Source organism: Methylotenera sp. N17 (assembly GCF_000799155.1).
Lineage (GTDB): Bacteria > Pseudomonadota > Gammaproteobacteria > Burkholderiales > Methylophilaceae > Methylophilus.
Map to the genome: position 1 here is coordinate 2,651,553 of NZ_JUGE01000001.1, position 56,197 is coordinate 2,707,749.

The following is a 56,197-nucleotide window of genomic DNA, read 5'->3' on the forward strand; positions in this document are numbered from 1 at the left end:
TTTTCATCGTCTAGGCCATGATTGGATAAGGCAATCAATCGTTCTGATTCAGTCGAAAGTATCGCTGGACACTTCATCAAACCCTCCTTGTTCTTACGTAGATTTTTAGCGGAGATAGATCAAGACTTTTGATTCTATTAAAAATTTGGGTGTTTGCATACCCATCAAAATTGTATGGTGCCAGTTTTTTATGAATTAAATCTGTCATCGTTGATGTAACGAGAAGGTGGCTATCACCATTGATTGCCATGCGCACAAAGTATATTAGACAAGCAGTACTTTTCATTTATATGAATAATGACTAGGCTGTAGTCGTGTTATCTCTTTCTTTACAACCGTAGTCTTAGTGAGATTTCTCGAAAATTTTGTACTTTGAACGATGTTTACGTGGCGAGTAAGGTTCTGGGTGGAGTCGCTTTTAGTGTTTAAGTTAATTGAGCCGAGCCGTTGTTGTTTAACTGTAAAAGTGCCTGGCAAATATTTTTCTGGTGCTCTGAATTTAATAGTAGGTTAGGACGCAATGAACTGACATGCGTGATAGCTTCTTGAATGCTTGTCGCGTATCCCCGCCAAACCAGCCAACATACCACCACGCTGGCGCTGCGTGAAACGCCCAATGCGCAATGCACTAGCACATTGCCTTGTTGCTGTGCATTATCCAGCCAGTGTACGGCTCTAACCAGTGCTTTCGTGTTTGGCGCGGTTAAGTCCATGACGGGAAGATATTTTTTTGATGGTGCTTTAATAGGCGACACGGGAAACTCGTTGGTTAAATCTAGTACTGCAGCCCAATTCATTTGGCGTGTATGTGTACTAGGAAATGCACCCAGCCAAATATTGTCGTGCACTTGATTAAACAGTGATTGCTGCTTGGTATGGTGGCGATAGCTTAGCCAAGCGCCTAGTAAATAAGGTGCCAGCAATAGTCGCGCCGGCCAGCGCATTTGGCCATTGTGTCGCTGAAACACTTGCTGCTCAAACCCATAGTAGGCGGCTGCAACTAAGCTTAAAGCAATCGATATCCAAATAAAGATTATGGTGAGTATGCTAGATATTCGACTCAAAAATAATCCTGACATTAACAACAAAATAGCACCTAAAGCATAGCGTAGTGCAATCTTTTTCATGCGATCAGTGGGCGCTTTCCAGCGCCAAAAAAAAGGCCTGTCAGGAATCAAATACAAGCAGACAATGCCGACTAAAGCGCCTGTCCAAATATCAATAAAATGGTGCTGATAGACCAGTAATACGGAAGCCGCAATCGCGGCAAACCAAGCATGCAAAGCTAGCCTAGCAAAGCTTTGCAGTTTTTTGGCGTACACCACCCACAAAATAATGAGCAAACTAATATGTAATGATGGCGCTTGGTTGTAGGGCTTATCAAACCCTAATAACAACGCTTGTAGCATGCCATTAAAACCTTCGGCTTTAGGGACTGTAAATGAAAACTGCAGCGGATATAGCAGAAAGCCAATAAGCGAAATTACCGTTGCGAGTAGCAATCTCAACGCATGTCGATCAAGTGCGCTACGTTTACGAAATAGGAAAAGTGACACGCCGTAAAAAGCATCAATTGACATATAAGGCAGCATTAGCCAAGGGACGAAGGGTATGTAATGTTCCCAAGGTTCGACCATGATGCCGATATCATTGCGCCCGCTTGTTAGGTAATTTAGCCAGCCATAACCAAGAAAAAAGAAGGGTCCAAGAAAAGCCAGCCATGCTGCCCCACGTTTCCACAATAGAGGTGGTTTGGTAAGCCTAAGTTGGCTGCCCATTATCTACGCCTTGCAAGTGATACGCTAAAAATTCCCCATGTGTCTGACCATTGGTCTACTTTTTCAAAACCAGCGGCTGAGACCAACTGATCTATCTCTTGTTGTGTTCGGCGTCGCATTACCCAAGCTTTGTTTTGTCGATGGCTAGTGAGTGTTCTCGCGATTAACTCTAATTGTGGATGCCATGGCTGGTTGGTATACACCAAATATCCGCCTGAGTCTAACGCTTGGTAAATTCCAGAAAGTGAGCTTTGCACAGGCGCATTTTCAGGGAATAACTCGTATAAGCCTGACACGATTGCCAGTGTTGGTTTGGGCGTCATGGCAGCGATAGATGGCGCATCAAAAGCATCCGCCAACTCAAAGTGCGCGGTTGATTCCAAACTCAACTGTTTAATCATTGCCCGACCTGCTGTTACGTTGAGTTCACTGTAATCACGTAATAGTGCGTAGTCAGCTTTGACTGCTAAAGCAGTGTGTAAGACGTAGCGGCCATGTCCTGCGGCAATATCCATCATACGCACAGGTTGGTTATCTGCACGCAAAAGGGTTGCAGCTTTTATTGCTAAAGCTTCAATATGCTGCTTGCGAATACGTATGCCACGCCAGCCAATCGCATCTAGATAAGTTCGATCTATCAAGCGCCCTATAAAACCACTGCCACGTGCTTCATTCTCATACACATAATCTAATGAGCTGCCAGAATCAAAGCCCGTATCTAAAGCAAGCTTTAAGCCTTTAGATGTTTGGCTACCAAGGCGAATATTCAAGCGCGTCGCAGCAAAATACCAGTTTTTTGGATTAAATAACGATAAAGGTTTTTTAAGTTGCTCGACTTCATCGTGTGTAAAGCCAGTGATATCGGCCTTTGTTAAATCAGGCTGTGCAAAGGGGGTTGCAAATTGTGACTGTATAAACTCGCGTGCTTTTGTGAGTGGTAGATGCCTATCCTTTTCACCTAAGGTGTCGTGAAAAAACCCATCAAATACATGATATTCCTTTGTTTTAGAACCTAGTTTTTTAAATAATGCTTGTACAGGTTTTTGATGTACCACCCAATCGCTGCCTGATATTAGAAACTGTGTAGGTGTAGTGATTGCTGCTGCATCTTTCAGTAAGCGTTCAGCGGTTTCATATAGCTCGAGCAAAATATTCACGGCAATAGGACGTGTAATTAACGGGTCTATTTCGTATGATGCAATTCGCTCTGTATCATGGGTGAGCCATTTGGCTTTTACATATGAGTTGACAAATGCGAGTGCTGGAATTGCTTTTGTTAAACCAAGCGCTTGTATCGCCCCAAGGGCGGTGCGCGCAAAAGGCACATAGAGTTTTACTTTAAGCGCAGGCGAGGCTAGAACCAAACAGCGAATATTGGGTGCATAGTCATGCACCCAAGTGGCTGCAATCACACCTCCAACGCTTTGTGCAATGACGGCGATATCCTCCATTTTGAAGCCATGCTTTTGGCAGATGTGACGCGCGAATACATCGGCATCTTTAGCAAAGAGTCCAAAATTGTCAGCATAGCCTCGTACGCCAGGTGATTTGCCAAGTCCGCGCGCATCCCATGCAAAGCAATCGTAATCAGGCATATTTAAACTATCAACGACATCTTGTTGACGCCCGGAGTGTTCATGCCCACGATGAAATAAAATAATTGCGCGCTTGTGCGCTGTTTGCTGCTTGCTTGGCCAGTGCCTATAAAAAATCTCAGCACCATCTACAGCGCTGAATGTCTGTTCTTGAGCGATACGTTTTTCTAGCATTACTTATTCTTTCTCTATGATTTTTTTGTTAATGCTAGATTGCTGCTTAGCGTTTTTTTCTTTTCCAAAAGAACATCAGTAATGCGCCTAATAAAAGTCCAACACCCATGCCACCAGCAGCATAATATTTAGTGGAATCTTTTACCGCTGCAAAAATAGGATTGTCGTAAAAATTAGTGCCAATGTGTAATGCCAAAATGCGCCATTTGCCGTCAGCCTCTTTTACCACTGTGGCAGTCCAGCGCGTTTTCATTGGCAGATAGCGACCGTCGGTAAGTTGATAATTTTCGATACCGCCACCATAGACCAATCCCCAGCTTGGATTAGCTGGGTCACCATACAGCTGTGTTAATGAATCAGGATTGAGCTTGATATCAAGTTTTATTAAATAGCCACCCTTGCCAAACCAGTCTTTAAAATAAGCATCTATACCATCAGGTGTAGATATTAATTGCTGATTAATTGTAGTTACACGAAGTTTTTCAGAAAAATATTGCTTCAAATCGCCATATTTTTCCGTGTTGATAGCAGTCTCTATGCCTTGTAGTAAATTACGTAGTTCTTGGTGGATGGCATGGTGTTTCTCTTCATCAGCCGCAAATATGCTACCTGAAGCAATCAGCAAAAAAATGACTAAAAGTTGTCTTAACAAAATTAGCTTTCCTTTAATAATGCAGATAATAAATAAAATGGAAAAACAATGGTGCTGTGAAAATTAAACTATCAATACGATCCAAAATGCCGCCATGTCCAGGAATCATATCACTTGTATTTTTTAAGCCAATATCTCTTTTAATTGCAGACATGGTGACATCACCCACAAAGCCTCCGAGCCCTATCATAGCACCAGCTGTAATAGCCTCCCAGCGTAATAATGGCGTTAAATAAGGGGCTAACAGCCAAGCTAGAAAAGTAGTAGTGGCTACGCCCCCCAACAAGCCTGCAAGTGTTTTGTTAGGGCTGATTTTTGGGACAACTTTTGTGTTTCCGAAAAATTTACCCCATACAAACTGTAATACATCATTAAATTGGGTAAGAAATACTAGAAATAATAGTAATCCAGCGCTACCTGCAGAGGTGTTACCTGCATCTGGCAATGCTAGCAAATAGGCTGCATGAGAAATCGCAAACACGTTAGCCATTAATCCCCAATGTAGCGTCCCAACTGCTTTTAAAAATCCCTGAGTTTCTCCTTTAATGACCATGCAAAGTGGCATAAATAAAAACATATAAACAGGGATGAAAATGATAAACATGCCATACCAGCTTTGCCACACAAATAGATATTGCAGTGGAACAGTAAGGTAAGCTAAATAAAGTAAATGTCTATCAGCAATCCTAATAGAGATCATGCCGAAATATTCTTTTAGTGCGATGACGCTGATAAATGCAAATAAGGCAACCAATGGTATACGCCCCCCAATGATTGCCAAACTAAATAAGCTTGCCATCACCCACCAAGAACGTATGCGTAGCCATAGATCATGATCACCCGCGCTTGGTTTAACTAAGACTTTGAGCCCAATAGCAATCGTGCCTGTAAGCAACACTGCTAGTACACCATATAGAGCATATTGCAGATTAATGGGCATTGTTTTCCTGATTAGCCTCTTGCAAAGCACCATTAGCGCGATTGACTATTGTTAGTATCAACATTAGTAACATTAAAACTAATAGCCAATTTACCCATACGCCTGCCTGTATACCAAGACCAAGTATTAGTGCCACTGCGCCAAGCCAAAGTGCGCGATCACTTTTCCCCATGGGGCCTTGATACTGTCGCTTTGCGCCAACCTGTAATGCTACTACCCCTATCATTTCACTAATGGTAGCCATTACAACAAACACTACAACTAGCGATACATCTATATTTGGTAGTATTGCTAACGGTAGATAAAGCCCTGCATCAGCAATCACATCACCCAGTTCATTTAATATTGTCCCTAAATGTGATTGTTGCCCATGTTCACGTGCCAACATGCCATCCATCGCATTTAGTCCCATTCGTATGAATAATACTAATGGAAACATCAACAATGGCCATGTAGCGTGTGGCTGCCAAAGAATGAAGCCTCCCCCCATGAAAGATAGTAGTACTGCAACAATCGTCACTTGATTTGCTGTCACACCCAGCTTAGCTAGACATATCACTGCAGGCCTTAGTAAGGCCTGAAATCTTGGTTTTAATAGATAGATAGACGGCACAGAGGCTTCTTTAATTGAATATTATTAGTTGAGTTCTTACTTAGTCTAAATTAAGCAGCTATATATTTAAAGACTTAACGAATAGTAATCGAGGCAGACCTGATCTCGTCAGGCCGTCATTTATTATTACGAGCATTGAATATGTGATGGAAATTTGATTACGTGCTTAAGGCTTAAAAACAAAAAAGCCCACATCGCTGTGAGCTTTCTAAATGCTGGTGGCCGGGGGCAGAATCGAACTGCCGACATGGATTTTCAAAATGCATTTAAAAATATTTTTTTAATATAAACAATGCCTTGTAATGTTTTCCACATTCCTAATGTATCTGCGTTTAGTATAAATCAATCTTATTTTGTGTAGCGTAGCTACGATTGTTCTACGTAAAGTATTAGTCTTTCAGCGCATAGTTCGTACTTCTACCGCCCTGTTCAGGTTTCTCCATGATGCCAAGTGCAATGAGTTGATTGATGTCGCGTAAAGCAGTATCAGCAGAACACTTGGCTATTTTTGCCCATTTGCTGCTGGTCATATTCCCTTCAAATCCATCTAGTAAACGATTAATCATTTTGATTTGTCGCTCATTCAGTGGGGTAGTTGCCCATCTTTGCCAAAAGCCTGCTTTTCTTACTACATCTGACAACGTGGTCGTGGCTAATTCAATAGCGCGTAACATACACGCCAGAAACCACTCCAGCCATGGTGTTGCGTCCAGATTGCCTTTTTGAGATTGCTCAAGGATGTCGTAATAATGTTTGCGTTCACGCTGAACCTGTGCAGACAGGCTATAAAAACGCTGACCTGTCCCATCTGCTTTCGCCAAACCCATGTCACCAATAGCTCTGGCTATACGGCCGTTACCGTCATCAAAAGGATGGAGTGTCACAAACCACAGATGCGCCAAGCCGGCTTTCAGCAAGGGATCAACGGACTGGGTCTCATTAAACCAGTTTAAGAACGCTTTGATTTCACCCTTAAGTCGGTGAGCAGGCGGAGCTTCATAGTGGACTGTTTGACGGCCTATTGCGCCTGATACAACCTGCATCGGGCCTGTTTCATCATTACGCCATTGCGCTACATGAATACGTGACATGCCACTATAACCCGTTGGAAAAAGCGCAGCGTGCCAACCCAATAATCTGCTTGTGGATAAAGGCTGTTTAAAGTTACGGGTTGCATCTAGTACCATCTCGACAACACCATCAACGTGGCGATCGGCAGGAGCCAAAGCACCAATGTCCAAGCCTAATCTTTGTGCAATGGAGGAGCGAACGGCATCAGGATCAAGCTGTTCACCTTCGATCTCACTGGTTTTCAGCACATCCTCTGTGAAGATTGTGAGTGCCGCTTGATCGCGCATTTCAAAACCGAGGTTTTCCATGCGACCAAGCAGACGGCCTTGTGCATGGTGTACTTTTGAGAGCGCAATTGACAGTTGCGCATGGTCAAATGTCCAATGAGGCCATTGATCAAGTTGCCAAACGTATTGTTTATCTCCGCTATTCATGCGGTGATTATGGGCCTGATTCTCCGCATGGTCAACATTCTCCTTAATTAATGCGGAGAATATAGGGTTTAATCTCCGCATTTTCATCAAAAATAAGGATAAGCGTACAGATGTTGAAGATTTTCGCTGGCATGATTTAAGACATGTTTGGGCAACGTGGCAAGGACAAGCTGGCACACCTACGCATGAGTTACAACGTTTGGATGGCTGGAGAACAGAGGCGATGGTGGAGCGTTACGCACATCTAGCACCTGATCACTTGGCAACTGCTGCAAAACGACTAGACGCGAAGTTGATGGCTACATTCTAGCTACACTGACCACCAAATGAAAAAAGCCCACATCTCTGTGAGCTTTCTAAATGCTGGTGGCCGGGGGCAGAATCGAACTGCCGACACGCGGATTTTCAACACAACTAAATATCATGACCGTAAGTGCTGTAAGTCTAAAAATCGTAACATCTTTTTCAGAAAGTCTTTCCAACCTTTTTAAAAAATCGAACCTGTATGTCGAACCATAGCCTTGGTTGAGCTTGGGCTTTAGGTTCCGTAACTTCAAGAAAACTAACAACATCAAATTAAATTTCGTATGCCGAACTGTCGAACGTAATAGAACTTCGAAAGCTTCATTAAAAAAATTGTATCAACGTGAAAGCGAGATAATGGCAGAAGATCAGTTTGTGCTGATACCTCCGCCTAACACGCCCCATGTTTACAAGCGTATGGCACACCGGGAGGCCAAGATGAAACGGTTTGCACCGCCCACCCGTGCCACCCAGCGACCAAACTTCCCTCAGACCACAACTACGCCTGTGGGTGCCTCCTTCGGCTTCATCTGCATCACCGCTGATAATTTGATAGTGACAGAATTAGCCGCCTCTAATAACGTTTTTTCGTTCAGGTGTGCATAACGCTGGGTTGTCCTTGTATCAGCATGCCCAAGAAGTTTAGATACCTCGTACAAGCTTCTTCCATTTTGAACACAAAAGGATGCGAAGCCGTGCCGAGCATCGTGACACCTAAAAAAAGGCACACCGGCTTTATTGCGGATACGATCCCAAGGCCGAAAAATATTTTTGAAGCGGGTGCCAGTCTTACGGTTTGTGAACACATATATATCAGATTCTTTTCTATCGATCTGCTTTAGTATCTCCAATGCACTGTCCGAAAGTGGGATAGAACGTTGACGTTTCGATTTAGAGTTAGCTGCCGGGATAGTCCAGAACTTATTGGCTTCGTTGATATTTGACCATCTTGCAGTCAGTGCCTCTGACAATCGGCATCCGGTTGAAATTAAATAAAGCACTAGCTGACAAATCGGACGATTACTATCGGTGTGCAGTACATCCAGCAAGGTTTTCAGTTGCTCATCAGTGAGGATATTCTCCACACCATTGAACTCATGATAGAGCTGAATCCCATTTGCAAAGTTGACATCCAGATAGCCCCATGAATCGCCACTAGTTTACTAGACGCCTTTGAGCCGTAATAATGGCGACCAAAGAAAGGCGACAAATGAGCGGTAAACGATATCCAGAAGAATTCAAATTAGCAGCAGTCCGTCAAATCACTGAAGGGGGGTATACAGTCTCCGATGTGGCAAAGCGACTTGATGTGACTGTTGACAGCCTCTATGCGTGGGTGAAGAAGTTCGGACCCGACGCAGCAACCCACCAAACCAAACATGCGGAACAAGCTGAACTCAACCGGCTACGTAAAGAGCTGAAACGTGTCACAGAAGAGCGTGATCTATTAAAAAAAGCCGCGGCATACTTCGCAAAGCAGTCCGAGTAAGGTATGCCTTTATCAAAGATCATCAGGACTGTTGGCCGACAAGATGGCTGTGTAGGATGCTAGAGGTGCATCCCAGCGGCTTCTATACCTGGTTAAAACATCCGCACTCAATTCGCCATAAGAACGATCAACGCCAAACAGGCTTGATTAAGCAATGTTGGCTAGAGTCCGGTGGCGTATATGGCTATCGTAAAGTACATAGTGATATGCGTGCACTGGGTGAGCGTATTGGGGTTAACCGCGTCTATCGCTTGATGCATGCACACGGCTTAAAAGCGCAGGTGGGCTACCGTAAGCCTAGGCATTATGGTGGCAAGCCTTATATAACCAGTCCCAACACGTTAAATAGGCAATTCAATCCCACATTGCCAGACCAATCATGGGTAACAGATATTACTTATATCCGTACCCATGAGGGCTGGCTCTATCTTGCTGTGGTCATGGATTTGTTCTCACGACGCATTGTGGGTTGGTCCATGCAATCGCGCATTACTAAAGAGCTGGTGTTGGATGCATTGCTGATGGCGGTATGGCGCAGGAAACCTAAACATAAAGTGCTGATACATTCTGACCAAGGTAGCCAATACACCAGCGAGGATTGGGATATATTCTTGAAGGCACATAACCTTGAGTCCAGCATGAGTAGACGCGGAAATTGCCACGATAATGCTGTGGCTGAAAGCTTCTTTCAATTATTAAAACGGGAAAGGATCAAACGCAAAATATACAATCATCGCGATGATGCAAGGCAGGATATTTTTGATTACATCGAGTTGTTCTACAACTCAAAACGACGTCATAATTCCAATAACTTGCTATCTCCGATAGACTACGAAAACCAATTCAAGAAAACGGCTGAAGAGTGTCTATAAAATTAGTGGCGATTCATACGTCCTACCAATTACATATAAAACAGGTATCAATAAAGTCACAATCAAAGTCGAAATTGTGGCAACTACACCCCAATTAATAGAGCTCTTTGTTAGTGCTGCTGAATCAGCGGTTTTTTTTATATCGTCGGATGAGTTCATTTTCTGTTTGTTATTGATCACTTAAAGTGACATTAGCATAAATGAAAAGAGATTTTGATGACACAAAAAAGCCCGACTGTTTAAAGTCAGGCTAGATTTTGGTCTTACTTGAAGATGGTGGCCGGGGGCAGAATCGAACTGCCGACACGCGGATTTTCAATCCGCTGCTCTACCGACTGAGCTACCCGGCCAGCGTTGCAATTGCACTGATGTGAATTGCAAGCCGCGCATTATAGCAAACAAACTCTGTTTTGTAATAAACCTTTACAAAATTAATTAATCGGCAGGTAGTCACCGCAAAACAATTGCACTATGATGGTCTTGTAGTCATCCTGATTTACAACTTACTGCGATTACATTTTGCTGCAGGCATACACAATAAGGAGAAGCACATGGGTTTATTTGCATTTATTAAAGAAGCTGGTGAAAAGTTATTTGGTACGGGTGAGGCAAAAGCCGCAGAAGTAGTGGCGAAAAAAGAGCCTACGCCTGTCAATATAGACGCCGCTAATCGTGCTGCTGCCAATGCGATAGCGGAATATGTTGCCAAAATGAATCTATCAGCGGATGGACTCGCTATAGGCTTTGATGGTGCTTCAGGAACGGTCATCGTACAAGGCATGGCAGAGACGCAGGAAATCAAAGAGAAAATATTATTGTGTTGTGGTAACGTTGCAGGTGTGGAACACGTGCAAGATCAGTTGGGCGTGAAAGAGGCGGCGGCTGAGCCACAGTTTTATACGGTGGTACGCGGTGATACTTTGTCTAAAGTGGCGAAAGAGTATTACGGCAATGCCAATGCTTACATGAAGATTTTTGAGGCCAATAAGCCCATGTTAAGCCATCCCGATAAAATTTATCCGGGCCAAGTATTGCGCATACCACCACAATAATTTTTAAGAGGAGATTGAGAATGAATACATTATTACGTACGTTGTTAGTTGGTTTAGTGGCGGTTACATTGACTGTGGCTTGTAGCAAAAAAACAGAAGAGGCCGCTGCTGATGCAAAAGCAGAAATGGGCGAAGCGATTGATGCCACTAAAGATGCAGCTGCAACGGCAGCTACAGAGGCTAAAGATGCAGTGGTAGAGAGTGCAGAAGAGGCAGCAGCAAAAACGGAAGCCGCTGCAGCAGACGCTAAAGAATCTGCTGTAGATGCAGTTAAAGCAGCTAAAGAAGCTGCACACGAAGCAACTGCACCTTAATTCGCGCTATTTGAATTAACAAAACAGTATCTATCATCCCGCACAGCATACGTTGGGCGGGATGAATTCTATTGATGTCATGTAAAATATGGCATGACACAATTTTCTATTACGCCACTCAATACAACGCTTAAAGATGCGTTGACCCATAAGATCAATTACAAAACCAAACCGCAAGGCGCGCTCGGGCAGCTAGAGGCTATTGCCTTACAAGTTGGGTTGATTCAACAAACCTTAACGCCGCAACTCAAACAACCGACGATGCTGGTATTTGCCGGTGATCATGGCATTACTCAAAGTGGTGTGAGCCCTTATCCGCAAGCAGTGACTGCCCAAATGGTGTTGAATTTTCTTGCCGGTGGGGCTGCGATTAATGTGTTTAGCGGTCAAGTCGGCATGCAGTTACGTGTGATCGACGCAGGGGTGAACCATGTTTTTGCATCGGATACATGCTTGATAGACGCCAAGATTGGCATGGGCACGGCCAATTTTTTAGAGTATCCAGCAATGACTTTAGCGCAATGCGATGTTGCTATGACACGCGGTGCCGAGTTGGCGCGTTCCGAAATCGCAGCAGGATGCAACATCATGGGCTTTGGTGAGATGGGCATAGGCAATACCTCTAGTGCCAGCTGTTTAATGAGTGTGCTCACAGGCATTCCTATCACCCAATGTGTGGGACGTGGCACAGGGTTAGATGATGCAGGATTAGCCAATAAAATACATGTATTAACGCAGGCAATTCAACACCATGCACTACAAACTGCAGAAGCTCATATTGTGCTCAGTACATTTGGTGGTTTTGAAATTGCGATGATGGTAGGTGCAATGTTAGGCGGGGCTGAGCAGAAAACCGTTTTATTGATTGATGGATTCATTGCCACGGCTGCATTGTTGGTGGCCAGTAAATTGGAGCCGGCCGTGTTGGATTATTGTATTTTCGCGCACCGTTCAGATGAACATGCCCACCAAGCGCTGTTGGATTATTTGGGCGCAACACCTTTGCTGGATATTGGCTTGCGCTTAGGCGAGGGCACGGGTGCAGTACTGGCTTATCCGCTCGTGCAAAGTGCTGTGAATTTCCTCAATGAAATGGCAAGCTTTGAGAGCGCTGGTGTTTCCGAAAGGGAGTTGTCATGAAGCAAGAGTGGCGTCACTTGCTGCTGGCGCTAGGTTTTTTTACGCGTATCCCGGTGCCTAATTTACCTGATTTCAAAGACGCTGATTTGAATCATGCTGCCAAGTATTTCCCTCTGATTGGGATTTTGGTGGGGTTGGTTGCTGCCCTTGTGTATTTTCTGGCGCACTTCATATTGACGCAATCGTTGGCAGTCCTCATCAGTATGGCCGCGACTATTTATCTGACAGGTGCTTTTCATGAGGATGGATTGGCCGATAGCGCAGATGGCTTAGGCGGTGGTTGGAATAAAGAGCGAATACTTACTATCATGCAGGACTCGCGCCTTGGCACCTATGGTGCTACCGCACTATTTTTGATGTTGTTTGCAAAATTTCAAACGATAAACGCAATGAGTCCGATTGTAGTGCCAGTCGCATTGATTAGCGGACACGCCTTGAGTCGCCTGGCTGCAGTGTGGGTCATGCGTTGCTTGGTGTACGTGCGGTTTGAGGGTAAATCGAAACCTTTAGCCACAGCAATCTCAACAATAGATACCTTAATCGCACATATGTTTGGCCTAGCGCCTTATCTAGTTGTGATTGTGTTGTTGGTGTTGAGTCAGCATGCGTGGCAAACCATAGCGTTATTGATATTGCTTACCAGTTTGCCTGTGCTGTGTGTCTGGTGGTGGTGGGCGCATAAAATCCAACGTTGGCTTGGGGGCTATACGGGGGACACTTTAGGCGCCATACAACAAATGACAGAGCTGGCATTTTATTTGGGTGTATTAGTGTGGAGTTTGCACGTATGAGATTGACCTTAATCCGCCATACCAGTTTACAGATTCCAGCTGGTGTTTGTTATGGGCAAACCGATGTCGATGTGGCTGCGACTTTTATGCGTGAGGCAACCCACGCCAGAGATAAACTAAAGCACTTGACGTTTGATGCCGTGTTTTCAAGCCCGTTACAACGTTGTGTGAAATTAGCCCATGCGTTAGTAACAGACAACATTGCGCATGATGAGCGGCTCAAAGAGCTGCATTTTGGCGATTGGGAGATGCGCGCTTGGGATGATATTCCGCGTGATGTGTTTGATCACTGGGCACAAAATTACGCAGAATTGGCACCGCCCAATGGCGAGACATTTAGCCAGCTACAACAGCGTGGCGTGGCTTTTGTCGAAGAGATATTACAGCAGCATCCGCAAGGGCATGTGTTGGTGGTCACGCATGGCGGTATGATTCGTGCAATATTGGCGCATGTGTTGAATATGCAATTAAAAGGGTTGTTCCGGTTTAATATTGATTATGGCAGCGTCACGCAATTAGACTTTTGCGGCACAGTGCCAAAGATTGAGTATGTAAATCGCTAGACGCTAGGTAGTGTTAGCGCACTTGTATGGTTTGCCCCATACATTCTACAGTTTGCCCGGCGCGGATTTTAGCAGTTTTGCGCAATTCAATTTCACCGTCTACTGTCACCATGCCTTCAGCTACCATGGCTTTGCCTTGTCCACCGCTATCGGCAATGCCCACGAGTTTAAGCAAATCGCACAGTGCAATATGCTCACCTTTTAATTCAAATATCTCCATTACTATCCCTTTAATTGAATCGGCAGGCCAGCGGCCACAAAACTCACGTGATCTGCAATGGCCGCAATGGCTTGGTTAAGTCTGCCTTGTTCGTCTTGAAATTGGCGATTGATTTCGCCGAGTGGCACAATGCCCATGCCGACTTCGTTGCTGACCAAAAATACCTTGGCCTGCAATGTAGGCAATACCGCAAGCAGCTGATCACGTTCTTGTTGCCAGTCTACGCCTTCCAGCGGTGCGCAATCTGGGCATATGCATTGTGCCAACCACAGGGTTAGGCAATCTACAATAATGCAAACATCCGGCTGGTCTTGGGCAACGAGACACTGCGCAAGGTTAAATGGTTGTTCAATCGTGGTCCAATAGCTTGGTCTTGATGCCTTGTGGTGTTCCACGCGTTGCTTAAATTCTTGGTCATAGACTTGCGCAGTTGCAATATAAATCACTGGCAGTTCTAGTTGCGCTGCCAGCTTCTCCGCATAACGGCTTTTGCCGGAACGTGCACCGCCTAGTATTAAATGTAGCGCCATATTATGTTGCCTCTGCAGTAAGTTGGTTTTGCATGTGATTGGCGTGGCTCCATTGTCGAATAATTGTTTGCAGCTGTGTCAGCCCGTATGTAAATACGGATGGGCCGGGCTGTAAAATATCAGCTGATTTTATCTCAAATACCATATTGTTTTTAATGGCTGGTATGTTGTGCCAACCTTCACGTGCCGCCACTTGTTCTGGTTGAAATTTTTTACCACACCAAGAGCCAATAATAATGTCTGGCATGCGCGCTAGCACTTGTGCTGGGGTGACTGTACGATCTTGCGCGCTGTGATATTGGCTTAACTCAGGAAAACAATCTTCGCCGCCCGCAATCGCAATCAACTCAGCTGCCCAGCGAATGCTACACATCATGGGCGCATCCCACTCTTCAAAATATATCTTGGGTTTGCGTGGTAAATTGGCAGCTGAGTTGCGTACTGTTTCAATTTGATGCTGAATATCTTGCACAATGGTTTCAGCTTTATCGGTTGCGCCAACTAAGCGGCCAGTGGTCAGTATCATGCGTAAAATATCGTCAACAGATCGTTGGTTAAACACATGTACCTCTATGCCAGCTTGAATGAGCGACGCAGCAATATCGGCTTGTAGATTAGAAAAGCCAAGCACTAAATCGGGAGCTAGCGCTAAAATCTTGTCGATTTTGGCAGTGGTAAAGGCTGAGACCTTGGGCTTTTCTTGGCGTGCAATTGCTGGGCGTGTGGTGTAGCCGGAAATGCCGACAATGCGATCTTGCTCGCCTAATAAATAAAGCACTTCTACCGTTTCTGTGGTTAAACAAACAATGCGCTGGGGTAAGGCGTTCATTTGGACTCCACATCATTTTGCCATTGATTCTCCATGAGCATCTCAGCAAGTGGTTTTTCTTTGGCCCAGCCTTCCTCAACCAGCATCGGCGCTTTGTAAAAGCTATTGACATAACCTAAGCATAAAATAGCAATTGGCTTTGCGCCATCGGGCATATTAAGTAGTTTAGCGAGTTTCACAGGGTCAAACATCGATACCCAGCCCATGCCAATGCCTTCGGCTCGTGCGGCTAACCACATGTTTTGGATAGCGCAACTGACGGAGGCTATGTCCATTTCGGGTAGTGTGCGGCGGCCAAAAATATGTTTTTCTCTGTGGTCACATAAAGTGGCAACGAGCACCTCGCCGCAGTCCAAGACGCCCTCTACTTTTAAGCGCATAAACTCTGCCATGCGAGCAGTAGTTTCAAACTCACCAATGGCTTGCGCAGTTTTAATACGTTCTGCGTCCACTTGTGCATGAATGGCTTTGCGTAAAGAAGGGTCACTGATACGAATAAAACGCCAAGGCTGCATCAAACCCACGCTAGGCGCATGGTGGGCGGCTTGTAATAGCTTAGTCAGTAGTTCTGGCGCAATAGGCGTAGGCAAAAAATGCCGCATATCGCGTCGCTCCGCAATGGCTTTGTAAATAGCGGCTTGTTCGGCTTCGGTATAAGCGTGTCGATTAGTCATTTGAGCGATAAAAAAAGCCGCTTAATATGAGCGGCTTTTTGTACAAACATAGCGCATTACACTTTCGAAGTTTGAAGTGCTTTGATATTGCGAAAAGCCAAGACAGTAAGCCAAGCGATAGCAAAATACATCATCGAGAAGCCCATCCAGCTAGGCAGATATTCCCAACCATGTTGCATCGATTCGATCACACCGTTCGCTGGAAAGCGACCAGAGAATAGATAGTAGGTTTGTGTGGAAATCACAAAGGCAAGGAAGGTGGTTGCTAAGCTTACCAATGTATATGGCACAACATTAAATGCATCTCGCTGTTTGGCTAACCATACACCACCCAACCACATCGCGCCATAAGCAGGAATCAATCCCCAATAGCCATTGGTCAAGCAAAAACCTTGTGCTGGATCAAATGCGGCGGCACCAAAATCAATCACCGTTGCCAATATAAAAAATACTGCAAACCATGCCAATCGGCTAATAAACTGACTGCCCAAGTAGATGCCGCCCAGTAAAAACAGTGCCAAGCTTGCATCTGGTAACGCTACGCTGGTGAGCACATGGCTACCGCGTGTAAGTAGCATAAAAAAGCTAATTGCTGCAGCAACTAACAGTTGGGTTTTAACGCTTAAAGCCGAGTTTTTTGACATAGTATCTCTTATTGCAAGTGCACATAGTGGTAAAAATCTAATCATACCACTATGTCACTTTAATCATAAATCCCTGGTTAAAAATCTGCCTTCATACCAATACGCCATGTACGCACAAAGTCTACTGGGTAGATAGAGTCATCAGCGACTTGTATGGAGTTTTCATGTTCAAACAGATTATTGATAGCCGTATATAGCTGAATATTTTTAAACTGGTAATTTAAAGCAATATTCGTTGACTCATAAGCACTCTGTCTTTGATCAAAATTATTTTCAAGATCATTAAACGCATAGGCACGTGAACGCCATGTGTGATTTAAGTTGAGATGTGCATTTGTGAAAAAATTCCAATTTAAATTCGCGACGACAGAATGCTTCGGCACACCTGGTAAGTCTTTGCCATTGTAGGCGCCAGCACCACGATCTTCACGATCAATTTTAGCGCGCGTGTAGTTATAAATAAGCGATGTACTCAATTGCTCATTAATCTGGAAATAGTCCTGAATCTCAAATCCATATTTGTGGGATCTATCAATGTTGGTATTCAAGAAGGTAGCAACATCGAGAAAAATCTCGTCATCTAGTTTGGTGTAGAACGTAGTCACTTTTAAACGATTTTTATCACTGATGTGATTGAGGCCTAGATTGAGGGTTCTGGTTTTAGCGGGCTCGATAAAACCATTAAAGCCAAATCCAAAACCGAATAAACGGTCAATGTCAGGCGCTTGATAGGCTTGGTTGTAATTGGTGAAAATGGATAAGCTTGGGTTAACTTTATAATTCACGCCAATATCCCAAGCATCAATATCCTGTTTTTCTTTGGCTGCTGCTGTGCCAAATGGGTTGATGACGGGTTTGAAATTGTAACGCACACTTTCATCGCGCGCGCCCCCAGAGAGGGTCCAATCAGCTAACTTTACTTCACCTTGTATGTACACAGCTTCGTTTTTCTTGGTGGTTTTGTCAGAGGTTACACCAAAGAAATCACTAAAACGGTTACGCTCACCATCAAAGTTCTGATAACCGGTAATCAGGCTAAAGCTGTCTGTCTGATAGCGTAAGCTGATGTCGTTGCTCTTGTAGATGGAGTTTGCAGTAGAGGGGGTGGCAGAAATAAACTCTGAGAACTTGTCCTCGTTATAGTGCACTGCACGCAATTGCAGGTTTTTAAGAATGTCCCACTCAGCACCCAATTGCCATTGGTCGGTATCGAATGATTGATGATTGTAAGTGCCGTTAGCTTGCTTAGGGTCATCTTTAAATTGTGCTTTCGTCATTGGGTTCACATAACGAATATCATTGCGTGAGCTGGTACCCTCCGCAAAGAAGCGTAAAAAATCGGTAGGCTTAATCTTGAGTTTGGCGTTTTGACTGTTACTTGTGAATTGATCTTTATGGCCAGAGGCGTCTTTTTTGCTAAAACCGTCATAGCTGTCATGGGCTAGGTTAGCTGATAAATCAATGTACTCCTCTGAAATGCCTGCTGAAATAGCATGGTTTTTTTGTCCAAAGTTACCTAAAGAGGTATTCACGGTTACCCCAGACTTAGCTTTAGTGTAGATTTGTATCGCACCAGCAGTTGCTCCATCGCCATAAATAACAGAGCCGCTGCCTTTGCTGATTTCAATACGCTCAATATTACTTAATGGAATGCCTGCTAATAAAGCAGGTTGTAGATCGATATTGTTTAATCGCTGGCCGTCCACTGTGATGACCACATTTTGATAGCCATTCTCATTGCCAAAGCCACGCATGTTAATAGCAGGTGTTGCACGGTTGCCAATGTTAGGTGACACATTTAAGGATGTTTGTTGTGTCAGATAATCGTATAACGTAGGTGCGCCAGATGTCTCAATTTGTTTTGCAGTATGGATTTCTGAAGCATAAGTGGTTTCAGATTCTTTGCGCTCAAAGCGGTTGGCTTTAACCGTAATCTCGTCTAAGTCGATATTTTCTGCCGAAAAAGCAGTATTGCTGAAAGCCAGTCCAATCAGACTGGCAATAATAGTTTTGTTCATTCTCTTTTCCCTGATGTACACGCGTCCCCGCATGCAAGATGCATTGTATGAATGGGAATACATTGAGATGAACAGACCGCAACGGGGGCAATAATACATGGCACTCGTTTTGATGTACCGTCACCCCGCGGCATTTCCAAACTTTGCCCATGATTGAGCGTATGTTGTGTAGGCCGGTCTCCGGGCTTGTGACAATTTGATTTACGCCTTCCCAAGCGAATGTAGCTCAGTGGCATGTGGTAAATCTCAAATCACTTACCGTTGCGGGGGCAGCACAGGAATAATTGCGTAAAACACAATGCACCTGTTTCCCAGTTTCACCGGATTGCAGAAATGCAATGCCGGCACCTAACAACAGGCGTTATTATAGCGAAGTAACCGCTGACTTAAAAATTTTTATACAACAGAAATTTTGAAACATGCTAATTCACTTTGAATAGTGAACGTTAGCTATTGACGCTAATGAATTTTTTCAATTATAGTGGGCGCATGGAGATTGATTTAAAAAGTTTAGAAGACAAAGTGAGTAAACTCATCGGCGTTTGTGCAACGTTGCGCGATGAGAATCAGCAATTGCGATCTGAACTGACCAAAGCGGCGCAAGACTCTGCACGTCTCAAAAGCAATATGCTGCAAGCCAGTGACCAGTTGGAAACTTTACTTGGCACTTTGCCGGCTGAGGGGCAATCTTAATGGCTTCAAAACCAATTGATATTGAGATTCTAGGTCGTGAGTTCACAGTATCTTGCACAGACGATGAGCGTCAGGGCTTGCTGGAAGCGGTGGATTACTTAGACCATAAAATGCGCGAAATTCGCGATGCGGGAAAGATTGTGGGCGTGGAACGAATTGCTATTATGGCAGCTCTGAACATTTCTCATGAGTTGCTGAATACTAAATCTGGTGGAGTTGACGTGGGTGATATTAAGCGTAGGATGTTTACTATGCAAAACCAGATTGATGAGGCGATTTCTTTGCAAAATAAGCTGTTGTAGCCAAATCACTTCATTTCAACGTCACAAATACGTTTTAACATCCTAAAAACATAATCTTTTGGCGTAACGTTTTCTTTGGTGTTGCCTGAGTCTAAATTCCTTGAACTAGTCTTTGTTATAGGTTTCGGCTATTCGGGTGCGGTGTGATCGCTCTAAATTGGGTCTGCTTTTAAGTAGCCCTTGGTGAGTGAACCTAAAGCGCTTTAGGCTGTTACCACCTGAACTTTTTTGGTTCAGGATTAACGGCTCAGGTAACACCAAAGAGAATTAACCTTGTTGAAGTCTCGCTGACACTGCGTTACTTTCGTTCCTCGTACTTAGTGTACTGCGTTCGCTCAAATGCCTCGTCTCAATTGATGTTGCGCAAAGTGCCGCTCAAACACCTTAAATTTTGATGTGTAAATTCAAAACTTTCTGAATTTGTTTTTATCTTTATCTCAGTGCGTGATATTTCAAATCCGCCAGACTCACAATGTCTAGGCATCTTTCGTGACAAGCTTCCAACACCACAGGCGGGGCGAAGCCTGCTTCTGAAGCTTCCAGCCAACGTGCAGCACACACACACCAGCGATCTCCGGCTTTGAGTCCGGTAAATCCAAACTCTAATCTTGGGGTGGAAAGATCATTGCCTTTGGAGAACGAAAATGCCAAAAACTCATCTGTCATCTGTGCGCATACCGTGTGGCTACCATTGTCTTCCGGCCCAGTTTCACAGCAGCCGGTACGTGTAAATCCGGTCATCGGGCTGGTGCTACATGTTTGTAGTGGTGTGCCAAGTACATTTTTTGCCATTGCTATTCCATTTAAAACTAAGTCCATCGTATGATACGAGAAAATGATTAGACGAGATATAGAGATGCGTTATTGGTTAATGAAGTCTGAGCCGGGGGATGTTTCGATTGATGATTTGGCGGCCAGACCGAATCAAACGGTAGATTGGTATGGTGTGCGCAATTATCAGGCACGTAATTTTATGCGCGATCAGATGCAAGTGGGTGATGGGGTGTTGTTCTATCATTCTAATTGCGAGGAGCCCGGCGTGGCTGGTATCTGTGAGGTCAGTTCATTGGCGTACCCGGATCGCCTACAATTTGTGCAAGGTCATAAGTACTTTGACCCGAAAGCCACGCAGGAAACACCGCGCTGGTTTAATGTCGATGTAAAACTAGTACGTAAAACACGCTTGCTCAGCCTAAAGGAGATGCGGGAAACGCCGGCATTAGAGGGTCTACGCATTTTGCAGCGCGGTAATCGGTTGTCCATCACGCCAGTAGATCCCAAAGATTGGGCGTATATTCTGGAGTTATTAAAGTAGGGCACGATGCATTATTTAAACTAAGTTACAACATTACAGGGGTAGCGCATGTCAGATTTATACGGACCGCAACATCGGGCATTGCAGGCGGATTTCGATACCACGGCTTTGGCCGATGCAGTCAATAGCATTATTGTCGTGCCAGAGGTATTGCCGGAACATCAGGCGTTTATTGAAAGCCGTGATATGTTCTTTCTGACCACCATTGATCATCGTGGTTTCCCAACTTGCTCTTATAAAGGCGGCAATCCGGGAATTGTAAAAGTGGTGAACAGTAAGACCTTGGCTTTCCCCAGTTATGATGGCAATGGCATGTTTTTATCCATGGGCAACATGACACAAAACCATAAAGTCGGCATGCTATTTATCGATTTTGAAACGCCGCATCGCGTGCGCGTGCATGGTACTGCCAGCGTGCATAAGCAGGATCCACTGCTGGCGGAATACCACGAAGCACAGTTGATTGTGCGAGTGACAATAGAAGAGATGTTTATCAATTGTCCGCGTTATATTCACCGCTATACTCGTCAGCAAGCCAGTCAATACGTGCCGCAAACCCACTGTGAAACGCCCATCGCGCAGTGGAAGCGCATTGAACCGTTACAACTAGTGTTGGATGCAGATACCCAAGCCAAAGCGGCGCAACAAGGCTTAATCTCGCCGGAGCAGTACGGTGAGTTGGTGCAGCAAGGTAAGGGCTAACTTGAAAGCACGTAATAAAAAAAGGCGCATGAAGCGCCTTTTTTGTTTAGCTAAACGAAATTACTTTTTAGTATCTAAGCTACCCATGGCTTTCGGATAAGTGACCAAACCCCAAGGCATATTTTTCACTTCTATTTGCTTGGTGACTTCAAGCTTCTCTGCATCAATGACAAATAGAGCATCTGACTTACCGCACGCTAATAGAATTTGTTTGTCATCCGGCGTAAAGCTAAAGTGCCAGCAACGATTGCCGGTTGGAATGTCTTTGATTTTTTCAAAGGTTTTAGCATCAAATACTTGCAGGGCTTTTTCTTTATTGGTGGCCACAAAAATGCGGTCGCCAGCATGGTTGAATGCAATGCCGTAAGGCGTTTGACCAGTATCAACCGTACGCAACACGTTGTAGTCTTTATCCAGTACTAAGAACTTATTGCCGAACTCCAATGTGGCCACATAGGTATTGCCATCGGGCGAAACTTTGATGCCGCGTGGACGGTCGCCATACTCGTGCGTGTGAATGGTTTTTACCAATTTACCATCTTCAATATTGTGGACAGTAATGGTGTTGTCTGCTTCATTGGTAATGACCAATTGTTTACCATCAGCGGAGAATTCGATGCCTTCGGTTTCCGGGCCGCCGGTGATTTCACGTACTTTCTCACCTTTGATTAAATCCACTACCGCAATTTTGGCTGGGATTTTTTCTTCGTCATCGTCATCATCTTCTTCCTCTGCTTTTTTTGCACCGGGTGCTGGTGGTGGTCCACCTTTTGCACTTGGCTCAGAAGAAACATAAGCAAAATCACCTTTTATCCGTACGAACTCAGGATTTTTACCCACGGGGATTTGTTTTAACACTTCACCTGTGACTGTATCGATGACCGAGATACTCGCATTGCCACGGGTTGCAACAATCAGCTTTTTGCCATCATCTGTTACGCCTAGACCACGTGGGCCTTCTGCTTTCACATCGAATTGTTTTACTACGGACATTGCGGTTAAATCAATCACGCTGACGCCAGCATCTTGGCTGGTTACATAGGCCAAGTTAGTGCTGCTAATGGTGGTGGCGTCAGGGACGATAGGCTTTGCAGTTTCAGCTGGAATGGTTTCCGGGATGTTCTCTTGCTTGTCACAGGCGCTTAATCCGATTAACAATGCCATCATTAATACGTGCGTGCCTGTTGGCAATCGCGCAGAAGATAATTTCATTCATATTCTCCAAAGTTGTTGTTATGCATCCTTATAGTTAAGGATTGCTTATTTTTGATTTAGTTTACTATTCAAGCAAAAAACATACTGGCTTGATATACGTAAAATAATGAATTAAATCATGTGGTTAAAATATGGGCTAGTTGAAGTGGCTCAAATCAGCCTAAATATGGTTGATTTGAGCCACTGGTGTTGGTTCAACCGTCAATCATTAACCTAAAAATAATCGATATGCTGGATTCTGCGATTCATCCCAATACGGGTAGCCCAATTGCTTAAGGAATGTCTCGAATGCAGTTTTTTCCTCTGGCGGCACTTGCATGCCAACCAGTACGCGACCAAAGTCTGCACCATGGTTACGGTAATGGAACAAGCTGATGTTCCAGTTGTGGCCCATGGACTCCAAGAAATTCATCAGCGCGCCCGGTTTCTCCGGAAACTCAAAACGGTACACCACCTCATTGGTGGCTTGCGGCGCATGGCCGCCCACCAAATGGCGTAAATGCAGTTTGGCAACCTCGTTATGAGTCAGGTCTAACGCTGGTAAGCCTTCATTTTGTAGTGCTGCGACCAATTGATCTGACTCTGTGGTGCTCTGAATTGCCACGCCCACAAAAATATGCGCATTCACCGGATCTGAGTAGCGGTAGTTAAACTCGGTAATATTGCGATTGCCCAGTAAGCGGCAGAATGTTTTAAACGCACCCGGTTTTTCTGGAATCGTCACTGCCAGCACGGCTTCGCGCTGCTCACCTAACTCGGCGCGCTCTGCAATAAAGCGTAAACGGTCAAAATTCATATTGGCGCCAGAAGCAACCCCAATCAGTGTTTTGCCAGTTAGGCTGTGGCGTTTTGCATACTCTTTTAAACCGGCAGTGGCGAGTGCACCTGCGGGTTCTAAAATACTGCGCGTGTCTTCAAACACATCTTTAATCGCGGCACAAATCGCGTCGTTATCGACGACGATCATTTCATCTACATATTGCTGACACAGTGCAAACGTGTGTTCACCTACTTGTTTGACCGCAGCGCCGTCTGCAAACAAGCCCACTTGCTCTAGCATGACGCGTTTGCCCGATTTAAGTGACTCGGTCATGGCTTCCGCATCTTTGGCTTCTACGCCGATGACTTTGATTTCTGGGCGCACAGCTTTGATGTAAGCGGCAATCCCCGCTAACAAACCACCACCGCCTACGCAGCAAAAAATGGCTTCGATGGGCTCGGGGTGATCTTTCAGAATTTCTAGCGCAATGGTGCCTTGACCGGCAATCACATCGGGGTCATCGTAAGGATGCACAAACGTTAGGCCTTGGGATTTCTCCAGTTCCAGCGCGTGCACATACGCATCGGAATAACTGTCACCAAATAGCACGACTTCTGCGCCACGCGCTTTTACCGCACTAATTTTGATCTGCGGCGTAGTGGTTGGCATGACAATCACCGCTCTGCACCCCAATTTTTGTGCGCTCAATGCAACGCCTTGTGCATGATTACCTGCGCTGGCGCAAATCACCCCGCGTTGTAACGCATTTGGCGACAGATTGGCCATTTTGTTATAAGCACCACGCAGTTTAAAAGAAAATACCGGCTGCATATCCTCACGTTTTAGGAGTACGCGGTTATGGATGCGGGCGGATAAATTTGACTGAAACTCTAAAGGCGTTTCTTTGGCAACGGCATACACTTTGGAATGCTCTATTTTTTCACGGTAAAGGGTAGCGGGTGTCTGCATGCGAAATTTAAACCGTCATATTTTTATAAGCGGCTTTTGCGGTGTATGATATGAAATTATTTGTATTATAAAAGAAATAGTTAAGGATTTACTGAAAATGGCTTATACGCAAGACGAATTAAAGCAACAAGTAGCAAAAGCAGCAGTGGAATATGTCAAAGAAGGCATTATTGGAGTAGGCACAGGGTCTACTGCCAATTTCTTTATTGAAGAACTGGCGAAAGTAAAACACAAAATTGAAGGTGCCGTTGCAAGCTCAGAAGCCACTGCGCAGCGTTTACGTGGTCACGGGATTCAAGTGTTCGATTTGAACAATATTGACGGTATGGATATCTATGTGGATGGTGCAGATGAAATTACTGAACACATGCACATGTTAAAAGGCGGCGGCGGCGCACTGACACGTGAGAAAATTGTGGCGGCAGTGGCTAAAACATTTATCTGTATCTGTGATGAAACCAAATATGTGCCGGTGTTAGGTAAATTTCCGTTACCAGTAGAAGTGTTGCCAATGGCGCGTAGCCAAGTGGCGCGTGAGCTGGTAAAGCTAGGCGGTCAGCCAAAGCTGCGTGATTTCACGACAGACAACGGTAATGTGATTTTAGATGTGTATGGGTTGACGATTTCTGATCCAGTAGCGATGGAAGCCAAGATTAATCAAATCGTGGGCGTAGTGACCAATGGCTTGTTTGCAGCAAGACCTGCGAACGTATTGTTACTTGCAACGTCTGAAGGTGTGAAAACCTACAAAAAGTAATTAGGTAAAAAATAACAAAAACTATCATATTGTTGTCACAACTCTTTGATAAGTTTGCAAGATAATAAATTAGGATACACATATGCAATTTGAACACACCTCAAAACAATACGATGCCGAACTAGAAGCGGTACGCGCCAAAGTACTTGAAATGGGTGGCTTGGTGGAACAGCAAATTGTAAACGCACTCGAAGCTTTATTACGTGCTGATTTAAAGTTGGCTAGAGATGTGATGCAAAGTGATGCACGCGTCAACGCATTAGAAGTGCAGGTAGATGAGGACTGTAGCCACATCATTGCGCGTCGTCAGCCAGCTGCCGGCGACTTGCGCATGATTATGATGATGGTGAAAACCATTACTGATCTTGAGCGCATCGGTGACGAAGCGACCAAGATTGCACGTACGGCGCAGCGTATTTATGAAGAAGACCGCATGTTTAAACCGCGGTTTACTGAAATCAAAACCATGGTGAAAATTGTGCGTGAAATGCTACGCACTTCTTTAGATTCATTTGCCCGTTTGGATGTGAGTCAAACCCTAGAAGTGGCCAAGCAGGATGAGCAAGTAGATGAGCAATTCCGCGCTGCCATGCGTCAACTGATTACGTTTATGCTGGAAGACCCACGCACGATTTCGATGTCACTCGAAGTATTGTTTGTGGCCAAAGCGGTAGAGCGTATCGGTGACCACGCTAAGAATATTTCCGAGTACGTGGTGTACATGGTCAAAGGCAAAGATATTCGTCATACCAGCTTGCAAGATATCGAACGCGAAACGCTTTCTTGATTGCTTAGCTACATAAAAAAAGCACCTCATTGAGGTGCTTTTTTTATGTATGTATCACTGAGTTTTTAACTAAGTGTTTTAAACCTAGGTATTTAAAGTCTAGGGTTTTTCTGGGACATAGCCGCTAGCAGTATCGGCGCCATCCCCAAAAAAGTATTTTTCTGTTTGCTCGGATAAATACTTACGTGCGGAAGGATCTGCCAAACTCAAGCGGTTCTCGTTCACCAGCATGGTTTGTTGCTTGAGCCAGGCGGCCCATGCTTCTTTGGAAACTTGCAGGTAAATGCGTTTTCCAAGCTCACCCGGGTAGGGAGGGAAGTCCATTCCATCCAAATCTTTACCTAACTTAATACAATGTACTGTGCGTGCCATGTTGTGCCCTAACTGATTACGATTCATCACAAAACAATATGATAACGCATGTTAAAATAGCAGGATAACTTTTTGACCATATGATGCCATGAACGACTCAAATTCTAACTCTACCAGCCACCAAGAAAGTCCTTTTAAAGGTAAAACCGGTTTGCGCCGCTTGTTGAATGCCTTTGGTTACTCACTCGATGGCTTTAAGGCAGCTTTTAAGCATGAGGATGCATTCAGGCAAGAGGTGTTTTTGGCGTGTGTGCTGATCCCACTGGCTTTGTATTTGAGCCACGAGCCATTGCATCGCGCTTTGATGATCGGCAGTGTTTTTTTAGTGTTAATCGTCGAGTTGCTCAACTCTGCGGTTGAAGCAGTAGTGGATAGAGTTTCCATTGAGCGCCATGAGCTGGCTAAACGCGCCAAGGATATTGGCAGCGCTGCAGTGTTCATCGCACTACTCAATACTGTGGTGGTTTGGGGTTTGGTGTTACTAGGCTAGGTGATTGGTCGTTGGCCAAATACGCTTTAAACGCATTGTTTAAATAATCTAATAAGGCATGCGCTGCCGGCATCGTGCTCACACGTTGTGCGGTGATAAAGTGCAGTGGCACAGGCTCCGCGGCATAATCTTCTAGTGCGAGGATTAGTTTGCCAGCGCGCATATCGTCCAAGACATCGAGCTTGGATTTATAGGCAATACCTTCGCCGTCTACCGCCCATTGACGCACCATATCTCCATCGTCCGATACCTTATTGCCGCTGACCGTAACAACATATTTATCGTTGGCTTGTGCAAACTGCCATTTGTTGTGCACTACATTATTCAGCATAAAACATAAGCAAGTGTGCTGTGAGAGATCCTCTGGCTGCAAAGGCTTTCCATGCTGGTTAAAATACTCTGGTGAAGCACACACCACACGGTGGTTATCGGCAACAAGAGGGATGGCATATAAGCCGGAGTCACTAGGCGTGCCGTAGCGTATCGCCACATCCACCGGCATTTTGTATAAATCGAAGATGCGGTCACTCGGCATCATCTTGATTTCCAACTTGGGGTGTAAGCGCTGAAATGCATTCATGGCACTCCGCAACATGCCGCGCCCTAAGTCTGAAGGCATGGAAATGGATAATCGGCCACTGATTTCCCCTTGTTTCAGCGCAATCGCAGACTCACCTTGTTTGATTGCTTGCAGCGCAGCCTTGGCATGTTCTAAATATAGTTGACCGGCCTGCGTCATGCTTAAACTTCTGGTAGTGCGTACAAATAGTGTCGTGTTTAAGCTTTGTTCCAAGCGTTTAATCGCTATGCTCGCTACAGCAGGACTAATTTCCAGCGATTTGCTGGCTGCTGAAAATCCCCCGTGTTCGGCAACACGCACAAAGATTTGAATGTCATCTAGTCTTACCATACGATGTGATTATCAAAAAAATATTGAAAGTAAATTCGATAATACCATGTTTATTGTTAATAATTTAAGCCGTAGAATGCACTAAACATATAGGAAGGGATGCGGTATGAAAGCGGTTGGCTATTATCAAAACCGAGCAATCACACAAGCGGATGCGCTGGTGGATTTGGAACTGCCAATGCCACATGCGGAGGGGCATGACGTATTGGTGGAAGTGAAAGCTATCTCAGTCAATCCGGTGGATACCAAAGTCAGAAAAGGCATGGCGCCAGAGATTGGAGCCGCGAAAATATTGGGCTGGGATGCTACTGGCGTGGTGGCATCCGTAGGCAGTGAGGTCATCCAATTTAAGGCGGGTGATCGCGTCTGGTACGCAGGGTCACTTGCCAGAGCTGGTAGCAATAGTGAGTACCAATTGGTGGATGAACGCATTGTGGGCCATATGCCTAAGTCACAGAGTTTTGCAGAGGCGGCCGCTTTGCCATTGACCAGCTTAACCGCTTGGGAGCTTTTGTTTGATCGATTAGAAGTGCAACGCGCGCAGAGACCAGCATCGTTGCTGGTAATTGGTGCATCCGGCGGGGTCGGCTCAGTATTGGTACAGTTGGCTAAGCAGCTCACATCTCTGACGATTATTGCCACTGCTTCAAGGCCGGAGAGCACGGCATGGTTGCAAAGCATCGGGGCGCATCATGTCATCAATCACCATCAGAACATGCAAAGCCAGCTGGCGGCACTTGACATCACCGCCGTGGATTATGTGATTAGCCTGAATAAAACGGATCAGCACTTTGCGCAAATCGTGGAAATCATTCAACCGCAAGGCAAGTTTGCCTTAATTGATGACCCAGAATTGTTTGATGTGAGAAAACTCAAACGTAAAAGTGTGTCCTTACATTGGGAGTTGATGTTCACGCGCGCGTTGTTTAATACGCACGATTTGATCAGGCAGCAAGAGATATTGAATCAGGTTGCGCAATATGTCGACCAGGGTCTCATTAAGACGACACTTAATCAACACTTGGGGCGTATCAATGCGGCGCATCTGAAACAAGCGCACGCCTTGCTAGAAAGCCAGCAAGTGATTGGCAAGATTGTATTAGAAGATTTTTAATTTAAATAAGGAAAATACGTATGGACTTACAACTTAAAGGAAAGCGCGCATTAGTCAGCGGTTCTACAGCAGGCATTGGTTATGCCATCGCCGTGGCACTGGCAAATGAAGGTGCACACGTCATCGTCAATGGTCGTACACAGGCAGCTGTCGATAAAACGATCGAGAGTATTCGCCAAACCACAGGACAAACTGTACAAGGCTATGCTGGCGACCTAACACAGGCGAGTGTGGCCAATGCATTATTGGCGGCTTATCCCCAAGTGGATATTTTGGTCAATAATCTGGGCATTTTTGAACCCAAAGCTTTTGAAGAAATCCCGGATGAAGACTGGACACGTTTCTTTGACGTGAACGTGTTGAGTGGCGTGCGTTTGGCGCGTCAGTATTTGGCGGGGATGAAGCAAGCAAACTGGGGGCGTGTTATTTTTATCTCCAGCGAGAGTGGCGTGCAAATTCCGGCAGAGATGATTCATTACGGCATGACCAAGTCTGCACAAATCGCAGTGGCCAGAGGGTTGGCCGAAGCGGTAGCCGGTACCGGTATTACCGTGAATAGTGTATTGCCGGGCCCGACCAAATCACGCGGCGTGGAAGATTTTGTAGATGCGTTGGCGGCAGGCAAGTCGTTCGAAGCGTTTGAGCAAGAGTTTTTTGACAAGGTGCGTCCAACTTCGCTCATTAAGCGTTTTGCCACGCCGGAAGAGGTCGCTGCGATGGTGACTTATATTGCCAGTCCACTCGCGTCAGCCACTACGGGGGCTGCGCTTAGGGTAGATGGTGGTGTAATTAAGAGTGCGTTTTAAAGCGCAGAGGGCGTGATGCCCTCTGCAATGCAATGCGATGAGATTAGAAGTCTGCCCGTACGCCCACCAGTAGTGAGCGCTCACCTGCAGGTGAGATGTCTTTCAAGAACGAGGCGTGTTCGCGAATCTCTTGGTTGAGTAAATTGTTGGCCTTGGCAAATAATTCCACATGCGTTTTTACCGGTAGCTTATAGGTCAACAAGGCAGACACATTGGTGTAGCCATCCGTGGCTAACTCATTGTCTGCCGTGTTGTTTTGTTTAAATGCGTGCAAGACATCAATACGTGCGCTGAAGCTGCTAAATGCATATTGCAGGCCAGTGCCTAAACGTAATGGTGCAATGCGTGGCAGGTAGTCATTAGTATGCGTTTCTTTGGCGTGCACATAGTCACCACGCACTAGCCATTGCAGGTGATCGGTCAGTGTAAATTTTCCTTCCGCCTCTAAACCTTTAAACACGGCGGGCACTGCACGGAACTGGGCTTCTGGTAAGAACTCGCCCGGTTCGACTTCGATATCGTTCCCCGTGCTGAATAGGCCGATGAAATTGCTGAAGCGTGTGTAGTAAGCGCCAATGCTGAAGCTATGCAAACTATTTTTCCAGCGTAATTGCGCATCCACGCCGTTGGAGCGCTCGACATCAAAATTGGTATTGCCTACCTCAAATTGACCGGTCGCTACGTGCGCGCCGTTGGCGTATAGCTCGAAATAACTGGGTGCACGTTCATTGTGCGAAAGATTGCTGGTCACAGACCATTGTTCATTCAGGCTATATAAACCGCCCAAAGCAAAGCTGTGTGGGTTAAAACTATTCTCTTGCCCAGCACCAAAGTTAGCATTGGTTTTAGAATCTACCGTGGTATGGCCCAGACGACCACCAAACGTGATTTTATGTTTGGCTTCTGCAGTGCCTAGTGGTAGTTCTTCATACACATAAAGTGCTTTGTTTTGCGTGTTCACGCTGGGCACAAACGCTTCTTCGCCAAGCGCCTCAAAATTAGTGTTGCTAAATTGGTAGCCAATCACGCCGTTTAATCCAGCAATCGGCGCATGTCCCGCTTCAAAACTTCCCTCAATGCCGCGATTTTTGAAAGTGGTGCCAATCTCACCATCTTCCAGTTCGCTATGCTCATAATCGGTATGTGCCAAGCGGAACTTCACGCGGTGAATGACAGGGCCTAAATCGGTAAACTCGCTGGCGATGTCCCAACGTTGGCTTTGCATATCAATGCGCACCGCTTCTTCCGCCACCACGCCGTAGTTATTATTGAGTGTAGAGACGGAGGCGCCGATATAGCCATTGTCAAAGGTCAATGCTGCACCCAACGCTGCGCCATCGCCATCGGCACTACTATTCACAAGCTTGCCCTTGTTTTCACGAGGCGTGCCATCGGCCTCACTTTTGCGGCGGGATACAGCAAAGCCGGTAATATCTAAATCATCGGTCTTGCGATTGTATACATCGGCATGAATGGCAAATTGACCGTTACCAGCATCCACGACTGCGGCTGCATTGCGTGTGCTGTCAGCTCCGCCGAATCTTGCTTCGGCACGTCCGGTCACACCGTCTAGTTGCTCCTTGGGAATGCGATGATCAATCGCATTGACTACGCCACCCACCGCGCTACCACCGTAGAGCAAAGCAGCTGGCCCACGCACTACATCAATTTGTTCGATAATCAGCGGGTCTATTCCTACCGCATGATCAAAACTAAGGCTAGATGCATCCAATACACCAATACCATTTTGCATAATGCGTACGCGCTCGGCATCCAAACCGCGGATCACTGGCCGTGAGGCATTGGGCCCAAACTGCGTAGCGGTCACACCGGGAATACCGTTGAGCGTTTCACCTAGGGTACCCTCACGGCGTAGGCTCAGCTCACGGCCATTGAGTACAGAGACTGGCACCACTAGCTCATCTGAAGCCACCCCCAGCGGATTGCCTGTCACAGGAATACTCTCCAAATGAATGGCATTAGCGTCATCGGCGAGTGCGGCATGACTAATCAGACAACTCACAATCAGTGGTATGGATTTTAATTTTAAAGCAGTGGGTGCAACATGAGCACGCGTATAGGGTGAGTTTGGCAACATTGAAACATCCTCAAATAAATAGCAGAAAGCCAACCAATTTTGGTTGGGAGCATTAAGATTTAATTGAGGTAAACAGGGGGTGCGCGGGCGCGATAGGTGGCAGGTGCAGTGGATAGATACTGTTGGACAAATGCGACAGCAAGCTGAAACGTTGCCTGCAACAACGGAATAGTAAACGTGTGTACCAATGTGCCAGCTGCGGATTGTGCATAGGCTAAACACTGGCTACATTGATCCGGGCTTGTGTGCTGATCGGGTTGTGTCTGTTGTGTAGTATTGCTGAAATGGCTGATTTCATGCGTAGCTGCGCCTATTTGCGTGAATGCAAATAGGACAACGAGTACGACATGAAGGACTAGCTTATGCAACATAATTGCATTTTAGCAGGAGAATGCTCAGATTCAAATAGGGAAAGTGAGAATGAATAAGGCTACCCTGAGGTAGCCTTATTCATTACAAAGTTAGAGCAGTCTAATTGCTAGCGTCAGATAACCTAGTATTAGGCGAATAATGCGGCCGCAAAAATAATGGCGGAGAGTGCAATCACCGTGAGGCTTTGCCAGTCTTTGGCGGCAAACACCACTGGGTCATCATCTACCTGACCGCGGTGCGCTTTCATCCACATACGGCTAGTCCAGTAGAGAATAATGGCAGGAATCAGCCATAGCCACATGGTGTTGGGGTACATTTGGCTGGTTTCCGGGCTATTGATATATAGCGCCAAAATGAGTACCGAGCCTAAACCAGCACTTACTCCAATTGCCATCAGCACAGGTAAGTCTTCAACCGAGTAGCCACGGCCGGCTGGTTCCTTTTTATTGGCTTGTAGCGTAATCAGTAGCTCCGAGTAGCGTTTGACCATCGCCAAACTTAGGAAGATAAACATTGAGAATGCCAGCAACCAAAATGAAGGCGTAATGTTGGTGGCGGCAGCGCCGGCAATAATGCGCATGGTATATAGCCCGGCCAGCATCATCACATCCACAATGACTTGCCGTTTTAAGCGGATAGAGTAAGCCAGTGTCATCACAAAATAGGCCAACAGCACTAACATAAACTGCATGGGCAATAAGTAAGCAATCGCAAAAGCCAGAGCCAGCAAAGCCGGTACCATCAATATACCTTGCCAGAGTGGAATAGTGCAGGCGGCAAAAGGACGTTTGCGCTTACGGATATGTTGTCGATCTGATTCTAGATCAAGTAAATCGTTGAGCACATAGACGGCAGAGGCACACAGGCTAAATGCCACAAATGCAAGGCCAACTTGCGCTAAACCTTGGATAACGCTCAGTTGATGGGCCGCTAATAATGGGACGACAATGAGCAGGTTTTTAAGCCATTGGTGTACGCGTAAAGCGCGCACATAGACTAGCAGTCCGGCAGACTTGGGCTGAATATGGGCAACAACGGGTATCGTCTGTTTGGCTAATTGCTGCACCAAATGTTGCTGTGCGGAAACTACGATGGCACCGGAGGTGTGAGCCCACACTTGCATGTCTACCTGCGTATCTCCTGCGTATTCAAAGCCTTTTTCGCCAAACAATTTAACCAAGTGATCCGCTTTGCGATGACCGGAGAGATTGACTGTTTGTGAGGTGCCGATCACTTGATCGAAACAGCCTAAATGGTCGGCAATGCCATCTGCCCATACTTGTGGCGAGGCAGTCGCCAGCACCGTTGTTCTGCCCGCAGCTCGCGCATCCACTGCCAATTGCACCACTTCGTCTCGGTAAGGCAGTGTGGCCCAGTTAAACTCTACTTTTTCGGCAATGCGGTTTTTTAAATAGGCCTTGCCTTTGAGTAACCAAAAAGGCAGAAATAGCAAGCCGATGGGATATTGTTTGAGCATAAGAAAAAACGCTTCATACAGTAGATCCGTTGCGATCAGCGTACCGTCGCAATCAACGCATAAAGGGTGCTTATTGTTATTCATGTTTATCCTTGTGCCATGATGGCGACGCCAAGCGCAATACATAAAGTGCCAATGACCTTAGCGGTGCTGAGCACTTCACCATTAATAAAAAATGCCAGTAGCATGGTGACCACAAAGCCCAAGCCCACAAATGGGTAGGCAAAACTCACATCAACTCTAGCCAGTACCAATAGCCAAACCGCAGCACTGGCAAAATACAGCGTCAATCCGCCAATCACATACAGGTTGCTACAAATAGACTTAAACATGGCGAGGCTATCTCCCAACTGAATGGTGGCCAGTACGTTGGGGCTGCTCATGCCTGTTTTGAGCACAATTTGTGCGATAGACGAAAGCAGAACACTGCATAGAATAAGAAGGATCAGGGTGGTGCTCATGTCGGAAAGCTTTCTCATAAAGTTGGGGTATTCAATAGAGGTGGGGAATGTCTGCGTTGAAGGATTTGCTCAATGGCATAGGCTGCAAAAATGGCAATAAACGGGTCAAGTGGCAAATGGTATCGATCCTGCGCCACAGTGAATATGGGGAGAACAAAGAAAAACGCGCTGACCGCGAATAGCACATGGTGCCAAGGCAAGGGTTTGCGCTTGCATAGGTAATAGAAGCCCAAGAGCGCGCAGCTTATCATCAGCCACCAATACAATGTAGATAGCAGCTTGAGTACGAGCAGGCTGGTGCTATTCAGATGCTTATATAAATCGCCGTTCCAAACAATGCCGATTGTCTCAGATTTATACGTAGTGATCGCCCGTTTCACCATCAGCTGCAAATAACTGAGCGGATTATGTGCGATGAAATCGACGGCTTGTTGCTTAAAATAACGGTCTCTTGCGACTTCATTCTCAAAGGCAATTTCGGGCAGTTCCATGTAGCCGCCATTGGATTGCGGGTTGTTGCCCATCCATAGATTGACCCCACCATTGGCTGAGACCAGTACAAACTGGTGAAATAAAGTATGGTTACGATACACCCAAGGCGCGAACAGGATGGCGGCAGTAATCACCGCGATTGCGCCATGCACAATAGCATGCCGTAGTTTTTCGCCTGAAAACCAGCTGAGCGCTGGGAATAGAGCCAACAAGGGTAGCGCAGTGGGGCGAATATACGTGGCGGCACAAATGCATGCGCCCCACAGAATTGCCCGAAAGGTCGGTTGGAGTTGTTTGGAGCCCCATATATAAATAGCGGCCAGAATAAAGAAAATAAAAATAAGCTCACTGGCCAGAATGGTCGTAAACTCAATCAGGATAGGCCAACATGCAATGAAGATGGCAGTGAGGTTGGCTGCGACTTTACTTAAATAACGTGCTGCAATGGCATGTGCTAACCAGACAATGGCCGTACCAATCACAAGATTAAACAGTACGATAGGCAAGAACGATTTGCCAAACAAGAAGTAGAGTGCGGCATAGATGGCTGAAGTGCCGACTGGCCAATACACAGTAAGGTTGCCTGCCGGAAAAGCATAACCTTTGCCTGATGCAATACTGTGTGCAAATGCGTTATACAGGTAAGAATCGGCGACAGGGTCTACTGCCACTAAAAATGCCCATACAGCACGCACTACAAAAGCAATGATGCAGATTGACAGTATGTTAAATCGAGCAAGGCTATTGAACGCAGTCATGCAATACATGAGTCTGGAAGAGTTAATAAGAGATTAACAAATTTTTACGCCCATTTGTTGTTCTCTCGCGCAATCTATGTAGATTTTGTACGATTTCCCCCCAAATGGGGAGGGTGCGCTTACCGCAATACCTCAAGTTTAAGTGGTAGCGGCGTGCCCAGCCATTTTGCCTCTGCCGTATGTGCCAGATAATCATCTGCCAATAATGGGTGAATCAGCACAGATAGGCCTTGCCGTAAGGTGTCTATGCTGGCCATGGCGTAGTTGATGCAATCTGCGGGAATATGCAGCTCAAACATAGGTTTGGGGTGTGGCCCAATCGACATGGGAATGAGCTGGCCGCGGTAAGTCAGCTGCGGAATATCTTGGATAATCTGTTCACGCACTTGGGCTGCCAGCGCTGTTTGCTGTATATCAAAGTAAACATGGGCATGAAACGTGTTAATCGCGTAAGTGGTTGTCTTTTGCATAAACTTGCTTTAGCAGGGCGCGGCCCTGTATTCCTATCAGTAGACCGATAAATATTGCCAGCATGGCATACATCATGGTGAACAATACCTCATTGTAGGTTTGTCTATCAATACTATCCGCATATTTAAACAGCGCGATGATGCATAAGGCCAAACCAATCAGCGTGGCCCAGGTGGCTATGAGCAAACATAGCAGGCCGAAAAACTTTTTAAGTCGACAATTGTGGATGTGATGGTAATGGGGAAGCATGGCGCAAGAACTTAACGATGCATGGCAAGATGATTTGATGAAAAGATAGTCAGCTAGTGTAGACCCATGACTAGACCATTGAACACACGCAAGACACGATGTTTTGTAAAAAATTATTGATATACTGACTCATCAGCCATTGTTATCGTTTAAACATCACTCAAGGAGCCCGTCATGATCTTGCATCAAAAAGCCGTATTTAAGTTTATTGTGGCCGCATATTGTGTTTCAAGTATCAGTTTAAGTGTGGCGGGTGAGGCCATACCCGAGAGCAGCAAGCCGGTTACGGAGCAGCTAGTCAATACGCTGACTAAGTTATCTGGCGGCCCACATGCAGGCTATCGTGCTAATCATGCAAAAGGCTTGGTGGTCAAAGGCGAGTTCACGCCTGCAGTATCTGCCGCCAGCGTGACGAAAGCGGTGCATTTGCAAAGTGCAGCTACGCCAGTGATTGTGCGTTTTTCCAACGCTACAGGCGTGCCTAATATCCCGGATGCCGACGGCAATGCTTTTCCCAAAGGGATTGCCATACGTTTTCAATTGGCCGATGGTAGCTATACCGATATCGTGAGTATTTCTGTCAATGCCTTTCCTGCCGCTACGCCAGAGGATTTTCTAGGCTTACTCAATGCGGTGGCCGCGTCGGGGCCAGGTGCAGCCAAACCAAGCCCGGTAGAACAGTTTTTGGGAAGCCATCCGGCAGCGTTAAAGTTCGTCACGACACCTAAACCTGCGCCAGTGAGTTTTGCCACACAAGCGTTTTATGGCGTGAATGCGTTTAAATTTACCAATGCCAAAGGCGAGGTGAGCTATGGCCGCTATCGCATAGAACCCGTCAATGGACAGCAATTTTTGAGTAAGACAGAGCAAGAGAAAGCTGCACCGGATTATCTGATGCAAGAGCTCCCAGCCAGATTAATGAAAGAGGCCGCGAGTTATCGTATTTCTGTGCAGCTGGCCGATGCGGGTGACGAAGTGAATAACGCCACTGTCATTTGGCCTGATACTAGACGTGTGGTGGAGTTGGGCATGCTGACTATCCGTGCGGTGGATGCGGACGGCAAGACCTTTGAAAAAAACAATATGTTCAATCCGCTTGTATTGGTAGATGGCATTGAGCCAAGTGCCGATCCTATCTTGCTAGCGAGGCCATCGGCATACGCAGTCAGTTATGGCCGTAGGTTGAGTGGGCAATAATCAGCAAGTAATAAAAAAAAGGCGCTATTGAGCGCCTTTTTTATCATCCACTTTACAGATTAAGCAGCAAAATTAGCAGCAGCAAAATCCCAGTTCGCTAATGAAGCTAAGAATACTTCAACGAACTTAGCACGCGCATTGCGGTAATCAATGTAATAAGCGTGTTCCCACACATCAATGGTCAATAATGCGGTATCGGCAGTCGTCAATGGGGTGCCAGCTGCACCAGTGTTGACAATGTCTACTGAGCCATCGGCTTTTTTCACTAACCATGTCCAGCCAGAACCAAAATTGCCTACGGCTGAAGCTTGAAATGCTTTTTTGAACTCGTCAAAAGAGCCCCATTTTTTGTTGATCGCATCGGCCAATGCGCCAGTAGGTGCGCCGCCACCGTTTGGTGTTAAGCTGCTCCAAAAGAAGGTGTGGTTCCAGATTTGTGCAGAATTGTTATAGATGCCACCGGAAGATTTTTTGATGATGTCTTCCAAACTACTGTTTTCAAACTCTGTGCCTTTGATCAGGTTGTTCAAATTGGTGACATAAGTTTGGTGGTGCTTACCGTAGTGAAACTCTAGAGTTTCTTCTGAAATATGAGGCGCTAAAGCATTTTTAGCATAGGGCAGTGCTGGTAGTGTATGTTCCATGGTTTTTTTCCTAACAGGTTAAAAATTATTATTGGCACGTCTGAATGGTCACGTCTTAATCTTATAGATGCGCCCAATGGGTGACAGTTTCAAGGCCTAAATCAAATTTTTATTCATTTCTTTTTCGCGCGCGGGTGTGCGGCGTCATACACCTTGGTGAGATGTTGGTAATCTAAATGCGTATAGACCTGCGTGGTGCTGATGTTGGCGTGCCCAAGCATTTCTTGCACTGCACGCAAATCTCCACTGGATTGCAATACATGTGTGGCAAAGCTGTGACGTAACATATGCGGATGCACGGCAGTATGTAAGCCTTGTTTAATCGACCAGGCTTTCATGCGGTATTCAATATTACGTCCAGAAATACGTCGGCCTTGCTTGCTGATAAACACCGCTTTTTCGCTGGGGTTGCGCATGAGCATGCTGGCGCGCAATGGCAGCCAAGTTTGAATGGCCTGCGCGGCATGTGTGCCTATGGGCACGATGCGCGTTTTATTGCCCTTACCTGTGACCAGTACCGTGCCTTCAGAAAAGTCGATATGGTCGATATTCAATCCAACCAACTCGCTCAAGCGCAGACCGGAAGAATAAAACAACTCCAAGATGGCATGGTCACGTTGGCTTAGGACATCATCCTCTTGAATATCCACCAGTTTAGTGGCTTGCTCAATGGATAGTGCTTGCGGTAGCGTTTTGGGGGATTTCGGCGCGCGCATGCCAATCACTGGGTTATGCTTAAATTGGTGACGTTGCACTAAGTAATCAAAGAAACCGCGCCAGCTGGACAACATGCGGGCAATGCTTTTGCCGCCGAGCCCTTTGCCGTGCAAGGTGGCCACGTATTTGCGCACTTGTGCTACTTGTATGCTGCTCAATGCGCTAGGCTGGCTAAGTGACAGTAACTGCTGAATGTCACGCGCATAGTTGTTGCGCGTGTTGTCGCTCAAGCCGCGCTCAAAATGTAGAAAGTCTAGGTATTGATTGAGGTAATCCAATGTTGATGAATATAGTTTAATTGATATAGCGTAATAGGGATGCGCTCACCAACTCACCTATACGAGATAAAAACAGCGTGCCCATACCTGGGTAGAAGCGGGTTGCATTGGCGCTCGGTAATACCAATACGCCAAACGTGTCTTTGCCGCGCATCGGAATAATCGCGATAGAGGCGGGCGGCTCGCTAAACCAGCCTGCAATATCCACACTGGGCATGGGGCCACAATAAGGTTGCGATAAATCTTTTGCCCAGTTTTTCAAGGCATCGTCCGCCACGATAAAAGCGCTGATGCTATCTGCCAACAGGCTAGAGCTAGACCAAAGCTTGAGCTGGCTGTCAGGTAAGTCAAAGTAATCACGTAAATAAGCCGTCAGATGTGCGTTTAATTGCTCAAAATTGGGCGCGCCCAACAAGCCAATGGTGAGCCTGTGCACTTTGTCGGCAGTCGCTTCATTTTCTTCCGCATTCAAAATCAATTCCGTGAATTTAGATTCCAGAATGCGGATTTTGTCGCGCTGTGCCAATTGCTGGCGTTGTGCTAGCGAAATCGCGCCATCGCCATGCGGGCTGGGCAAAAAGATTTCGGCGAGCAAATGCGCGTTGTGCTCAAAAAACTCTGGGTGCGCTTTTAAATAGGCTTTGATTTCATTTTCCATACGTGACTTTCTGGTGCTTAAGTTAAATATTATGCGTTAAATATTGATTTCGCCATCGAATACGATTTCTGCGGGGCCGGTCATCATCACAGGTTTTCCTTCACCCTCCCAAGCAATGTTGAGATTGCCGCCCCGGGTGTTGACCAGTACCGGAGAGGACAGTAAGCCAAGCTGAATGCCACTCACAGCGGCAGCACATGCACCGGTGCCGCAGGCCAAGGTTTCGCCACTGCCACGCTCATACACCCGTAAGTTGATTTCATGTGGACTTACGACTTGCATAAATCCAGCATTCACGCGTTGCGGAAAACGCGGATGTGCTTCTATTTGCGGGCCATATTCAGCCACAGGGGCTGTGTTCACATCGTTCACGACCGTCACCGCATGGGGATTGCCCATGGAGACTGCGGATATCTGTATCTCCGCTTGTGCCAGCGCTAGCGGGTACAAGGTTTGTTGTGCAGCTGCGTCAAATGGAATTTGCGCGGGCGCAAATTTTGGTGCGCCCATGTTCACGGTCACTTGGCCATCGTCTTGCAGTTTGAGCGTGATCACACCACTGGCAGTTTCGACCGTGATTTCATGTTTTTTCGTTAAATGCTTATCCACTACAAAACGCACAAAACAACGTGCACCATTGCCGCATTGCTCTACTTCGCCACCATCGGCATTAAAAATGCGATAACGGAAATCGACATTGGGCGTAGCGGTTTTCTCTACCATCAGTAATTGATCGCAACCCACGCCAAAGTAACGATTAGCGATGTGTCGGATTTGTGCTGCAGTGAGTGAAATGGGCTGGGTATAACTGTCAATTACAACAAAATCGTTGCCAGCGCCCTGCATTTTTGTAAAGTTAAGTTTCATATTGCCGATGATAGTGCATAGTGTTGCGTGGAAGTTAGCACGCCCGTACAAAATAATTTTTATGGGGTGCGAACTTAATTTCTACTACAATACCAAATTCGTTGTCCTGATGCACTTGCTTTAGCCTTTAGTCGGTGTGTCATTTCAAACTTTTTTAATATACATTTTCAAGGCGCAACATGACTCAATATCTTTTTACTTCCGAATCTGTTTCCGAAGGACACCCAGACAAACTCGCTGATCAAGTATCTGACAGCATTTTAGACGCTATTTTAGCGCAAGACCCCACCGCACGAGTGGCTGCGGAAACGCTCGCCAATACTGGTTTGGTCGTGTTGGCCGGTGAAATTACCACTACCGCCAATGTAGACTACATAAAAGTCGCACGTGATGCGATTAAGCGCATCGGCTACGACAACACAGAGTATGGCATTGACTACAAAGGTTGTGCCGTATTGGTGGCTTATGACAAACAATCTCCCGACATTGCACAAGGCGTAGACAATGCAAATGATGACCCGCTAGACCAAGGCGCAGGCGACCAAGGTTTGATGTTTGGTTATGCGGTGAATGAGACGCCGCAATTGATGCCACTGCCGATTTGGCTCAGTCACCGTATCATGGAGCGCCAATCGCAATTGCGTAAAGATGGCCGTTTGCCATGGCTGCGTCCAGATGCAAAATCACAAGTGACCATTCAATATGCTGATGGCAAGCCACACAAAATCGATACGGTCTTGGTATCCACACAACATTCGCCAGAAATGACATTAGAGGCGATTCGCGAAGCGACGATTGAAGAAATCATCAAACCCATGTTGCCGCAAGAGCTCATCAAAGGCGAGATCAAATATTTGGTGAATCCAACCGGCCGTTTTGTGGTGGGTGGCCCGCAAGGAGATTGTGGTTTAACGGGTCGTAAAATCATTGTGGATACTTATGGTGGCGCAGCACCGCACGGTGGTGGTGCTTTCTCTGGTAAAGATCCTTCTAAAGTAGACCGTTCAGCCGCTTATGCAGGCCGTTATGTGGCTAAAAACATTGTGGCTGCAGGCTTGGCTGACAAGTGCTTGGTACAAGTGAGCTATGCGATTGGTGTGGCCCAACCTACCAGCGTGATGGTGGAGACATATGGCACTGGCAAGGTGTCGAACGAAGTATTGACAGCCTTAGTGCTTGAGCATTTTGATTTACGTCCAAAAGGCATCGTCAAAATGTTAGATTTATTGCGTCCAATTTATGCAAAAACAGCAGCCTATGGCCACTTTGGACGTGACGAGCCTGAGTTTACTTGGGAAAATACAGATAAAGCGGCAGCATTGCGTGCGGCGGCTGGTTTGTAAAGAACTTACATTGGTTTAACTAAGATAAAGGGGGCTTTTTAGCCCTCTTTTCTTTGCATCTGTAGGCAACTTTTTAAGCGAAAATAGCCTTTACTATGATTAAAACCATATCTACAAAGCAAGTCGTCGTTGGCATGTACATCCATGCGCTCAAAGGAGCGTGGGTAGATCACCCGTTTTGGAAAACCAAATTTGTCTTAGACGATATTCAGGACTTGAAAAAATTACAGTCTAGTGTCGTCAAAGAAGTTGTCATCGATACCTCTAAAGGATTGGATGTACCAGAAGCACCTGCTACGCATGCATCAACAGGAGAGCCTGATGAGAATGCCATTCAGGTGAACGTTGAAGCAATCAAAGTTGAAAAAACTTCTATCGAACAAGAGTTGCAAAACGCCTCGAAAATTGTTAAAGAATCTAAGCGTGCAGTCGCCAGCATGTTCAAAGATGCGCGACTAGGAAAAGTTGTCAATGTAGAAACCGCAATGTCTTTGGTAGAAGAAATAGCAGCTTCTATTGATCGTAATGAAGGTGCGCTTATTAGTTTAGTACGGTTAAAAACAAAAGATGACTATACCTATATGCACTCGATTGCTGTGTGCGCGATGATGACAGCGCTAGCGAAGGAGTTGGGTCTAGGTGATACGGAAATTAGACAAGCCGGTCTTGCTGGGCTTATGCATGACATTGGTAAAGCAGATGTGCCACTCGATATACTCAATAAGCCTGGCGCGCTAACTGATCAAGAATTTACGACGGTGAAGCTACACCCAGAAAAGGGACATGCGCTATTGCTAAAAGCCAGTATTGGCGACCCAGTGACCTTGGATGTGTGCTTGCATCACCATGAAAAAATCGATGGCTCTGGTTACCCTAAACGCTTAAAAGGTGATCAGATAAGTGTGTTTGCAAAAATGGGTGCGGTGTGTGATGTTTATGATGCCGTGACATCAAACCGCCCATATAAAGTAGGTTGGGAGCCAGGCATGTCTTTGCAGCGCATGGCGCAATGGAAAAACCATTTTGATCAAATTGTATTTAAAGCGTTTGTGAAAAGTATAGGTATATATCCCATAGGTTCGGTAGTTATACTCAAGTCAGGTCGTCTAGCTGTGGTGGTTGATCAATCCACAAAAAGCTTGTTGCAGCCGATTGTGAAAGTATTTTTCTCAACCAAATCTAAATCGCGTATTCAGGTGGAGACTGTTGACCTATCTAAACCGAGTGCGATGGATGAAATTATTGGCCATGAGTCTGCCCATACTTGGGGAATTCATGATGTGCATGAACTTTGGACGCCTAAAGACGTCTGATTTTGGCAAATGATTGATTTGGCGATATAATGTTGTCCTTCTGAGGAACGTTGCGAGAGTTATTCCCATGCTCCCAGGCTCAGAGATGTTGTAAACGGCGTTCACTTTTAATAACTGTGCGAGCACGGAATATAAAGGTGAGCGTAGGCCCTCCAGTATGTTTTCCCTGCTCAGTTTTCATTCATTAAGGAAGATTATGAATACTGTAGCTGATTTCAAAGACTATGTAATTGCCGATTTATCATTGGCTGCTTGGGGTCGCAAAGAAATTGCGATTGCCGAAACTGAAATGCCAGGTTTAATGGCAATTCGTGAAGAGTATGCAAAAGCGCAACCACTTAAAGGTGCGCGCATTACTGGTTCACTTCACATGACCATCCAAACTGCAGTGTTGATTGAAACATTGAAAGATCTTGGCGCAGATGTGCGTTGGGCTTCATGCAATATCTACTCCACACAAGACCACGCTGCCGCTGCCATTGCTGCCACTGGTACGCCAGTGTTTGCAGTAAAAGGTGAATCGCTAGAAGAGTATTGGGATTATACACACCGCATTTTTGAATGGACGGATGGTGGTTACACCAACATGATTTTAGATGACGGTGGCGATGCGACATTGTTGTTGCACCTCGGTACCCGTGCTGAAAAAGATGTTTCTGTATTGGCCAACCCGGGTTCTGAAGAAGAAATCTGTTTATTTAACTCCATCAAAGAAAAGTTAAAAGTCGACCCTACTTGGTACTCCACACGCTTAAGCAAAGTCAAAGGTGTGACAGAAGAGACAACCACAGGCGTGCATCGCTTGTATCAAATGCATAAAGAAGGCAAATTGGCTTTCCCTGCGATTAACGTGAACGACTCTGTAACTAAATCTAAATTCGATAACTTGTACGGCTGTCGTGAGTCATTGGTGGATGGCATTAAACGTGCCACAGACGTGATGATTGCAGGCAAAGTGGCGGTGGTGGCAGGTTACGGTGATGTGGGTAAAGGTTCTGCCCAAGCATTGCGTGCTTTGTCTGCACAAGTGTGGGTGACTGAGATTGATCCAATTTGTGCGCTGCAAGCGGCGATGGAAGGCTATCGCGTAGTGACCATGGATTACGCGGCAGAGCATGCCGATATTTTTGTGACGGCAACAGGTAACTACCATGTGATTACCCATGCCCATATGGCAAAAATGAAAGACCAAGCCATCGTATGTAATATTGGCCATTTCGATAATGAAATTGATGTTGCCTCACTCGAAAAATATCAGTGGGACGAAATCAAACCACAAGTAGACCATGTGATTTTCCCGGACGGCAAACGCATTATCTTGTTGGCAAAAGGACGTTTGGTTAACTTGGGCTGCGGTACAGGTCACCCAAGCTATGTGATGAGCTCCAGCTTTGCCAACCAAACCATTGCGCAGATTGAGCTATTTACGCAAACAGCTCAATACCCAGTAGGTGTGTATACCTTACCTAAACATTTGGACGAAAAAGTGGCCGTACTACAGTTGAAAAAACTCAACGCGCAATTGACAACGTTGACCGATCAACAAGCGGCGTATATCGGCGTGGCAAAAACCGGCCCTTATAAACCAGACCACTATCGCTACTAATATCACATGTAGCTGCTAGAAAAAGTGGTGTAGTCAGTGCTACACTGGCTGCACCATTATCTTTGGGAGTGTGTGATGTTGAAGCTATTAATTGGTTGGGTGCTCAGCGGGTTAGCTTTAATGGGTGTGACGTACATCGTACCCGGTATTCAGGTAGCCAGTTTTACCACGGCGCTGATTGCGGCAGCAGTGATAGGCTTGGTCAATATGTTAATTAAGCCGATTTTGGTGGTGTTAACCTTACCTGTAACTATCCTGACGCTGGGGCTGTTTATCTTTGTGATTAACGGCATTTTATTTTGGGCTGTCGGTCATTTTCTGGATGGCTTTGTCGTCAAAACCTTAATGGCTGGCATTATCGGTGCGCTCGTTTACAGTGTGATTTCATGGATATTGAGTGCCATTGTGATCGATAAAGATTGAACAGTTTAAAGATTAAATAGATAAAGATTAGAAAAAGTGAATCAGCCTGTTGCTTATAGTTTTGAATTTTTTCCGCCCAAGACCGCGGAAGGTATTGCCAATTTGCGCGAAGCGAGAAAATCGCTTGCGCAGTTTAAGCCGGAGTTTTTCTCGGTGACTTTTGGGGCGGGTGGTTCTACGCGTGACCGCACCATGGATACCGTGTTTGAAATCCAAGACGAAGGCTATGCAGCTGCACCGCATATCTCCTGTATTTCCTCAAGCAAAGAAGAGATACGTGAGTTGCTCAGCGCGTACCAAGCCAAAGGCATTAAACGTTTGGTGACCTTGCGTGGCGATGTGCCCTCGGGCGAAGTCAGTGCGGGCGATTTTAGATACGCCAATGAGTTGGTCGCGTTTATTCGCCAAGAAACCGGCGACTGGTTTCATATCGAAGTCGCTGCATATCCTGAGTTTCATCCAGAAGCACAGTCTGCTGCCAAAGATATTGCCAACTTTAAACGCAAAGTAGAGGCGGGTGCTGATTCAGCCATTACACAATATTTTTATAATGCGGATGCCTACTTTCGTTTTTTAGAAGCCTGTGAACAAGCACATATTGATGTGCCCATTGTGCCGGGCATTATGCCAATTTATAACTACACGCAACTTGCACGCTTTTCTGGTGTGTGTGGTGCAGAAATCCCGCGCTGGTTGCGCTTACGTTTGGAAGCTTATGGCGATGATATGGCTTCATTACGGGCTTACGGTGCAGATGTAGTGACTGAGATGTGCGATAAGTTGATTACATCCGGGGTAAAAAATATGCATTTTTATACCTTGAATCAAGCCGGTACCATTAGCAAAATCATTCAAAACTTGCATGGCTGATGTAGATAAGTCATTTGTTTTAGAAAATAAAAAAACCTAGCTAAGCTAGGTTTTTTTACGCATCAATTAGTTTATTACTGTAGGGTTAATCCCTTTGGGTTGAACACAGCGTCTTCAACAAACAAATAGTCTTTCTTGCGGCTATCGTTCCACAGCACCATCATGGTAATCCAGCGAATCTCTTCAATGCTGATATGTTGATTTTTGAGCGCTAGGGCGCGATCAATCACTAGGTCGCGTTCATTCGGTTTAATGACACCTGCGCGCTCCAAAAAGCTTAGAAACCCAAAGCTCTCTGTATCAATTCTCTCAAGCTCGTGTTCAACGTAGACGCGGAACGAAGAGGGGTTGGATAAATATTGATGGTAAGGCTGGCTGATTAAACAGCGCAATTGTTTGTACCAATCAAAAGCCCCCACAATGTCGTGATGATCAAAGCCGGCTTGTGTTAGCTCTTGCGCTAGAAAGTCTTCCTCAATATCCATGGTATGGATTTGAGGCTGTGTTCCAAAATAATTTTGAAACATAAAAATTAACACTTCTAACATGTTATCTCCTCTAATAATCCATTATCATTGTGCTGGCGGTTATATGTGTTGTGATCAAACAAGACGTTGAAACTTTCCCCCATGTAGCGGCGATATTTTCCCATCTAATTCCAGTAACGTTAGCATCGTGGAAAGCGCGCTGACAGTCAAGCCGGTAGCAGTCAGCAATACATCAAAATGAATAGGATCAACCCCCATGGAATCCAGCACTGTATTGGCTTCTGGGGATGCATTAGCCCGTTCGGGTAGTGGCCCGATTGGGCTAGTATTAAAGTGCGGTTGCAGCGGCAAAATCGGCTGAATTTCACTGAGAATATCTTCCGTCGATTCCACGAGTTTGGCACCTTGTTTAATCAACTGGTGGCAACCTTTGGCTACTGGTGAATGAATGGAGCCCGGAATCGCAAACACTTCCCGTCCTTGTTCTGCTGCTTGCCTAGCTGTGATGAGTGATCCACTGTCTAGATTGGCTTCAATCACTAGACAGCCTATGCTGAGTCCGCTAATAATGCGATTTCTTCTAGGAAAGTTCTGTGCCTTGGATGGCGTACCCAATGGAAATTCTGAAATGATAAGCCCGCGATTGACAATACGGTGCGCTAAATCGCGGTGTTTGGCTGGGTAAACAATATCTAGACCGGTGCCGACTACCGCAATGGTAGGTGCGTTGGCTTTGAGTGCGCCACGATGGGCCGCCCCGTCAATGCCTAATGCCATGCCACTCACAATACACAAGCCATGGCGGCTTAGGTTTTCGGCAAAGTCTTCCGCATTTTTTTCGCCTTGTGGGGTTGCATTGCGGCTACCGACCACCGCCAAACATGGCATACTCAAGCAATCCAGCTGGCCTTTTGCGTACAATAGCGCGGGTGGGTTGGCAATCTCCAATAACGCTTTAGGGTAAATGCTATCCGCGAGAGTGATGAGGTGGTTGCCGGGTTGCGAGAGCCACTCAAGTGTAGGGGCAATGGTTGCTTCATCTACGCCAGCACAGATGGCAGCAGTGATGTTGTCGCTGACGATGTGACGGAGTTGCGATCGGCTTGCGGCAAACACGTTTGCAGGCGTACCAAACTGACTAAGTAGCTGACACAGCGTGGCGCTACCCACGCCATCAATTAAACTTAAAGCAACCCACTGTGCTACGTCTGGCTCAATATGGACAGTGGCTTCTGGCACGTTTATAACTTATGGAGTATGTACCGTATCTAATGTATAAATCGCATCGGACGTTTGCATAATCAGCCCGTAGGAAACGCGGTCAAACGTTCTAAATACCATCACCAAACCCACGCGCTCATCAGGCAATTGCACTTCATCGGGTTTGAGTTTGGCTTTTTTATCGACAGGTTTGGATTTGTCTTCTTTATATTCCGGATCTTTGATGATGCGGCCATGGCGGCTAACCGCCAATACATGACCATCCTCTACACCGTCTTTACTACCCAAGTTAATGGATACCACGGTTTCTGGGCCAGCTTCTGCTACACCGCCGTAGATTCTAAGAATACGCCCTTTTACTTCAGATTCTGGCGCGTGTGGAATGAAGCTTTCTTTAAAGCCTTCTGATGCCACGACTAAACGGTCTTTGGTGAAAATCTCTTCTTTGGCTTTGACAATATTGCCGGAGGCTGGATTGCCGAATTTGGTAATACGGGTATCTCCCAGATAAATCGCTTCCGTGCCTAGTACTTCATTGGTGTCAGGGTCTTTGAGCACATCGCCAGGGCGGTAAATATTCCAAAACGTTTTATCGGCTTCTTCTAAATTATTGATATATATGCGTGTGCCTGGACTTAGAATGAGGCGGTTGTCTTGTGCGCCGATGATGCGTGGGGCAGTATCCAGCTCATCGTTCTCAATTAACAACGGCTGACTTAAGAACGGGCCGATGATATTCGGTGGAATGGTGTAAATCGCTTCTTTTTCTAGGGGTTCTTCCACCACGCCAGGTTCTAATGTCACTGTTTGACGTAGTAATTTGAATTCTGGGCTACCGTTAGACGTGTCTAGTACAACTACATCGCCTGGATAAATCAAATGCGGATTTTTAATTTCCGTACGATTCATTTTCCACACTTTTGGCCATTGCCAAGGGTCTTTTAAAAACTTGCCGGAAATGCCCCATAGCGTATCGCCTTTTTTGACGACATAACGTTCTGGGTGGTTTTTTTGTAGTTTAATTTCGTCTGCATGAACAGATAAGCATAAACAACTTAGACTCAGCAGCGTTATAATAGAACGAAACATACAGTTGACCTCGGTCAAAATGAGCGGAAAAATCCGCGAAGTTGCATTAAATTTATCACGTAATTCATTCAACAATCAAGCTTTTTTGGCAAATGCAATAGCATCCAAATGGCGGCTGTTGATATAAAGACAACACTTTTAGTTTATGGCGCTATTATCAATACTTAATTACCCAGATCCACGTCTGCATACCGTGGCAAAACCAGTGACAGTGTTTAACGCCGATTTAAAGCGTTTGGTGCAAGATATGCGTGACACCATGTACGATGCCCCCGGCATCGGATTGGCTGCAACGCAGGTGGATAGGCATATTCAATTGATTGTGATTGATACCAGTAAAGAGCAAGATGACTTGCTGGTACTCATTAATCCTAAAATTGTTGCGCAAAGCGGCACACAAACCTACGAAGAAGGCTGTTTGTCGGTGCCCGGCATTTATGAAACGGTGACGCGTGCAGAGAAAGTTACAGTTGAAGCACAAAACGTAGAGGGGGAGCGCTTCACGTTAGAAGCTGAAGGCTTGCTCAGCGTATGCGTTCAGCATGAAATGGATCACCTAAAAGGTAAAGTGTTTGTCGAATACCTTTCTCCACTGAAACGTAATCGTATTAAGAACAAAATGGTAAAACATGCGCGTGAGATCACGCGCAATAACTACTAGCTAGGCTATATCCACTACGCCTCAACGTTGCACAAGCTGATGGCCATCCGTATCAAAAAATAAGTCATCTTTAAGGTTAGCGCTATGAACATTATTTTTGCAGGCACGCCGGAATTTGCAGTGCCTGCATTGGCCTCATTGATTGCTGCTGGGCATCGTATTGTGATGGTGCTCACGCAGCCGGACCGTCCTGCAGGTAGGGGTATGCAGCTGCGTGCTAGTCCAGTGAAACAGTTGGCGTTGCAACATCAGCTCAATGTGTTTCAGCCTGCGTCACTTAAACCAGCAGAAGTACAGGCACAGATTGCGGCATTGCAAGCTGATGTGATGATTGTGGCGGCTTATGGGTTGATTATTCCAACGCCAGTATTGGCGATGCCATCCAAAGGTTGCTACAACATTCACGCGTCACTGCTGCCAAGATGGCGCGGCGCGGCGCCGATTCATCGCGCGATTTTGGCTGGTGATGTGGAAACCGGGGTCACTATTATGGAGGTGGTGCCTGCATTGGATGCTGGCGCGATGGTGAGTAAAGGCACAGTGCCAATTACCGAGCGCGATACCACGCAGACGTTACACGATGCCTTGAGTGAGCAAGGCGCAGCGTTGATGGTCGATGCCATGCAGACATTAGAGCAAACCGGCAAGCTTGCGGCCACACCGCAAGATGAAGCGCTAGTGACCTATGCGCACAAGCTGGAAAAAGCGGAGTCAGCCATCGATTGGACGCAAACAGCAGAGGCGTTGTCACGTCAAGTGCGTGCATTTAATCCTTTTCCCGTAGCCAGTGCACAGTTTAGAGGCGAGACGTGCCGAATCTGGTTTGCCACCTCTCGTGACGGCAAGGCTGCACCGGGCGAGATCGTTGCCTTGGGTGACTACATTAGTGTTGGCTGTGGGGATGGTTTGCTCGAGATTGCTGAGTTGCAAATGCCGGGTGCAAAACGCCAATCTGCACAACAATTTATTCAAGGTCAGCATGTCAAACTAGGCGAAATGTTTAGTTAATGCTATTGAAACTCACGAAGTGGACAGCATATTAGTGCTAAGAGTAACTCGACAGTAGTTGCGGACTTAAGGAGAAAACAATGTTTGGTAATTGGATGAAGACCTTTGCGCTGATGGCAGCGATTGTGGCGCTGTTTGGTAGCGTAGGCGCTGCCATGGGTGGGGCTGGCGGCATGATGATCGCGTTACTGCTTGCAGCAGCGATGAACGTCTATGCCTATTGGTTTAGCGATAAAGCCGTGTTGAAAATGTATGGGGCGATGGAAGTCACGCCCGACAATACCCAATTTAGAAACTACTACAGCATGGTAAAAGAGCTGGCAGAACATGCTAGTTTGCCAATGCCTAAAGTGTATGTAATCAATGAATCGCAACCCAACGCATTTGCCACCGGCCGCAACCCGGAAAATGCAGCGGTAGCAGCCACCACCGGCATTATGCAAATATTGAGTGAGCGCGAGTTGCGTGGTGTCATGGCGCACGAGCTAGCGCACGTTAAAAATCGTGATACCTTAATCTCCACAATCTCTGCGACCGTAGCGGGGGCAATCTCGTCTATAGCGCAGTTTGGCATGATGTTTGGCGGTGGCCATAACGCCAACGGCGAGCGTAATGTGAACCCGATTTTAGGCATTTTGATGATGTTTTTAGCGCCTTTGGCAGCATCATTGATTCAAATGGCGATTTCACGCGCGCGTGAATTTGAGGCAGACAGAATGGGCGCAGAGATTAGCCGCGACCCTAAATCATTGGCCAGTGCACTGCAAAAAATTCATCATTATGCGCATCAAATCCCCAATGAGACGGCAGAAGCGCACCCAGAAACCGGGCAAATGATGATTATCAATCCACTTTCTGGCGGTAGCTTGAGAGGCTTATTTAGCACCCACCCGCAAACCGAAGACAGAATTGCAAAATTGATGGCATTGGCAAATCAATATTAGTTTTTAACGGCGTGTAACAAGCTGTGTAAAAAGGCGATGGAGACATCGCCTTTTTTATTGTCAATTGCGCAATAGCGCGCCTAGCAACAAGGGAATCAAGTAAAATCAACGCTCTTTAACATGTAAAGCTTATTCTGTGTATATCGCCCAACAAATCTCAGCCAATGCGGTGCATCAAGTGTTATCTGGTAAAAATCTAACACTGGCATTGCCATTGGCGCAGCAGCGCTTTACACAGGCTACGCCACAACAGCGTGGCGCCGCGGCTGATTTAAGTTATGGCACATTGCGTTTTTATGGTGAGTTGGAGATTTATCTGAATCAGCTCTTAGATAAACCGCTGGCCGATGGGCATGTGCATGCGTTGCTGTTGGTGGCGTTGTATCAGTTATTGCATGATAAAGCGGATGATTTTACGGTGGTCAATCAAGCGGTTAAAGCGGCTAGCTATGCAAAGCCTAAATGGGCCAAAGGCTTGGTGAATGGGGTGCTGCGTAATTTCTTGCGCCAACAAACAGCACTGATGCCAAAGGTAATGCAGCATGAAGTCGCGCAGTATGCCTATCCACAATGGTGGATTAATAAACTCAAGCAGCAATATCCGCAAGATTGGCAGGCCATGCTTCAGGTTGGCAATATGCATCCACCCATGACCTTGCGCGTGAACCGGCGCAAAATCACTACGCAAGACTATGTGCAATTACTAGATCGACACGGTATTCAAGCCCAACAAATAGGCAGCTTTGCCGTGAGGCTAGACAGACCAATGGCCGTGGGCGATATCCCCGGTTTTAATGAAGGTGTGGTCTCGGTGCAAGATTACGGGGCACAATTGGCGCCGCATTTATTAGACATCAGTGCTGATATGCGTGTGTTGGACGCATGTTGTGCACCGGGTGGCAAAACCGGACATGTGTTGGAGTTTGCTGATGTGCAGCTGACTGCGCTGGATAATGATGCGAGCCGTTTGGATAGAGTGGCGAGTAACTTGCAGCGTTTATCGCTGAATGCCACGTTAAAAGTGGGGGATGCAGCCAATGCCAAAGGCTGGTTTGATGGACAGTTGTTTGACCGCATTTTAGCCGATGTGCCTTGCAGCGCATCTGGTATTGTACGGCGCCATGTGGACATTAAATGGCTGCGCCGCGAGGCAGATATTGTCTCATTCGCGCAACAGCAGTCGGCAATTTTGTTGAATTTGTGGCAAATGTTAGCAAAAGGCGGCAAATTGCTTTATGTTACATGTTCGGTCTTTGATGAAGAAAATCAACAACAAATTGACGCATTTTTACGACAACATGTAGATGCAAAGCAGTTGCCGGTTCGTGTAGAAAGCAATCTTGATGAGCACATGCGATGTTTAAATGGTCAGTTAATTCCTAGCCCGTTACATGACGGATTGTTTTATGCGCTTTTGCAAAAAATTTAGTATTTTTTTTAGCCTGCTCGCCGTATCTTGGTATGCGTTTGCTGCCGCCAATAGCATCAATGTAAAAAGCGCCGAATTAACTTTTTCTGAAGACGTTATTCTTCTCAATGCCGATTTTGATATCAGCTTTGGACCATCGATTGAAGAGGCGATTAATAAGGGTGTTCCGCTCACTTTTTTAGTGGAATTTCAAATTGTAGAGCCGCGCCAATATTGGTTTGATGATGAGATTGTCACTGTCAGCAAGCCCATTCAACTGAGTTACCATGCACTGACACGACAGTATTTGGTCAGCTACGATGTGCACCAAAAGTCGTTTGAATCGCTACACGAAGCGCGTCAGCAGCTAGCGGTGGTGCGAGACTGGCGTGTGGCTGTGAAAAGTCAGCTAGAAAAAAGCGAATCTTACCGGGCAGCCTTGCTGATGCGTTTGGATAAAGGCAAGTTGCCTAAGGCGATTCAAGTGGATGCGATTAGTTCTGAAAATTGGAACCTAGCATCTCCTATTTATTCTTGGCCGGTCAAAGACCTCAAGTAGGGCGCCATGCGGTTTATTATTTTCATTAGCATCGGCATGAGTTTAGTGCTGTTGTACTTGCTTTCTGTTGCAAGTTCCAATACCTCCATCTCTGGGGATTACTACAAATATCTGCTTTACATTAACATCGCACTGGCTATTTTGTTGGTAGGGGTGATTGGTTTTCAGGTGTGGCATTTGTATAAAAATGCAAAGGCTAAGGTGGTTGGTAGCCGCCTAAACCTAAGGCTGCTCACTGCGTTTGCACTCATGGCTATTTTGCCTGGGATGGTGGTGTATTTAGTTTCGGTAAATTTTCTTACGCGCTCCATTGAATCTTGGTTTAATGTAAAAGTAGAGTCTGCGCTGGATGGCGGCCTGAGTTTAGGGCAGCGCGCTTTGGATATTATGTTGGTCGATATCGAAGAAAAAGCAGAGAACATGGCAACCAGCCTTGCGTTCCAGCCCACGCGTGCACATTACGCGGTACTGAACGATTTGCGCGAAAAATCCGGAATTCAAGAGGCCGCGTTATTGACACCACAAGGCGGTATTTTATCTGTCTCCAGTGGGGATCCTAGTAGCTTCTTGCCGGAGCTGCCGAGTATTCCCCAGCTTAGACAGGCGCAGCGTCGCATCTACGGCAAGATTGAGCCTATCCCAGGTAAAGGCTTATATATGCGCGTGCTCGCCCCTGTGGAATTGCAGGGGATGACCAGCGAAACGCGTATTTTGCAGCTATTGCAGCCGGTGCCGAAAGCTTTATCAAATACTGCAGAAGCGGTGCAAGAGGTTTATCAGGATTACCAAGAGCTGTCTTATAGCCGTGGCTCGCTTAAAGATGTGTTTGCACTGACCTTGACCATGGTGTTGATGCTGGCCATGTTATCCGCTTTGGCCATCGCCTTTTTGTTGAGTCGGCGTTTGTCTCAGCCAATTAGTGTGCTGGCAGAAGGTACACGTGCCATTGCCAGTGGAGATTACAGCAATGTGTTGCCACAGTTTGGTAACGATGAGCTAGGGGTGTTGGTGAAGTCATTCAACAGCATGACACGTCAATTAGACGATGCCACTAAGGCCACCGAGCAGAACCGTATTCGGGTAGAGGCGGCGCGTGCCTACTTAGAAACCATTTTGGCGCATTTGTCCTCCGGCGTATTGGCTATTAATGCACAGTTTGAACTGCGCACTTTTAATCACACCGCTACCAATATTTTGGGCATTGATTTAGTCCCCTTTGAGAATCGCGCCTTTTCGGAAATCACTGCGCAACACCCATTTTTACAAGAGTTTGTAGAGATGGTCAGCGTGCATTTTGAAGACACAAAACAAAAAGAGTTGGCTAGATTAGAGCTGAATCGCCAAATTGAAGTCACCGGTAATCACGGCAAGCAATATATTCTGGTGCGTGCAACACGCCTGCCAGCCGGTACCGGAAACGGGTTTGTGGTGGTGTTTGATGATGTGACGACCATGGCGCAAGCGCAGCGTGACGCAGCTTGGGCAGAGGTGGCACGTAGATTGGCACATGAAATTAAAAACCCACTCACGCCCATTCAACTGTCTGCAGAGCGGTTACAGCACAAACTGCATAGTAAATTAGATGAAACAGATGCCGCCATGCTGAAGCGGGCTACAGATACCATCGTGAATCAAGTGGGCGCCATGAAATCGATGGTGAATGAGTTTAGTGAGTATGCGCGTACGCCGGCGCTGAATTTGGTCAGTGTAAAACTGAATAGTTTGATTAAGGATGTTTCGAGTTTATACGGTGAAGAACGTGTGCAACTGACGTTAACGCTTACGCCTAAACTGCCTGCGGTGATGGGGGATGCCACCATGTTAAGGCAGGTGCTGCACAACCTGATTCAAAATGCACAAGATGCGCTGGTACAACAGGCGCAGCCTATTATCGAGGTCACCACAGAATTGGAAGGTGATAAAGTCAAACTCACCGTGTCCGATAATGGACAAGGCTTTCCAGTGGAATTGCTGACGCATGCGTTTGAGCCTTATGTCACCACCAAAGCGCATGGCACGGGGCTAGGACTTGCCATTGTCAAGAAAATGATAGAAGAGCAGCGTGGACAGATTAAAATAGAAAACAGAGAATCGGGTGGAGCTTGTATAATCATTTTATTGCCTGTTGAAAAACGCTAGCAATATCGTGAAACAAACACCACGCACAGAAGCAAGTTGAGGGAAGTATAACAATGGCATCACGTAGCATTTTGGTAGTAGATGATGAAATCGGGATTCGTGAACTCTTAAGTGATATTTTGCTGGATGAAGGGCACCATGTGCGTTTGGCAGAAAATGCGCACATTGCGCGTGAAGAGCGTCTTAAAGAACGCCCGGATTTGGTGTTGCTAGATATCTGGATGCCAGACTGCGATGGCATTAGCTTGCTAAAAGAATGGGGTAACTCTGGCTTGCTGACGATGCCAGTCGTCATGATGTCTGGACATGGCACCATTGATACTGCGGTGGAAGCTACCCGCATAGGCGCCTTTGATTTTTTAGAGAAGCCTATCGCGCTACAAAAATTACTTAAAACAGTCTCTGCTGCCTTAAAGCATGGTGAAACACTCCCACACACTGAAATGAATCTGGCCAGTTTTGGTAAGAGCATTGTTATCAATGAGTTAAAACAACGGT

At 46.1% G+C, this 56,197-nt stretch carries 62 protein-coding genes, 1 tRNA gene and 2 riboswitches (2 of these 65 only partly in view); of the genes, 29 read left to right on the top strand and 34 right to left on the bottom strand.

Annotated elements, in window-relative coordinates; all coding sequences use genetic code 11:
• From FG11_RS12610 to FG11_RS12640, 7 genes are all read right to left on the bottom strand, one after another.
• On the bottom strand, positions 1–77 hold the 5' end (the start) of the coding sequence (locus tag FG11_RS12610; protein ID WP_047535474.1) for a putative bifunctional diguanylate cyclase/phosphodiesterase. The gene continues 2,110 nt to the left of window position 1, outside the view; the window shows 77 of its 2,187 coding nt (coding positions 1–77); it begins with the start codon at positions 75–77; its stop codon lies beyond the left edge, outside the window.
• A 348-nt stretch (positions 78–425) separates the two neighbouring features.
• The gene (locus FG11_RS12615) at positions 426–1,778 is read right to left on the bottom strand and encodes a phosphatase PAP2/dual specificity phosphatase family protein (RefSeq protein ID WP_047535476.1); all 1,353 of its coding nucleotides are present in this window, start codon (positions 1,776–1,778) and stop codon (positions 426–428) included.
• Entirely contained in the window at positions 1,778–3,547 is a 1,770-nt protein-coding gene (locus tag FG11_RS12620; protein ID WP_047535477.1) for a bifunctional alpha/beta hydrolase/class I SAM-dependent methyltransferase, read from the bottom strand. Before FG11_RS12620 ends, FG11_RS12615 begins: the two co-directional genes overlap by 1 nt.
• A gap of 46 nt (positions 3,548–3,593) precedes the next feature.
• On the bottom strand, positions 3,594–4,199 hold the full coding sequence (locus tag FG11_RS12625; protein ID WP_047535479.1) for a YybH family protein: 606 nt from the start codon (positions 4,197–4,199) through the stop codon (positions 3,594–3,596).
• A 13-nt stretch (positions 4,200–4,212) separates the two neighbouring features.
• Positions 4,213–5,139, bottom strand: coding sequence for a phosphatidate cytidylyltransferase (locus FG11_RS12630; protein ID WP_047535481.1), 927 nt, complete (start codon positions 5,137–5,139; stop codon positions 4,213–4,215).
• Complete coding sequence (locus tag FG11_RS12635; RefSeq protein ID WP_235276389.1) at positions 5,129–5,674, bottom strand: CDP-alcohol phosphatidyltransferase family protein; 546 nt, start codon at positions 5,672–5,674, stop codon at positions 5,129–5,131. Before FG11_RS12635 ends, FG11_RS12630 begins: the two co-directional genes overlap by 11 nt.
• 467 nt (positions 5,675–6,141) lie before the next feature.
• Positions 6,142–7,338, bottom strand: coding sequence for a Fic family protein (locus tag FG11_RS12640; RefSeq protein WP_235276390.1), 1,197 nt, complete (start codon positions 7,336–7,338; stop codon positions 6,142–6,144).
• A 4-nt stretch (positions 7,339–7,342) separates the two neighbouring features.
• Between FG11_RS12640 and FG11_RS13515 the strand changes: the two genes are divergently transcribed.
• Positions 7,343–7,567: a tyrosine-type recombinase/integrase gene (locus FG11_RS13515; RefSeq protein ID WP_235276407.1), complete on the top strand. Its 225-nt coding sequence runs from the start codon at positions 7,343–7,345 to the stop codon at positions 7,565–7,567.
• Positions 7,568–8,048: 481 nt separating this feature from the next.
• Here the strand turns inward: FG11_RS13515 and FG11_RS12645 are convergent, their stop codons facing one another.
• Complete coding sequence (locus FG11_RS12645; protein ID WP_052185047.1) at positions 8,049–8,645, bottom strand: site-specific integrase; 597 nt, start codon at positions 8,643–8,645, stop codon at positions 8,049–8,051.
• Positions 8,646–8,770: 125 nt separating this feature from the next.
• On the opposite strand from FG11_RS12645, the gene FG11_RS12655 reads away from it, so the two are divergent.
• A protein-coding gene (locus FG11_RS12655) for an IS3 family transposase (RefSeq protein ID WP_369751682.1) occupies positions 8,771–9,921 on the top strand; the annotation gives its coding sequence in 2 pieces (ribosomal slippage) (positions 8,771–9,008 and positions 9,008–9,921; 1,152 coding nt in all).
• A gap of 274 nt (positions 9,922–10,195) precedes the next feature.
• On the opposite strand, the gene FG11_RS12660 is transcribed toward FG11_RS12655, so the two are convergent.
• Positions 10,196–10,271 (bottom strand) — tRNA-Phe (locus tag FG11_RS12660).
• Positions 10,272–10,472: 201 nt separating this feature from the next.
• On the opposite strand from FG11_RS12660, the gene lysM reads away from it, so the two are divergent.
• The 5 genes from lysM (at position 10,473) to cobC (ending at position 13,781) form a co-directional block, all read left to right on the top strand.
• On the top strand, positions 10,473–10,973 hold the full coding sequence (lysM, locus tag FG11_RS12665; RefSeq protein WP_047535486.1) for a peptidoglycan-binding protein LysM: 501 nt from the start codon (positions 10,473–10,475) through the stop codon (positions 10,971–10,973).
• A gap of 20 nt (positions 10,974–10,993) precedes the next feature.
• Complete coding sequence (locus tag FG11_RS12670; protein ID WP_052185048.1) at positions 10,994–11,287, top strand: hypothetical protein; 294 nt, start codon at positions 10,994–10,996, stop codon at positions 11,285–11,287.
• Positions 11,288–11,380: 93 nt separating this feature from the next.
• Positions 11,381–12,427 (top strand): nicotinate-nucleotide--dimethylbenzimidazole phosphoribosyltransferase, encoded by a 1,047-nt coding sequence (gene cobT, locus FG11_RS12675; RefSeq protein WP_047535488.1) that lies wholly within the window; start codon positions 11,381–11,383, stop codon positions 12,425–12,427.
• Positions 12,424–13,218 carry an adenosylcobinamide-GDP ribazoletransferase gene (locus tag FG11_RS12680; protein WP_047535489.1) on the top strand — a complete coding sequence of 265 codons (795 nt, stop codon included), beginning with the start codon at positions 12,424–12,426 and terminating at the stop codon, positions 13,216–13,218. Before cobT ends, FG11_RS12680 begins: the two co-directional genes overlap by 4 nt.
• The gene (gene cobC / locus FG11_RS12685) at positions 13,215–13,781 is read left to right on the top strand and encodes an alpha-ribazole phosphatase (RefSeq protein ID WP_047535491.1); all 567 of its coding nucleotides are present in this window, start codon (positions 13,215–13,217) and stop codon (positions 13,779–13,781) included. The genes FG11_RS12680 and cobC overlap by 4 nt, the downstream gene beginning before the upstream one ends.
• 13 nt (positions 13,782–13,794) lie before the next feature.
• On the opposite strand, the gene FG11_RS12690 is transcribed toward cobC, so the two are convergent.
• The 6 genes from FG11_RS12690 to FG11_RS12715 form a co-directional block, all read right to left on the bottom strand.
• The gene (locus FG11_RS12690) at positions 13,795–14,001 is read right to left on the bottom strand and encodes an RNA-binding S4 domain-containing protein (RefSeq protein ID WP_020183476.1); all 207 of its coding nucleotides are present in this window, start codon (positions 13,999–14,001) and stop codon (positions 13,795–13,797) included.
• A gap of 2 nt (positions 14,002–14,003) precedes the next feature.
• A complete protein-coding gene (cobU, locus tag FG11_RS12695) occupies positions 14,004–14,531 on the bottom strand; it encodes a bifunctional adenosylcobinamide kinase/adenosylcobinamide-phosphate guanylyltransferase (RefSeq protein WP_020183477.1) in 528 nt (175 codons plus the stop codon).
• A gap of 1 nt (position 14,532) precedes the next feature.
• A complete protein-coding gene (locus FG11_RS12700) occupies positions 14,533–15,360 on the bottom strand; it encodes a cobalamin-binding protein (protein WP_047535493.1) in 828 nt (275 codons plus the stop codon).
• Positions 15,357–16,034 carry a 5,6-dimethylbenzimidazole synthase gene (bluB, locus tag FG11_RS12705; protein ID WP_020183479.1) on the bottom strand — a complete coding sequence of 226 codons (678 nt, stop codon included), beginning with the start codon at positions 16,032–16,034 and terminating at the stop codon, positions 15,357–15,359. Before bluB ends, FG11_RS12700 begins: the two co-directional genes overlap by 4 nt.
• A gap of 56 nt (positions 16,035–16,090) precedes the next feature.
• A complete protein-coding gene (locus tag FG11_RS12710; protein WP_047535496.1) occupies positions 16,091–16,678 on the bottom strand; it encodes a hypothetical protein in 588 nt (195 codons plus the stop codon).
• 77 nt (positions 16,679–16,755) lie between these two features.
• Positions 16,756–18,696, bottom strand: a complete 1,941-nt coding sequence (locus FG11_RS12715) for a TonB-dependent receptor (protein WP_047535498.1) — start codon at positions 18,694–18,696, stop codon at positions 16,756–16,758.
• 153 nt (positions 18,697–18,849) lie between these two features.
• Positions 18,850–19,063, bottom strand: a riboswitch (cobalamin riboswitch).
• A 95-nt stretch (positions 19,064–19,158) separates the two neighbouring features.
• Here FG11_RS12715 and FG11_RS12720 point away from each other — a divergent pair.
• Together FG11_RS12720 and FG11_RS12725 are read left to right on the top strand one after the other, a co-directional pair.
• A complete protein-coding gene (locus FG11_RS12720) occupies positions 19,159–19,389 on the top strand; it encodes a hypothetical protein (RefSeq protein WP_020183482.1) in 231 nt (76 codons plus the stop codon).
• Positions 19,389–19,691, top strand: a complete 303-nt coding sequence (locus FG11_RS12725; RefSeq protein ID WP_020183483.1) for a cell division protein ZapA — start codon at positions 19,389–19,391, stop codon at positions 19,689–19,691. The genes FG11_RS12720 and FG11_RS12725 overlap by 1 nt, the downstream gene beginning before the upstream one ends.
• Before the next feature lie 432 nt (positions 19,692–20,123).
• Here the strand turns inward: FG11_RS12725 and FG11_RS12730 are convergent, their stop codons facing one another.
• Positions 20,124–20,483, bottom strand: coding sequence for a DUF2237 family protein (locus FG11_RS12730; protein ID WP_020183484.1), 360 nt, complete (start codon positions 20,481–20,483; stop codon positions 20,124–20,126).
• 64 nt (positions 20,484–20,547) lie between these two features.
• Between FG11_RS12730 and FG11_RS12735 the strand changes: the two genes are divergently transcribed.
• Together FG11_RS12735 and FG11_RS12740 are read left to right on the top strand one after the other, a co-directional pair.
• Entirely contained in the window at positions 20,548–21,006 is a 459-nt protein-coding gene (locus tag FG11_RS12735; RefSeq protein ID WP_026361873.1) for an EVE domain-containing protein, read from the top strand.
• A 48-nt stretch (positions 21,007–21,054) separates the two neighbouring features.
• A complete protein-coding gene (locus FG11_RS12740; RefSeq protein ID WP_047535500.1) occupies positions 21,055–21,708 on the top strand; it encodes a pyridoxamine 5'-phosphate oxidase family protein in 654 nt (217 codons plus the stop codon).
• A gap of 60 nt (positions 21,709–21,768) precedes the next feature.
• Here the strand turns inward: FG11_RS12740 and FG11_RS12745 are convergent, their stop codons facing one another.
• Entirely contained in the window at positions 21,769–22,920 is a 1,152-nt protein-coding gene (locus FG11_RS12745) for a glutaminyl-peptide cyclotransferase (protein ID WP_020183487.1), read from the bottom strand.
• Between the two features lie 211 nt (positions 22,921–23,131).
• Positions 23,132–24,652, bottom strand: a complete 1,521-nt coding sequence (gene ilvA / locus FG11_RS12750) for a threonine ammonia-lyase, biosynthetic (RefSeq protein WP_047535501.1) — start codon at positions 24,650–24,652, stop codon at positions 23,132–23,134.
• Positions 24,653–24,749: 97 nt separating this feature from the next.
• On the opposite strand from ilvA, the gene rpiA reads away from it, so the two are divergent.
• Both rpiA and phoU read left to right on the top strand, forming a co-directional pair.
• Positions 24,750–25,409: a ribose-5-phosphate isomerase RpiA gene (gene rpiA / locus FG11_RS12755; RefSeq protein WP_020183489.1), complete on the top strand. Its 660-nt coding sequence runs from the start codon at positions 24,750–24,752 to the stop codon at positions 25,407–25,409.
• Positions 25,410–25,491: 82 nt separating this feature from the next.
• Positions 25,492–26,196: a phosphate signaling complex protein PhoU gene (gene phoU / locus FG11_RS12760; RefSeq protein WP_020183490.1), complete on the top strand. Its 705-nt coding sequence runs from the start codon at positions 25,492–25,494 to the stop codon at positions 26,194–26,196.
• Between the two features lie 99 nt (positions 26,197–26,295).
• Here phoU and FG11_RS12765 read toward each other — a convergent pair whose 3' ends face one another.
• Positions 26,296–26,568 (bottom strand): oxidative damage protection protein, encoded by a 273-nt coding sequence (locus tag FG11_RS12765; protein WP_025223558.1) that lies wholly within the window; start codon positions 26,566–26,568, stop codon positions 26,296–26,298.
• Positions 26,569–26,656: 88 nt separating this feature from the next.
• Between FG11_RS12765 and FG11_RS12770 the strand changes: the two genes are divergently transcribed.
• Entirely contained in the window at positions 26,657–27,058 is a 402-nt protein-coding gene (locus tag FG11_RS12770; RefSeq protein WP_020183492.1) for a diacylglycerol kinase, read from the top strand.
• Here the strand turns inward: FG11_RS12770 and FG11_RS12775 are convergent.
• Entirely contained in the window at positions 27,018–27,968 is a 951-nt protein-coding gene (locus FG11_RS12775) for a LysR family transcriptional regulator (protein ID WP_052185049.1), read from the bottom strand. The genes FG11_RS12770 and FG11_RS12775 overlap by 41 nt on opposite strands.
• Positions 27,969–28,074: 106 nt before the next feature.
• On the opposite strand from FG11_RS12775, the gene FG11_RS12780 reads away from it, so the two are divergent.
• Positions 28,075–29,082 (top strand): zinc-binding alcohol dehydrogenase family protein, encoded by a 1,008-nt coding sequence (locus tag FG11_RS12780; protein ID WP_047535503.1) that lies wholly within the window; start codon positions 28,075–28,077, stop codon positions 29,080–29,082.
• 20 nt (positions 29,083–29,102) lie between these two features.
• Positions 29,103–29,888 (top strand): SDR family NAD(P)-dependent oxidoreductase, encoded by a 786-nt coding sequence (locus FG11_RS12785; RefSeq protein ID WP_047535505.1) that lies wholly within the window; start codon positions 29,103–29,105, stop codon positions 29,886–29,888.
• Positions 29,889–29,931: 43 nt separating this feature from the next.
• Here FG11_RS12785 and FG11_RS12790 read toward each other — a convergent pair whose 3' ends face one another.
• The 7 genes from FG11_RS12790 to FG11_RS12820 form a co-directional block, all read right to left on the bottom strand.
• Positions 29,932–31,986, bottom strand: a complete 2,055-nt coding sequence (locus FG11_RS12790) for a TonB-dependent receptor (RefSeq protein WP_047535511.1) — start codon at positions 31,984–31,986, stop codon at positions 29,932–29,934.
• A 59-nt stretch (positions 31,987–32,045) separates the two neighbouring features.
• Positions 32,046–32,357 (bottom strand): hypothetical protein, encoded by a 312-nt coding sequence (locus FG11_RS12795; protein WP_047535513.1) that lies wholly within the window; start codon positions 32,355–32,357, stop codon positions 32,046–32,048.
• A 128-nt stretch (positions 32,358–32,485) separates the two neighbouring features.
• A complete protein-coding gene (locus tag FG11_RS12800; RefSeq protein WP_020183498.1) occupies positions 32,486–33,919 on the bottom strand; it encodes a UbiA family prenyltransferase in 1,434 nt (477 codons plus the stop codon).
• Between the two features lie 2 nt (positions 33,920–33,921).
• Positions 33,922–34,296: a hypothetical protein gene (locus FG11_RS12805; protein ID WP_020183499.1), complete on the bottom strand. Its 375-nt coding sequence runs from the start codon at positions 34,294–34,296 to the stop codon at positions 33,922–33,924.
• A gap of 14 nt (positions 34,297–34,310) precedes the next feature.
• On the bottom strand, positions 34,311–35,546 hold the full coding sequence (locus tag FG11_RS12810; RefSeq protein WP_160277166.1) for a glycosyltransferase family 39 protein: 1,236 nt from the start codon (positions 35,544–35,546) through the stop codon (positions 34,311–34,313).
• A gap of 119 nt (positions 35,547–35,665) precedes the next feature.
• Entirely contained in the window at positions 35,666–36,016 is a 351-nt protein-coding gene (locus tag FG11_RS12815; RefSeq protein WP_025223565.1) for a DOPA 4,5-dioxygenase family protein, read from the bottom strand.
• Complete coding sequence (locus tag FG11_RS12820) at positions 35,988–36,203, bottom strand: hypothetical protein (protein WP_036317525.1); 216 nt, start codon at positions 36,201–36,203, stop codon at positions 35,988–35,990. The genes FG11_RS12815 and FG11_RS12820 overlap by 29 nt, the downstream gene beginning before the upstream one ends.
• 237 nt (positions 36,204–36,440) lie before the next feature.
• Here FG11_RS12820 and FG11_RS12825 point away from each other — a divergent pair, with 237 nt between their 5' ends.
• Positions 36,441–37,463 (top strand): catalase family peroxidase, encoded by a 1,023-nt coding sequence (locus FG11_RS12825; protein WP_088177910.1) that lies wholly within the window; start codon positions 36,441–36,443, stop codon positions 37,461–37,463.
• A 59-nt stretch (positions 37,464–37,522) separates the two neighbouring features.
• Here the strand turns inward: FG11_RS12825 and FG11_RS12830 are convergent, their stop codons facing one another.
• The 4 genes from FG11_RS12830 to dapF all read right to left on the bottom strand — a co-directional run bounded on the left by FG11_RS12830 (position 37,523) and on the right by dapF (position 40,627).
• A complete protein-coding gene (locus tag FG11_RS12830) occupies positions 37,523–38,107 on the bottom strand; it encodes a superoxide dismutase (protein WP_025223567.1) in 585 nt (194 codons plus the stop codon).
• 113 nt (positions 38,108–38,220) lie between these two features.
• Positions 38,221–39,102 carry a tyrosine recombinase XerC gene (gene xerC / locus FG11_RS12835; RefSeq protein ID WP_020183505.1) on the bottom strand — a complete coding sequence of 294 codons (882 nt, stop codon included), beginning with the start codon at positions 39,100–39,102 and terminating at the stop codon, positions 38,221–38,223.
• A gap of 16 nt (positions 39,103–39,118) precedes the next feature.
• Entirely contained in the window at positions 39,119–39,760 is a 642-nt protein-coding gene (locus tag FG11_RS12840) for a DUF484 family protein (RefSeq protein ID WP_025223569.1), read from the bottom strand.
• Between the two features lie 36 nt (positions 39,761–39,796).
• Positions 39,797–40,627: a diaminopimelate epimerase gene (dapF, locus tag FG11_RS12845; protein WP_047535518.1), complete on the bottom strand. Its 831-nt coding sequence runs from the start codon at positions 40,625–40,627 to the stop codon at positions 39,797–39,799.
• 179 nt (positions 40,628–40,806) lie between these two features.
• On the opposite strand from dapF, the gene metK reads away from it, so the two are divergent.
• The 5 genes from metK (at position 40,807) to metF (ending at position 46,182) form a co-directional block, all read left to right on the top strand.
• On the top strand, positions 40,807–41,970 hold the full coding sequence (gene metK, locus FG11_RS12850) for a methionine adenosyltransferase (protein WP_047535519.1): 1,164 nt from the start codon (positions 40,807–40,809) through the stop codon (positions 41,968–41,970).
• Positions 41,971–42,065: 95 nt separating this feature from the next.
• Positions 42,066–43,283: an HD-GYP domain-containing protein gene (locus tag FG11_RS12855; protein ID WP_047535520.1), complete on the top strand. Its 1,218-nt coding sequence runs from the start codon at positions 42,066–42,068 to the stop codon at positions 43,281–43,283.
• 36 nt (positions 43,284–43,319) lie between these two features.
• Positions 43,320–43,393: riboswitch (S-adenosyl-L-homocysteine riboswitch) on the top strand.
• Positions 43,394–43,479: 86 nt separating this feature from the next.
• Complete coding sequence (gene ahcY / locus FG11_RS12860) at positions 43,480–44,889, top strand: adenosylhomocysteinase (RefSeq protein ID WP_047535521.1); 1,410 nt, start codon at positions 43,480–43,482, stop codon at positions 44,887–44,889.
• A 75-nt stretch (positions 44,890–44,964) separates the two neighbouring features.
• Positions 44,965–45,312, top strand: a complete 348-nt coding sequence (locus FG11_RS12865; RefSeq protein WP_020183511.1) for a phage holin family protein — start codon at positions 44,965–44,967, stop codon at positions 45,310–45,312.
• 36 nt (positions 45,313–45,348) lie between these two features.
• Positions 45,349–46,182 carry a methylenetetrahydrofolate reductase [NAD(P)H] gene (gene metF, locus FG11_RS12870; RefSeq protein ID WP_020183512.1) on the top strand — a complete coding sequence of 278 codons (834 nt, stop codon included), beginning with the start codon at positions 45,349–45,351 and terminating at the stop codon, positions 46,180–46,182.
• Between the two features lie 74 nt (positions 46,183–46,256).
• On the opposite strand, the gene FG11_RS12875 is transcribed toward metF, so the two are convergent.
• The 3 genes from FG11_RS12875 to FG11_RS12885 are packed head-to-tail and all read right to left on the bottom strand — an operon-like array spanning position 46,257 to position 48,980.
• Positions 46,257–46,730, bottom strand: a complete 474-nt coding sequence (locus tag FG11_RS12875; RefSeq protein WP_047535523.1) for a DUF494 family protein — start codon at positions 46,728–46,730, stop codon at positions 46,257–46,259.
• Between the two features lie 54 nt (positions 46,731–46,784).
• Positions 46,785–47,909: a DNA-processing protein DprA gene (gene dprA, locus FG11_RS12880; protein WP_052185051.1), complete on the bottom strand. Its 1,125-nt coding sequence runs from the start codon at positions 47,907–47,909 to the stop codon at positions 46,785–46,787.
• A 9-nt stretch (positions 47,910–47,918) separates the two neighbouring features.
• The gene (locus tag FG11_RS12885) at positions 47,919–48,980 is read right to left on the bottom strand and encodes a LysM peptidoglycan-binding domain-containing protein (protein ID WP_235276391.1); all 1,062 of its coding nucleotides are present in this window, start codon (positions 48,978–48,980) and stop codon (positions 47,919–47,921) included.
• Between the two features lie 145 nt (positions 48,981–49,125).
• Here FG11_RS12885 and def point away from each other — a divergent pair, with 145 nt between their 5' ends.
• The 7 genes from def to FG11_RS12920 form a co-directional block, all read left to right on the top strand.
• Positions 49,126–49,641 (top strand): peptide deformylase, encoded by a 516-nt coding sequence (gene def, locus FG11_RS12890; RefSeq protein WP_020183516.1) that lies wholly within the window; start codon positions 49,126–49,128, stop codon positions 49,639–49,641.
• A gap of 84 nt (positions 49,642–49,725) precedes the next feature.
• Positions 49,726–50,649 (top strand): methionyl-tRNA formyltransferase, encoded by a 924-nt coding sequence (gene fmt / locus FG11_RS12895; RefSeq protein WP_047535528.1) that lies wholly within the window; start codon positions 49,726–49,728, stop codon positions 50,647–50,649.
• 80 nt (positions 50,650–50,729) lie between these two features.
• Entirely contained in the window at positions 50,730–51,593 is an 864-nt protein-coding gene (gene htpX, locus FG11_RS12900) for a zinc metalloprotease HtpX (RefSeq protein WP_020183518.1), read from the top strand.
• A 136-nt stretch (positions 51,594–51,729) separates the two neighbouring features.
• Positions 51,730–53,022, top strand: coding sequence for a 16S rRNA (cytosine(967)-C(5))-methyltransferase RsmB (gene rsmB / locus FG11_RS12905; protein ID WP_047535529.1), 1,293 nt, complete (start codon positions 51,730–51,732; stop codon positions 53,020–53,022).
• Positions 53,000–53,560, top strand: a complete 561-nt coding sequence (locus FG11_RS12910; RefSeq protein WP_047535531.1) for a DUF4390 domain-containing protein — start codon at positions 53,000–53,002, stop codon at positions 53,558–53,560. Before rsmB ends, FG11_RS12910 begins: the two co-directional genes overlap by 23 nt.
• 6 nt (positions 53,561–53,566) lie before the next feature.
• Positions 53,567–55,699 carry a sensor histidine kinase gene (locus FG11_RS12915; RefSeq protein WP_047535533.1) on the top strand — a complete coding sequence of 711 codons (2,133 nt, stop codon included), beginning with the start codon at positions 53,567–53,569 and terminating at the stop codon, positions 55,697–55,699.
• Between the two features lie 53 nt (positions 55,700–55,752).
• On the top strand, positions 55,753–56,197 hold the start of the coding sequence (locus tag FG11_RS12920; RefSeq protein ID WP_020183522.1) for a sigma-54-dependent transcriptional regulator. The gene runs 818 nt beyond the window's last position; 445 of the gene's 1,263 nt are visible here — the first part of the coding sequence; it begins with the start codon at positions 55,753–55,755; the stop codon falls past the right edge of the window.

Excerpts from the sequence above, each read along its gene's own strand:
- FG11_RS12615 (WP_047535476.1), bottom strand. The coding sequence starts at position 1,778 with ATGGGCAGCCAACTTAGGCTTACCAAACCACCTCTATTGTGGAAACGT.
- FG11_RS12620 (WP_047535477.1), bottom strand. The coding sequence starts at position 3,547 with ATGCTAGAAAAACGTATCGCTCAAGAACAGACATTCAGCGCTGTAGAT.
- FG11_RS12630 (WP_047535481.1), bottom strand. The coding sequence starts at position 5,139 with ATGCCCATTAATCTGCAATATGCTCTATATGGTGTACTAGCAGTGTTG.
- FG11_RS12640 (WP_235276390.1), bottom strand. The coding sequence starts at position 7,338 with ATGCGGAGATTAAACCCTATATTCTCCGCATTAATTAAGGAGAATGTT.
- lysM (WP_047535486.1), top strand. The coding sequence starts at position 10,473 with ATGGGTTTATTTGCATTTATTAAAGAAGCTGGTGAAAAGTTATTTGGT.
- FG11_RS12670 (WP_052185048.1), top strand. The coding sequence starts at position 10,994 with ATGAATACATTATTACGTACGTTGTTAGTTGGTTTAGTGGCGGTTACA.
- cobT (WP_047535488.1), top strand. The coding sequence starts at position 11,381 with ATGACACAATTTTCTATTACGCCACTCAATACAACGCTTAAAGATGCG.
- FG11_RS12680 (WP_047535489.1), top strand. The coding sequence starts at position 12,424 with ATGAAGCAAGAGTGGCGTCACTTGCTGCTGGCGCTAGGTTTTTTTACG.
- cobC (WP_047535491.1), top strand. The coding sequence starts at position 13,215 with ATGAGATTGACCTTAATCCGCCATACCAGTTTACAGATTCCAGCTGGT.
- FG11_RS12690 (WP_020183476.1), bottom strand. The coding sequence starts at position 14,001 with ATGGAGATATTTGAATTAAAAGGTGAGCATATTGCACTGTGCGATTTG.
- cobU (WP_020183477.1), bottom strand. The coding sequence starts at position 14,531 with ATGGCGCTACATTTAATACTAGGCGGTGCACGTTCCGGCAAAAGCCGT.
- FG11_RS12700 (WP_047535493.1), bottom strand. The coding sequence starts at position 15,360 with ATGAACGCCTTACCCCAGCGCATTGTTTGTTTAACCACAGAAACGGTA.
- bluB (WP_020183479.1), bottom strand. The coding sequence starts at position 16,034 with ATGACTAATCGACACGCTTATACCGAAGCCGAACAAGCCGCTATTTAC.
- FG11_RS12710 (WP_047535496.1), bottom strand. The coding sequence starts at position 16,678 with ATGTCAAAAAACTCGGCTTTAAGCGTTAAAACCCAACTGTTAGTTGCT.
- FG11_RS12715 (WP_047535498.1), bottom strand. The coding sequence starts at position 18,696 with ATGAACAAAACTATTATTGCCAGTCTGATTGGACTGGCTTTCAGCAAT.
- FG11_RS12720 (WP_020183482.1), top strand. The coding sequence starts at position 19,159 with ATGAATTTTTTCAATTATAGTGGGCGCATGGAGATTGATTTAAAAAGT.
- FG11_RS12725 (WP_020183483.1), top strand. The coding sequence starts at position 19,389 with ATGGCTTCAAAACCAATTGATATTGAGATTCTAGGTCGTGAGTTCACA.
- FG11_RS12730 (WP_020183484.1), bottom strand. The coding sequence starts at position 20,483 with ATGGCAAAAAATGTACTTGGCACACCACTACAAACATGTAGCACCAGC.
- FG11_RS12735 (WP_026361873.1), top strand. The coding sequence starts at position 20,548 with ATGCGTTATTGGTTAATGAAGTCTGAGCCGGGGGATGTTTCGATTGAT.
- FG11_RS12740 (WP_047535500.1), top strand. The coding sequence starts at position 21,055 with ATGTCAGATTTATACGGACCGCAACATCGGGCATTGCAGGCGGATTTC.
- FG11_RS12745 (WP_020183487.1), bottom strand. The coding sequence starts at position 22,920 with ATGAAATTATCTTCTGCGCGATTGCCAACAGGCACGCACGTATTAATG.
- ilvA (WP_047535501.1), bottom strand. The coding sequence starts at position 24,652 with ATGCAGACACCCGCTACCCTTTACCGTGAAAAAATAGAGCATTCCAAA.
- rpiA (WP_020183489.1), top strand. The coding sequence starts at position 24,750 with ATGGCTTATACGCAAGACGAATTAAAGCAACAAGTAGCAAAAGCAGCA.
- phoU (WP_020183490.1), top strand. The coding sequence starts at position 25,492 with ATGCAATTTGAACACACCTCAAAACAATACGATGCCGAACTAGAAGCG.
- FG11_RS12765 (WP_025223558.1), bottom strand. The coding sequence starts at position 26,568 with ATGGCACGCACAGTACATTGTATTAAGTTAGGTAAAGATTTGGATGGA.
- FG11_RS12770 (WP_020183492.1), top strand. The coding sequence starts at position 26,657 with ATGAACGACTCAAATTCTAACTCTACCAGCCACCAAGAAAGTCCTTTT.
- FG11_RS12775 (WP_052185049.1), bottom strand. The coding sequence starts at position 27,968 with ATGGTAAGACTAGATGACATTCAAATCTTTGTGCGTGTTGCCGAACAC.
- FG11_RS12780 (WP_047535503.1), top strand. The coding sequence starts at position 28,075 with ATGAAAGCGGTTGGCTATTATCAAAACCGAGCAATCACACAAGCGGAT.
- FG11_RS12785 (WP_047535505.1), top strand. The coding sequence starts at position 29,103 with ATGGACTTACAACTTAAAGGAAAGCGCGCATTAGTCAGCGGTTCTACA.
- FG11_RS12790 (WP_047535511.1), bottom strand. The coding sequence starts at position 31,986 with ATGTTGCCAAACTCACCCTATACGCGTGCTCATGTTGCACCCACTGCT.
- FG11_RS12795 (WP_047535513.1), bottom strand. The coding sequence starts at position 32,357 with ATGTTGCATAAGCTAGTCCTTCATGTCGTACTCGTTGTCCTATTTGCA.
- FG11_RS12800 (WP_020183498.1), bottom strand. The coding sequence starts at position 33,919 with ATGAATAACAATAAGCACCCTTTATGCGTTGATTGCGACGGTACGCTG.
- FG11_RS12805 (WP_020183499.1), bottom strand. The coding sequence starts at position 34,296 with ATGAGCACCACCCTGATCCTTCTTATTCTATGCAGTGTTCTGCTTTCG.
- FG11_RS12810 (WP_160277166.1), bottom strand. The coding sequence starts at position 35,546 with ATGACTGCGTTCAATAGCCTTGCTCGATTTAACATACTGTCAATCTGC.
- FG11_RS12815 (WP_025223565.1), bottom strand. The coding sequence starts at position 36,016 with ATGCAAAAGACAACCACTTACGCGATTAACACGTTTCATGCCCATGTT.
- FG11_RS12825 (WP_088177910.1), top strand. The coding sequence starts at position 36,441 with ATGATCTTGCATCAAAAAGCCGTATTTAAGTTTATTGTGGCCGCATAT.
- FG11_RS12830 (WP_025223567.1), bottom strand. The coding sequence starts at position 38,107 with ATGGAACATACACTACCAGCACTGCCCTATGCTAAAAATGCTTTAGCG.
- FG11_RS12840 (WP_025223569.1), bottom strand. The coding sequence starts at position 39,760 with ATGGAAAATGAAATCAAAGCCTATTTAAAAGCGCACCCAGAGTTTTTT.
- dapF (WP_047535518.1), bottom strand. The coding sequence starts at position 40,627 with ATGAAACTTAACTTTACAAAAATGCAGGGCGCTGGCAACGATTTTGTT.
- metK (WP_047535519.1), top strand. The coding sequence starts at position 40,807 with ATGACTCAATATCTTTTTACTTCCGAATCTGTTTCCGAAGGACACCCA.
- FG11_RS12855 (WP_047535520.1), top strand. The coding sequence starts at position 42,066 with ATGATTAAAACCATATCTACAAAGCAAGTCGTCGTTGGCATGTACATC.
- ahcY (WP_047535521.1), top strand. The coding sequence starts at position 43,480 with ATGAATACTGTAGCTGATTTCAAAGACTATGTAATTGCCGATTTATCA.
- FG11_RS12865 (WP_020183511.1), top strand. The coding sequence starts at position 44,965 with ATGTTGAAGCTATTAATTGGTTGGGTGCTCAGCGGGTTAGCTTTAATG.
- FG11_RS12875 (WP_047535523.1), bottom strand. The coding sequence starts at position 46,730 with ATGTTAGAAGTGTTAATTTTTATGTTTCAAAATTATTTTGGAACACAG.
- FG11_RS12885 (WP_235276391.1), bottom strand. The coding sequence starts at position 48,980 with ATGTTTCGTTCTATTATAACGCTGCTGAGTCTAAGTTGTTTATGCTTA.
- def (WP_020183516.1), top strand. The coding sequence starts at position 49,126 with ATGGCGCTATTATCAATACTTAATTACCCAGATCCACGTCTGCATACC.
- fmt (WP_047535528.1), top strand. The coding sequence starts at position 49,726 with ATGAACATTATTTTTGCAGGCACGCCGGAATTTGCAGTGCCTGCATTG.
- htpX (WP_020183518.1), top strand. The coding sequence starts at position 50,730 with ATGTTTGGTAATTGGATGAAGACCTTTGCGCTGATGGCAGCGATTGTG.
- FG11_RS12910 (WP_047535531.1), top strand. The coding sequence starts at position 53,000 with ATGCGCTTTTGCAAAAAATTTAGTATTTTTTTTAGCCTGCTCGCCGTA.
- FG11_RS12915 (WP_047535533.1), top strand. The coding sequence starts at position 53,567 with ATGCGGTTTATTATTTTCATTAGCATCGGCATGAGTTTAGTGCTGTTG.